The organism is Streptomyces purpureus (assembly GCF_014648195.1).
In the GTDB taxonomy this organism is placed as follows: Bacteria; Actinomycetota; Actinomycetes; order Streptomycetales; family Streptomycetaceae; genus Streptomyces; species Streptomyces purpureus.
On the sequence record NZ_BMQQ01000010.1, the window covers coordinates 1 to 56837 of the forward strand.

Consider the following 56837-nt stretch of genomic DNA (forward strand, 5'->3'; position numbering starts at 1 on the left):
CCGAGGACGATCACGCCTTCGAAGCCGCCCGTACGCAGCCGTTCGGCCACCGCCAGCGTCGGACCGTTCTGACTGAACATCGAGGTGAACCCGATGACATCCGGCGAAGCCGCGAGCAGTGCGGCCGCCGTCTCCTCCACATGCCGGTCCGCCACCTCCCGTAACGCGTCGATCAGGGAGAGGGTCGCGTCGTCGACCCTTCTCGCCTTCAACTGCTCGAAATACTCGGCGCGTTGTGCCGCGTCCCCACGCCGGCGAGCGAAGATCCAGTCGCCGACCGCCAGATGATAGAGCTTTTCGGAGACCAGTTCATAAGCCTCCGCCCAGGCGTCCTCGGAGAAGTCGAGCATGCGCCGGGCCAGGCCGTAGAAATCGAGATACGCGTAATTGGCTTCTACTCGCCACCCCTCGGCCTCGGCGACCGAGCGCAGCGTACCAACCTGAATCGACGGTCGCAGCACACTGTTCCACGGCATCGAGACAAGAGAAGCGCTTCGGACGTCGGGCACGGAATCATCTCCCCCGGGGGCCGGGCTGTCACGACTCATCCATGGTGGTTGCATGCGAAATTTGTGTCAAGGTCATACAAACCTTGGCGAGAAAGCGCCATTCATGTGTCATCGGCACTTTCAGGGCAACCGTTCGGAGGTGTCAACTACTGGTTTCTGGCCGGAAATCGTCGTGGTGGAGCCTTTTTCGATCATGTGGACCCGACGTGTCCGAGCAGCGTTTTCGGCCGGATTGGCGCATGGCTTGAAAGATCACCGGATGCTTGCCGGGGGCGGAAAAGGTCCCCTACTGTCGCCGACCGAATAACACCCCCGGCGAAAGGCCCAAACGCTCGAGTCCGTACAGCAGAAAGGTGAAAAATGAAGGTGTCCCTCACCGGCGCGGCCGAGACCCTGCTCGCCCCGCTCTACGCCCGCGCCCTCGACGCCCGTTCGCCCCGCCCGCTGCTCGGCGACACGACCGCCGCGGCTCTCCTCGACACGCTCGACTACGACTTCAGCCGCCTCGGCATGGGAGAGGCCGGCGCCGTCGGCGTCGCCCTTCGTGCCCGCTACTTCGACCGCCACGTACGGGACTTCCTCGCCGCACACCCCTCGGCCACCGTCCTCCACCTCGGATGCGGCCTCGACAGCCGCGGTGAGCGCATCGCCCCCGGCCCGGACGTGCGGTGGTACGAGGTGGACCAGCCGGACGTCATCGAGCTGCGCGAGCGGCTCTACCCGCCCCGGCCCGGCCACGAGACCGTCGCCGTGTCCGTCACCGACCCCGACTGGCCCGCCCGCATCCCCACGGACCGGCCCGTCCTCGTCGTCGCCGAGGGCCTCACGATGTACCTCTCCGCCGACGAAGGCCCGCGCATGCTGCGGGGCTTCGTCGACCACTTCCCCTCCGGCGAGATGGTCTTCGACACCTACGCCCGGTTCGCCGTCCGCTCCACCCGCTCCATGGCGCTGTTCCGCCAGACCGGCGCCCGGCTCGCCTGGGGCGTGGACGACCCGCGGGAGCTGGAGCGCCGGGTGCCGGGACTGCGGCTGATCGAGGCGGCCAGCGCCTACGCCACTGCCAAGGGCGCCGACCTGAGCCACCTGCCGACGGCCCTGCGCATCCGGCTGAGGATCGACACCGAAGTCCTCTCCCGGCTCCCCCTGCTGGGGCGGATCGGCCACATCTCCCGCTACGGCTTCGGGAAGGAGGGGCACGTTTGAGACGGAACCGGGCGCATTCACGCGCCCGGTCACCATGCCCGGCCGGGAACAACTCCCTTCCGGGGCACAGCGTTCGCGCCATCGTCGTACCGGTACCGGGCGGGCACCCTGCCACACTGGCCCGGTGCTGACCCGATACCTCATTTCCCACGGTTTGTCCTTGCTCGGCAACACCGTGGCGGCCATCGCACTGCCCTGGCTCGTACTGCTTCGCACCGGCGACGCCGCGGCGGTCGGTCTCGTGGCCGCCGCCAGCGCGCTGCCGATGCTGGTGTCCGCCGTGGCCGGAGGGGTCCTCATCGACCGGGTCGGCCGCCGCCGGCTCTCGGTGGGCGCCGACCTCGCCTCCGCCGCGTGCGTCGCGGCGCTGCCGGTCGTCGACGGGCTGCTCGGGCTGACGCTCGCCTGGTTCGTGGTCCTCGGCGTCGCCGGCGCCCTCTTCGACGTACCGGGGATGACGGCCCGCGAGGCGCTGGCGCCCGACGTGGCCGCCGCGGCCGGGGTGGGGATGGAGCGCCTCGCCGGGCTGCGCGAGAGCATCGGCGGCGGTGTCGTGGTCGTCGGCCCCGCCGCGGCCGGTGGCCTGATCATGTTCGTCGACCCGACGACGGTGCTCTGGCTCACCGCCGGGTGCTCGGCCCTCGCCGCGCTCGTCACGCTGACCCTGCCCAAGAGCGTCGGCGCCCAGGCGGTGCCCTCGCCCGAGGACGGCGGTGGCCTGAAGGCCGACGTGGCCCGAGGCTTCGGGGTGCTGCGCGGCGACCGCGTCCTCGCGGCCCTCACCTTCGTCTCGGCGGGCAGCGTGGCCGTCCTCGCGCCGCTGCAGAACCTGGTCCTGCCCGTCCATCTGGTCGGCAAGGACTCGTCCATCGGCTTCGGCCTCGTGGTGTCGTTCCTCGCGATCGGCGGCATCGGGGGCGCCGGGCTGTACGCGGCCGTCGGTGCGCGCTGGTCGCGCCGTACGGTCTTCGTGGCGGCCCAGCTCACCTCCACGGTCGGCATCGTGGGGCTCGCCCTGCTCCCGCCGGTGCCGGTGATGCTGGCGGCGGCCGTGCTCGCCGGGATCGGCGCCGGACCGCTGCCCGCCCTCTTCCTCGTCCTGGTCAGCGAGCGGATCCCGGAGCAGGTCCGGGGCCGGGTCCTCGGTCTGCAGAACGCGGTCTCCATGACGGCGGTCCCGCTGGGGACCCTCGGCGCCGGTGTCCTGGTCGAGTGGATCGGACTGCGCCAGACCGGCGCCCTGCTCGGGGTGGCCTGGGGGGTGGTGGCCCTCGCCGTTGTGCTGCTGCCGGCCCTGCGCACCCTCGACGCGGGCGGCGACGGTGGAGCGGAAGGCGGCACCGAGGGCGCGTCCGCCTCCCCGGCCGGTCAGGCCGTCGCCGAGCAGTGACCGCGCCCGAGCGGTGACCCTCTCGACCGGCGGCGGGCGGGCTCAGCCCAGCGGCTTGGCGAAGCAGCGGCTGTTGGGGTAGTCCCGGTACAGGCCGAACTTGGTGCACGGCACGTAGCCGCTGGAGGTGTACAGCGCGATCGCCTCCGGCTGCTGGTCGCCCGTCTCCAGCACCATCCGGGTCCGGCCGGCGGCGCGCGCGTCGGCCTCCAGGGCCGCCAGGATGCGGCGGGCGAGGCCCACCCCGCGGGCCTCGGGGATCACGAACATACGCTTCAGCTCGGCGTCGCCGTCGGAGTAGCCCTCGTCGTTCTCGTCCTGGGTACGCCAGCCGCCCGTGGCGACCGCGCGGCCGTCGGCGTCGTACGCCATGAGGTACAGGCCGGACGGCGGGGCGAACATCGCCGGGTCGAGTGGCGTGATGTCGCCCCCGTCGCCGTACCGCGCGACGTACTCGAGCTGCACCTGGTCGTTGAGCTTGACCGCGTCCGGGTGGTCGAAGGGCATCGGGCGTATATGCATGCGGAGTAGCGTACATGTATGCACCGACTGCTCCCACAGGTAGGGTGCCGGGATGCTCACTGTCACGACCGCGAATGTAAATGGACTCCGCGCCGCAGCCAAGAAGGGCTTCGTGGAGTGGCTCGCCGCGACCGGTGCCGACGTGGTGTGCCTCCAGGAGGTACGGGCAGAGGCGGCGCAGCTCCCCGAGGAGGTGCGCACCCCCGAGGGCTGGTTCACCGTGCACGCCCCGGCGGCCGCCAAGGGGCGCGCGGGCGTCTCCCTCTACACCCGGCGCGAGCCCGACCAGGTGCGGATCGGCTTCGGGTCGTCCGAGTTCGACGGCAGCGGCCGGTACGTGGAGGCCGACCTGCCCGGTGTCACCGTCGCCAGCCTCTACCTCCCCTCCGGGGAGGTCGGCACCGAGCGGCAGGACGAGAAGATCCGTTTCATGGACGAGTTCCTCCCCTACCTCAAGGGGCTCAAGGAGCGCGCGGCCGCCGACGGCCGCGAGGTCCTGGTCTGCGGTGACTGGAACATCGCCCACCAGGAGGCCGACCTCAAGAACTGGCGGGCCAACAGGAAGTCCTCCGGCTTCCTGCCCGAGGAGCGCGCCTGGCTGACCCGGGTCTTCGACGAGGCCGGCTACGTCGACGTGGTCCGCGCCCTCCACCCGGACCAGGAGGGCCCCTACTCGTGGTGGTCCTACCGCGGCCGCGCCTTCGACAACGACACCGGCTGGCGCATCGACTACCAGGTCGCCACCCCCGGCCTCGCCGCCCGCGCGGTCAAGGCCTGGGTCGAGCGGGCCGCCAGCCACCCCGAGCGGTGGAGCGACCACGCGCCCGTCACGGCCGTCTACGAGCCGTAGGGAGCGGCATCGAGGGGCCCTCGCCCGGCCGGTTGTCCGTAGGGCGGAGGGGCCGCGGGGTCTTTGTCGTCCGGCATCGCGTGGCGCAGGGTGCCGAGGTGCCGACGTCATCATGGACCCGCTGGCCGGTGCCTGCCCGGGTGCCTCTCAGTGCCCCTCCGGATGGCGCCGCAGGAAGACGTTGCAGTCGGTCACGGTTGTCCAGCCGCCCCCAGCTCGGGCACGGGTCCTCAGGTCGGCCAGTTCTGCGCACCCCTCACATCCTTCGGCCGGGGCCGGTTCCGGCTCCAGATCGAGCGGCAGTTCAACCGGTGTGGTGCTGTATCGCGTGGGTTCGGTCATGGTGGGAGCGTGGCCCACCCTCGTGGACGTATCTCGCCCCGCATGACGGACAGTTGAGACGTGCGGCGCTACGGTCGAAGAAAGCCCAAAAGGTCACGCCGAGGGGGTTGACTTGAACGCCGCTCTTCAGTCCGCCATGGAAGCCGCAGGCTTGTCCCCACGCCAGTTAGCGTACCGGGTGGGGGTATCCGCGAAGCAGGTGGAACGATGGTTGAGCAATGCTGATCTGACACCACACGCAAGGAACCGGGCGGACGCCTGTCGGGCGCTGGGAGTGGACGAAGAGATGTTGTGGCCGAAGGCTGTACAGGAACGCGTGAAGACCGGCACTGATCGAGAGCTGGTCCACAGCTACCCCTACCGGTCCGCGTGTCCGTCAACCACTTGGACGGAACTTGTCGAGTCGGCACGCACGGATCTCTTCCTCGCCGGCTACACGAACTACTTCTTCTGGACCCAGGTACCCCACTTCGCGGACACGATCCGGCGTAAGGCGGAATCAGGATGCCGCGTGCGGTTCCTCGTGGGGGATCCGGACGGGGAGGTGACCCGCCAGCGGGAGACGATCGAGGACGTGGCCCTTTCTGTTTCCACGAGGATCAGGATCACTCTGGAGCACCTGGACCGGCTCGGTCCGCTGGAAGGGGTGGAGACGCGCCTGTCCGCGCCCCTGGACGCCATCAACCACGTGAGTCTGTCCGTTTTTCGCTTCGACGACGACGCCTTGGTGACACCACATCTCGCCCGTCTCGTGGGGCACGACTCGCCACTTCTGCACCTGCGTCGCCACGGCAGTGGGGGCATGTTCGACCGCTTCGCGGAGCATGGCGAGGAACTGTGGGGGCGCGCTCAGCCCCGGGGTGCCGAAACCCGTACGTGAGGGGGCCTGGTGCCCGGAGTGGTCCGGGCCCAGACCGTGAAGGGTGATCGCATGGCACGGACCGAGTACTACGACGACCCACAGGCACCGAAGCCCAACAGCCTGGTCGTCGCTGCCTCCGCCGTCGTCACGGACGGCCAGGGGCGCATCCTGCTCCAGCGGCGCCGGGACAACGAATTGTGGGCCCTTCCTGGCGGCGGCCTGGACATGGACGACTCCCTGCCTGGTACGGCCGTCCGAGAGGTCAAGGAAGAGACCGGCCTGGATGTGGAGATCACGGGCTTGTCGGCACGTACACGGACCCCCGGCACATCATCGCGTACAGCGACGGTGAGGTCCGCCGACAGTTCAACGTGTGCTTCACGGCGTGTGGTCGGCGGTGATCTGGCTGTCTCGGACGAGAGCACGGGACTGCGATTCGTGGCGCCGGTGGAGCTTGACTCCTTGCCCATGCACCACACGCAGCGGCTACGCCTCGAGCACTTCCTGGAGCACCGGACCACGCCCTGTCTGGGGTAGCGCGATTGGCTTGTGCCCGTACGGTGAGAGACCGTCCGTCGCAAGGCGCAGTGCGCTCCTGACGAGGGCGTACGGAGGCGCACATGGCGCACGCCCCGGCGCGTTCCGAGGGCCTCGACAGCGGTGATTCGGCCATTTCTCGCTGTGTGTCACTTGGCGTAGACCCAGCCGACTTTGGTGCCGTACTACTGGGGCGACTGATCGAGTAGTTGCTCCAGGAAGCGCTTGGGGAGGCACCCGTGCCTGGTGACGTCAAGCAGTACTGGGTCGTGGTGCTGGACCTGGAAAACTCCAGTTCGCGCACCGATCCGATCCTCGAATCGCTGAACACCGCGATGCACGACATCGTCGGTGAGGCCCGGAAGCGGGCCGGGTTGCCGGAGGACGGCATAGCCGTCGAGGACCGCGGCGACGGCGTGCTGATGATCCTTCCGGCGTCGGTGCCGGCGATCGATCTGGTCGGCGGCTTCATCCGGGCTCTTGACGACGAGCTCGCGCAGCGGGCGGCCGTCTACAGCGCCGCCCACGCCATGCGGTTCCGGGTCGCCGCCCACCTCGGCTTCGCCTCGTGGAACGGCACGAGCTGGACCGGCGGCGCGGTCAACGACACCTGCGCCCTTGTCGAGGCCGGCCCGCTGCGCGGCGTCCTCACCGCCGCGACGTCCGCGCGGATGGTCTTCGCCGTGTCGGACCAGATCTACCAGTCCCTCGTCCGGCACGGACACCGCTCCATCGACCCGGCCACGTATCTCCCGATGCCCTTCCGCACCAAGCACGGCGAGACCGTACGCGGCTGGGTGACCGTGCCGGGATACCCGGCCCCGCCCGGCCTGACCGGCGAGGAGCAGCAGCCCCCGGCCTCCGGCCCCGCGCCCGGCGCATCCGGGACCACCGGACCGCCTCCGGCTCCTGCCGCCGGCAGCGTCACCAACATCGTCACCGGCACGGTCCACGGCGATCTCGTCCAGGGCCACAAGATCGGCACCGTCAACCTCAACCGGCCGGGGCAGCCATGACCACCACCACGGGGGGAGCGCCGGCCGCCGGCGCGACCGGGGGACCGGCGGCCGGTCCGGCGGGCGGTACGGGGGGCACGCCGGGCGGCGCGGGGGCAGGCCCCGCCGCACCGCCCGGCGCCGCACCGCCCGTCACGGGGGACGGGGCGCAGGGAGCCCCAGGAGGAGCGGGGGCCACGGGGGCGACGGGCGGCACCGGGGAGCCGCCCCGCTCGGGCCCCGGCTCCGCGCCCTTCGAGGCCACCGGCCAGATGGGCGAGGGCTCCCTGCGCCACGACCGGCTCCGCAACGCCTTCGCCAACGTGCAGGGCGACGTCGTCGGCGGGAACAAGTACATCCAGCTCGTCGGCGGCACGCAGAAGCGGCTGCGTCCGCTCTCCCCGCTCCTGGAGGAGCGGGTGCGGTTCGCCTACGAGGAGCCGCCGGGCCTGGCCGACGCCCGGGAGGCGCTGTTCAGCCGCCATCTGCTGATCCTGCGCGGCGCCCCCGGCTACGGAAAGACCGCCATGGCGGTCCGGCTCCTGCAGGGCATGGGCGCGCCGACCAAGTACCACCTGGACAGCGATGTCGACTTCGCCTCGCTCGCCGACCACCTGGAGCGCGGCGGCGAGGGCATCGAGCGCGGCGTCTGCTTCCTGCTCGACCAGCCCTCCGACATCGCCTCCCTGCGTGGCGAGGTGTACGAGAAGGTGCAGGGCGCCCTCGCCCTCGCCGGGGCCTGGCTGGTCATCACCGTCGCCGGGACCGGGGTGACCGACGGCGAACTGCTCACCGCCGTCGTCGAGGTGACCGAACCGCCCGACCAGCGGGGCATCGTCGCCGCACATCTGCGCTGGCGCCTCGGCGACGCCGTACGCGACCGGATCCTGGCCCTGGCCGAGATCGGCAAGCTGCTCGACGAGCTCCTCTCCGGGGACCCGGCGTGCCGGCAGGCCGCCGACCTGGCCGCCGCGATCAGCGAGGAGTACGAGACCGGACAGCTGGACCCGGAGCGGATCAAGGAGCGCCGGGCCCGCCTCGACGACGAGGACTTCGACATCTGGGTCGAGGGACTCAAGGAGCCGGCCGTCCGCAGCCTCGCCCTCGCGCTGGCCGTGCTCAACGGACTGCCGCAGGAGTACATCGCCTCCGCCGCGCGCTCCCTGCGCGAACGGCTGGAGGACGACCGCCCCCATGTGCTGATGGCCGCCCCGGGCGGCGAGCCGCCCCGGCTCAAGGACCCCTTCGCCGCGCCGCGCCGCACCCAGCTGACCCGGCTGCGCGCCCGGGACACCGCCAAGGAGGACGGCGAGCCGGGCCGGGCCCTGGAGTACAAGGACCCCTCCTATCCGCCGCGGGTCCTGCGGCACGCCTGGGCGCAGTACGAGATACAGGCCGAGCTGCTCGACTGGCTGGCCGAGCTCGTGGTCGACCCGGCCGAGGAGGTCCGGGTCTACGCGGCCGCCGCGCTCGGGGTGCTCGCCGCCGAGTCGTACACCTTCCTCTGCGACCGGGTCTTCCACCGCTGGGCGGGCAGCGAGAGCCCCTACCGGCGGGACGCCGTCGCCTACGCGCTCCAGGTCGCCTCGGACGAGCCGTGGATCGCCGAGCGGACGAACGTCCTGGTGGAGGGGTGGTTCGCGGACCGGGGCCGGCCCTACGCCCAGGCCACCGCGGCGCGGGTGCACGGCATGGGGGAGGACCTCGAGCGGGCGGTGGCCGCGCTCGACCGGCTCACCGTCGTCGACCGGGCGGCCGTCGCCGTCGCCGTCGGCCGCAGCTTCACCGACCTCCTCGCCCGGGACTCCGACGGCACAGGCCTGGTCCTGCGCACCCTGCACGCCCGGTCCTCGGACCACCGGGGGCGGCCGACCGCGCTGCTGGCCTTCCTCATCGTCGCGGCCCAGCTCGTGGTGGAGCGCGAGGAGTGGGGGACGGGCGGGACCGTGGAGAGCTGGCCCGCGCTGCTCCATCTCGCCCACCACCGCGAGGAGTTACGCGGCCCGTTCGTCACGCTGTGGCGAGAGGCGCTGAACCAGGCCGACTTCGGCGGCGAGGCGCAGCAGGTGCTGCGCAACTGGGCGGCGCTGGCCGAACGGGACCCGGCGCTGCGGGAGATGTTCCAGCTGATGGTCGGGGCGGTCGCCTACGGCGACCCGAGGACCGGCCGGATCCTGCGGCGGTGCGCCGCCGACTGGACCGACCCGGAGGAGCTGGCGCCGCTGCCGCTCACCGCCGCGGTCGTCAATGCCCAGCTCGATCTCGAAAGGGTGTGACATGACGCTCTCGCTGATCCTCAACAACCGCCCGGTGCCCCGGGGGCAGCTGGGCTCCCTGACCAACCTCCCGCCGAACTTCGCGGTCGTCTACGCCGTCGACGGCGGCGGCTGGGAGGTGGAGACCGCCAAGCACCGCACGCTGACCCAGCGGATGCTGAACAAGAACAAGCTCTGCCACCTCGTCGACCTGGGCGACCACCGGCGTACCGCCAAACTCACCAAGACGCCGCTGACCTGCAAGGACCAGGCCCACCGGTTCGAGGCGACGATCGACGTCGGGTTCAGGGTGCACGATCCGGTGGCGGTGGTGCGCAGCGCGCTGCCCGATGTGCTCACCGCCGTCTATCCGCCGCTGGTGAAGCGGCTGCGGCCGCACGCCGCCCAGTTCGACATCGACGAGGCCTTCGAGGCCCAGGCCAGAATCAACGGCTCGCTGGCGCTGCCGATGGCGCTGCCCGAGGGCATCACCCTCTACTACTGCGACGTCCAGCTCGAACCGGACGAGGCCGCGCGGGAGTTCATCCGCAGCCGGACCAAGGCGGGCCGGGACTCCGTCCTCGGCCGGATCGAGCACACCGCGTCGGTCGGCAACACCCGCCACGAGCAGGTCATCGAGGACATCAAGCAGCAGGGCCGGATCCAGCGGGAGATGCAGGAGCGCGAGGCGCTGGCGGCCGTACAGCTGGACTTCCGCTCCATCGTCATGGAGCACCTGGCCAAGCACCCCGGCGACACCGAGAAGGCCATGGAGCTGCTGATGCGCTGGGAGGAGAGCCGGCGCGGGCAGGCCCTCGACCTGGAGCAGCGCCAGGTCGAGATGGTCCGCTACATGATCGACAAGGGGATCGTGCGGGAGGTGGACCTGCCAGGCCTGCGCGACGGGGTCCTCGGCGCGAGCGGCATGCTCGGCGGTGCGCTGACGGCAGGCTCGGGCGCGGCCCCCGCTCTGCTCCCGCCGCCGATGACGGCGCCGGTGGCGCAGCCCGCCCAGTCCGCCCCGGCCTCCTCGCCGGGAGGCCCGGGCGCCGCGCCGCCGCCCCCGCCGGCGACCGTGCCCTGGGGCGGGACCCGGCCCGACTCGGCGGCGGCCACGCAGGGGTCCGACGACCCGGCGCCCACCGTGGTCGACGCGCGCCCGGCGGCCGTCGGCCTCGCCCCGGTCTACGTCGTCCTCGACACCTCACCCGCGGCGGCCGCGTGCGTCCCGCAACTCCGTGACGCACTGCGGTCGTTGCAGTCGCTGCTTGCCAACAGCCCGGACGTGGCCTCGGCCGTACGGCTGTCGGTGCTGGCCTTCGCCGACACCGTGGACGTCCGGCTGCCGCTGACGCAGGTCTCCTGGCAGACCGGGGTCCCCGACCTCCAGGCTGGCGTCGGCTGCCGGTACGAACCCGTCTTCCGCCGGCTCCTGGAGCTCGTACCGCTGGAGATGGAGCGGCTCAAGCAGCAGGCCCGGGTGAACCGGCCCACCGTCTTCCTGCTCACCGCCGGCGACCCGGAGGACGGCGGCCAGTGGCAGGCCGCCCACCAGCGGCTGCTCCAGCACCACTACCGGCCGAACATCGTCTCCTGCGGCATCGGCCGGATCGACCGCCGCACGGTGGCGCGGATCGCCAGCCCGGCCGAGTTCGCCCTCGCGGCGGACCCGCACGCGGACCTGGCCGAGGCGGCGGCGCAGTTCTCCATGCTGCTCCAGAACACCGTGCTCCATCTGGGCCGCAGCGCCGTCGCGGGCTCCTCGGAGCTGAGCCTGCAGCGCCCGCAGGGGCTGAGCCCGGTCGAAGGCGTCGCCTAGCGGGGCGGCACCGGAGCGTTCCACAGATCGCGTACAGATCGAGTAGAGAGAGTCGAGAGACATGGCCGAAACGCAAGGGCAGTTGCTGCCTGTGTACGTCCTGGCCGACGAGTCCGGTTCGATGCATCCGTACGTCGGCGACCTCAACGCCGGGCTCGCCTCGCTGCACCGGGCGCTGCTCGGCGAACCGATGGCCGCGGCCAAGGTCCGGTTCTCCGTGATCGGGTTCGCCAACAGCGTCACCGAGCGGCTGATACTCGCTGATCTGCGGGCCGAGAGCGAGCTGCCCCGGCTCACCGCGAGCGGCGGGACCAGCTACGAGGCCGCGTTCGCCGCGCTGCTGCGGCGCATCCCGCAGGACGTCGACACCCTCAAGAGCCAGGGTTACCGCGTGCACCGGCCCGCGGTGTTCTTCCTCAGCGACGGCCAGCCCAACTACGGGGAGGCCTGGCAGGACCGGCACAGGGAGCTCACCGACCGGTCGGTGACCAAGGCGGCGCCCAACATCATCGCCTGCGGGATCGGCCAGGCGCAGGCCGAGACGATGCTGAGCGTCGCCACCCAGTCGGAGTTCGCCTTCATCTCCGTGCCGGGCGCGCAGCTGGGCGAGTCCATCGCCCAGTTCTTCACCGCCCTCACCAAGAGCGTCGTGGAGTCGGGCAACGCGATGGCGTCCGGCAACGCCGAGCTGGTGGTGGAGAAGCCGGAGGGCTTCCGCCTCGCGATCGACGAGGTGTGAGCGTGCCGAACTTCCCGTTCGGGAAGCGGCGGGAGCCGGAGCGGAAGGACCGCTCCGGCCCCGGGCCCGCCTCCGTGCCTCCACCGAAGCCGCCGCCCCCGCTGCCCGCGGCGTCCTCGCCGCCGGCGTACGAACCACCGCCGTACGAGCCCCCGCCCCCCTATGAACCGCCGCCGTACGAGCCGCCTCCGCCGTACGAACCACCGCCCTACGAGCCGCCGCCGTACGAGCCTCCGAAGAGCGGCCGCGAGGCGAAGGCGCCCGCCCGGCCACCCTCCCCGGCCCCGACCCCGAAGTCCCCCCAGGCCGCTCCTCCACAGGCCCCACCGGAGCCGCGCCGCGAGAAGGGGGCGCGGCACGCCGGACGGCCGTCGCCCGACCGGTGGGCGCGGATCGTGCTGGGCCGGCCGAGCCCGGAGTTCGAGCCGAAGCCGCCGCCGTCCGACCCGTACCGCCCCGACACGCTCTTCGACGGCTGGTCGACCCCGGCGATCACGGTCCGGCTCGCCTCCGTGCGCGGCGACGCCCACCGCTACGGCGGCCAGCCCCGCCAGGACGACATCGCGGTCGCGGTCCACGAGCGGACCGGCGCGGTGGTCTTCGCCGTCGCCGACGGGGTGTCGCAGGCGAAGCAGTCCCATGTGGGCGCGGCGCTGGCATGCCGTACGGCCGTGCAGGACGTGATGCGGCAACTCGACGGCGGCAAGACGGAGGTGGACTGGCGGCGGACCGTGTCGGCGGCCGCGTACCAGCTGGTCATGCGGGTCACCCGGGGCGCCGAACCGAGTGCGGAGCAGCGCAAGGAGGCACAGAGCCTGCTGGCCACGACGCTGGTGACCGGCCTGGTCCAGCCACTGGAGCGGGGCCAGCTCGGGGTGTATCTGGCGCATGTGGGCGACAGCGGCGCCTGGCTGCTGCACCGCGGCGCCTTCCATCCGCTGCTCGGCGGCAAGGCCGAGCGGGAGGACGGGGTCTTCTCCTCGTCCGTACGGGCGCTGCCGTGGGTGCCGCCGCAGATCGAGGGCACGTGGTTCGGCGTCCCGGAGGACGGGGCGCTACTGGTGGGGACGGACGGCTTCGGCGATCCGCTGGGCGACGGCACCGGCATGGTCGGGCAGACGATCAAGCTGGAGCTGAACCGCCCGCCGCGTGAGCCCCGCGCCCTCGCCCAGCTTCTCGACTTCTCCCGGGAGACCTTCGACGACGACCGCACGCTGCTGGCGATCTGGCCGCGCCACCGGCTGGAGGAGCCCGGCGGCGGCCCCGCCGGTACGGCGACGGGGACGGGTGGGGCGGTGGGATGAGCGGAGCGGCGCCGGGCGCGATGGACATCAGCAAGGTCGTCAAGGAGCGGAAGTTCAACTCCGGCGGACAGGGTTCCGTCTGGGCCGTCAAGGACCGGACGATCAACGGCGTCTGGCCGGTGGCGTACAAGGAGTACCACCAGGCCACCCGAGGCCAGTTGAAGGCGGACGTGCTCGCCCAGATGGTCGGCTTCATGCCGGACCTGCCGCGCGGCACGGGGCAGTGGCTGGCGGAGTGCTCGGCCTGGCCGGCGGCGCTGGTCAAGGACTCGGCGGGGGTCAGCGGCTTCCTGATGCGGCAGATCCCGCCCCGGTTCTTCCGGGAGCTGAACTTCGAGCCGGGGGTGAAGAAGCCCGCGGGCTTTCAGTACCTGCTCAACAGCCCCGGCTATCTGAAGAACGCCGGGATCCCGCTGTCGCACCGGCACCGGTTCGAGCTGCTGCTGGACTTCGCCCGGATCCTGGGGCGGCTGCACTCCCTCGGGGTCGTGGTGGGCGACATGTCGCCGAACAACGTGCTGTTCACCCTGGAGGGCACGCCCGCCTGCTTCCTCATCGACTGCGACGCCATGCTGCTGAACGGACGGTGGGCGCTCCCGCCGGTGGAGACCCCGGGCTGGCAGCTGCGCCAGGGGGAGCGGCTGGGCAGCGCGCGGGGGGACGCGTACAAGTTCGGTCTGCTCGCCGCGCGGCTCTTCCACGGCGAACAGCACGGCGAGGACCTGACGTCGCTGAGGCAGGCGGACGCGGCGGTGGGGGCGCTGGCCGAACGCAGCCTGTGGGCCGATCCCGTGGCCCGGCCGACCCTGGAGGAGTGGGTGCCCGCCCTGGCGAACGCGGCGGCCACGGCGCCGACGACGGTGGGGGTGCCGTCCCCGCGTCGGCCCAGGGCCGCGACGCCGACCCAGACCCAGGCGCAGACGCAGACGGCACCGAGGCCGAGGCCGACTACGGTGGCGGCGGCGCCGGCACCCCAGCCGCCCGCCAAGGGGCGGTTCGGCCGGTGGTGGGCCGGGCTGGTCGGGCTGGCGCTGGTGGCCGTGCTGTTCGGGCCCCAGGTGTACGAGTGGGCGGGCGACGCGGTGGCCGGGGAGAGCGGGGTCGGCACCCGCAGCGCCCCCGGAGGCGCGGGCAGCGGCGGCGGGGGAGGGGCCCAGGACAGCGCCACGCCGGGCTCCGTGGAGGGCCAGGCCCGCGCGCTGGAGGGCCTGCTGAAGCGGAACGAAGGCAACCGCGGCAGTGTGGTGGAGGCGGTCCGGCTGATGACGTCCTGCCCCGGCGATTCCCGGCTCCGCGAGGCCAAGAGAGCGTTACGGGAAGCGGCCGAGGAGCGGGACGCTCTCGTACGGGACCTCTCGGCGCTGGACGTCAGCCTGCTGCCCTCGTCGACGACGTCGAGCCTGCGGGTCGGCTGGGAGGCCTCGGCCGATGCCGACCGGGCCTATGCGCGAGTGGCCGAGGAGCTGCGCAGCGGCTGCTCGGCCGAGGCGCTGCGCTCCTCGACGCCGTGGCAGGAGGCGGCCGAGGCGAGCGGCCGTGCCACGGCGGCGAAGAAGGAATTCGTGGCGGACTGGAATCCGCTGGCGCGGAAGTACGGTCTGACGACGATGACCGAGGGGGAGGTCTGACCCGTCCCGACGGGGGTTCGGCATCCGGGGCCGGGGCCTCAAGGGCGCCCGGCACCGGGGTTGCGGGGCGGGACGGGGGCGCCCGGCGCGGAGGGTTCCGCTGTGCCCACCTTTATCCTCCCCGAGGACTTCGTCCTGGGGGACCCCCATGCGGGACGATTGCCCACAGGGTGCTCAGGCCGCCCCCATACCTATCCGTTTCAGTTCATCCGGGCGGTCGATCGTCAGGCGCTCCCGGCCCGTGGTCACCCAGCCCCTTCCCCGCCACTGTTCGAAGACGCGGCTGACGGTCCGCCGTGAGCTGAGGACGAGGCCGGCGAAGTCGTCCTGGGACAGCGGGAGGGCGATCAGTACGGAGCCGTTGCCTTCTGGGCGGCCGTACTCCGCGCCGAGGTCCAGCAGCAGCGCGGCGAGGCGGGCCTGTACCGCCTCGGAGCCGGCCGCCGCGCGGTGGCCGTCCGCCTCGCGCAGGCGGGCGGAGAGCACCTGCTGGAGGGCGAGCGCGATGGCGGGCGTGGCCCGGGCGGCGTCGCGGAAGGGTGCCGCGGGGAGCCACAGCGCCTCGACGCGGGTGAGCGCGGTGAGGGTGGCCGAGCGCGGCCCGCCGTCGAAGGCGGCCTGTTCGCCGAGGAGGTCGCCGGCGTTGCGGATGGCGAGGACGGCCTGGTAGCCGGCGGCGGAGTTGGCGGAGACCTTGACGCAGCCGCGCCGGACGAGGAGGAGGTGGTCGGTGAGGTCGTACTGCCGCATCAGGGTGTCCTTGGCCGGGAATCCGACCGGTCGTCCGATGCGCAGCAGCGTGGCGCGGGCGTCTTCGTCGAGGAGGGACCAGAACGGCATCCGGCGGCCTGGCGGGCGACGGGGCGGTGCGCTGTCCATGGGCGCACTATAGCCACGGCGTACGCCGGTACGACCTCAGCGCGCGGGGCCAATCGCCTCTGCGTCGGCGGCATTTGAGGGAGTCGCGGAGTGCGGCTGCGGCGCGTCCTCGCGCAGTCTGCGGTCCAGGGCCATGGACAGCTCCGCCTCCACCACGCTCTTGGCGAGCGGGCGCAGCCGGGCGATGTCCTCCTCCTGCGCATGGGTGCGCAGCAGGTCGGTGAAGAGGGCGGCGAGGGCGTCGGCGTGCTCGCGGACCTGGCGTCCGGCGGCCAGGACGGCGGCGAGCGGGACGCCTTCCTTGACGAGGGCGGCCGACACGTCGAGGAGGCGGCGGCTGATGTGGACGATCTCGTCGCCGTCGGTGGCGAGATAGCCGAGGTCGAGGGCGGACTTGAGGTTCTCGGGTGTGACCTCGCCCTCGAAGTAGTCGGCCAGTTCCTGGGGGGTGAGCCGGACGGGCTCCTCCTCGGTGGGGGCGCCCAGGCCCAGCACCTCGCTGACGTTCTTGCCGCTCTCGAAGGCGGTGTTGAGGTCGGCGATGCCGTTGAGGGTGTGGCCGCGCTCCAGGAGGGCGGCGATGGTGCGGAGTTTGGCCAGGTGGTGGGAGTCGTACCAGGCGATGCGGCCTTCCCGGCGCGGGGGCTGGATCAGTCCGCGTTCGCGGTAGAAGCGCAGGGTGCGCACGGTGATGCCGGCCGCCTCGGCCAGCTCCTCCATGCGATATTCGCGTACGTCCGATCCTTCGTCCACAGGCGCCAGCCTATGTTGTACCGCGAGTAACTTTCCTCCGCGTAACCCCTACCGCTCGGTAGAGACGTGCCCTAATCTCCCCATCGTGCCAGTGATTACTGGCGGAGTTTTGGGAGGCGGTATGGCGAAGCACGAGCACGTACGGGTGGCGGTGATCGGATCCGGATTCGGCGGCCTGGGCGCGGCGGTCCGGCTGCGCCGCGAAGGCATCACCGACTTCGTCGTCCTGGAGCGGGCCGACTCGGTCGGCGGCACATGGCGCGACAACAGCTACCCCGGGTGCGCCTGCGACGTGCCCTCGCATCTCTACTCCTTCTCCTTCGCGCCCAACCCCGACTGGCCGCGCACCTTCTCCGGCCAGCGGCACATCCGCGCGTACCTGGAGCATGTCACGGACACCTTCGGGCTCCGCCCCCACCTCCGGCTGAGCCACGAGGTGCTGAGGACGCGCTGGGACGGCGACGCGCTGCGCTGGGAGATCGAGACCTCGAAGGGCTCCTTCAGCGCGGACGTGGTGGTCTCCGCGACCGGCCCGCTCTCCGACCCGAAGATCCCGGACGTGCCCGGCCTCGACGGCTTCCCCGGCAAGGTCTTCCACTCCGCCCGCTGGGACCACGACTACGACCTCACCGGCAAGCGGGTCGCCATGATCGGAACCGGCGCCTCCGCCATCCAGATCGTGCCCGCGATCCAGCCCACCGTCGGCCGGCTCACCCTCTTCCAGCGCACACCCCCCTGGGTCATGCGGCGCATGGACCGGCGCATCACCGGCGCCGAGCGCTGGCTCCACCGCACCCTGCCCTTCACCAGCACCGCCCGCCGCGGACTGCTCTGGGGCATCAGGGAGTTGCAGGTCAGCGCCTTCACCAAGCAGCCCGCCGTGCTCGGCCTGATCGAGAACCTCGCCAAGGCCAACCTCGCCAAGTCCATCAAGGACCCCGCGCTGCGCGCCAAGCTCACCCCGTCGTACCGCTTCGGCTGCAAGCGCATCCTGCTCTCCGGCGAGTACTACCCCGCGCTCGCCCAGCCCAATGTGGACGTCGTCGCCTCCGGACTGCGCGAGGTCCGCGGCTCCACGGTCGTGGCCGCCGACGGCACCGAGACCGAGGTCGACGCGATCATCTTCGGCACCGGCTTCCACGTCACCGACATGCCGATCGCCGACCGCGTCGTCGGCGCCGAGGGCCTCACCCTCGCCGAGACCTGGAAGGACGGCATGGAGTCGCTGCGCGGCGCCACCGCCGCGGGCTTCCCCAACTGGATGACGATCATCGGCCCCAACACTGGCCTCGGGAACTCCTCCATGATCCTCATGATCGAGTCCCAGCTGAACTACCTCGCCGACTACATGCGCCAGCTGACCGTCCTCGGCGGCCGGGTCGCGCTCGCCGCCCGCCCCTCCGCCGTAGGCGCCTGGAACCGCAAGGTCCAGTCCCGGATGGAGCGCACCGTCTGGAAGTCCGGCGGCTGCGACAGCTGGTACCTCGACGCCAACGGCCGCAACACCACCCTGTGGCCCGGCACCACCGGAGAGTTCCGGCGCGAGACCCGCCAGGTCGACCTCGCCGAGTACGAGATCATCCGCCCCAAGGCCGCCCCGGTCACCGCCGAAAGCACCCCGCGCGACACGGAGGCCGTCGCATGAGCCGCCTCACCGGACGCGCCGGCGGCCCCGCCGCCACGCCCCCGCAGCCCACCCGGGAGCTGACCGCCGTCTCCGCCGACGGCTCACGCCTCCACGTCGAGGTGTACGGCCCCGAAGGCGCCCCGGCCGTCGTCCTCGCCCACGGCTGGACCTGCTCGATCCCGTTCTGGGCCGCGCAGATCCGCGACCTCGCCACCGACCACCGCGTGATCGCCTACGACCAGCGCGGACACGGCCGCTCCCCGCTGCCGGGCCCCGGCGGCTACAGCACCGATGCCCTCGCCGACGACCTCGAAGCCGTCCTCGGCGCCACCCTCGCCCCCGGCGAGAAGGCCGTCGTCGCGGGCCACTCCATGGGCGGCATGACGATCATGGCCGCGGCGGAGCGGGCCGGCTTCCGCGAGCACGCCGTCGCCGCCCTGCTGTGCAGCACCGGCTCCGGCCGCCTGGTCGCCGAGTCCACCGTCGTGCCTCTGCGGCCGAGCCGGCTGCGGACCCGCCTGACCAAGGCGATCCTCGGGGCCCGCGCACCCCTCGGGCCGGTCACGCCCCTCTCCAAGAAGATCCTCAAGTACGCCACGATGGGACCGGGCGCCGCGCCGGAGCGGGTCGAGGTCTGCGCCCGTGTCGTGCACGCCTGCCCACGGCCCTCCCGGGTCGCCTGGTCCCACGTCCTCGCCGGGCTCGACCTCTCGGCGGGCGTACGGGAACTGACCGTGCCGGCCGCCGTGATCGCCGGCACCGCCGACCGGCTCACCCCGCCCGTGCACGCCCGCGCGCTCGCGGCCGAACTCCCCCAGTGCGTCGGCCTGGTCGAGCTGACCGGGACGGGGCACATGACCCCGGTGGAGGCCCCCGAGGCCGTCACCGCCAAGATCCGTGACCTGGTGACGGCGTACGCGAGGCCGGCCCGGACGAAGGAGGAAGCCGTATGACCAGGGTGAGCCTGGACGGACAGGTGGCGGTCGTCACCGGCGCGGCGCGCGGGGTCGGCGAACTGCTCGCCCGCAAGCTCTCCGCCCGCGGCGCGAAGATCGCGCTGGTCGGCCTGGAGCCGGACGAGCTCAAGCAGGTCGCCGGCCGGATGCACACCGACAGCGACTGGTGGCACGCCGACGTCACCGACCACGAGGCGATGGCCCGGGTCGCGGCCGAGGTGAAGGAACGCTTCGGCAAGGTCGACATCGTCGTCGCCAACGCCGGCGTCGCCTCCGGCGGGCCCTTCGCCGACTCCGACCCGGTCGCCTGGCGGCGGGTCATCGAGGTCAATCTGATCGGCGGCGCCGTCACCTGCCGGGCGTTCCTGCCCGTCCTGATGGAGAGCCGCGGCTACTTCCTGCAGATCGCCTCCCTCGCCGCGATCACCCCCGCGCCGATGATGACCGCGTACTGCGCCTCCAAGTCCGGCGTCGAGGCCTTCGCGCACAGCCTGCGCGCCGAGGTCGGCTACAAGGGCGTCGGCGTGGGCGTCGGCTATCTGTCCTGGACCGACACCGACATGGTGCGCGGCGCCGACCAGGACGACGTGATGCGGGAGCTGCGGCAGCGGCTGCCGTGGCCGGCCAACCGCACCTACCCGCTGGGCCCGGCCGTCGACCGGATCGTCGCCGGCATCGAGCGCCGCTCGGCCCATGTGTACGCACAGTGGTGGCTGCGCGGGATGCAGGGCGTACGCGGATACCTCCCGGGCCTCATCGCGACCGTCGGCCGGCGCGAGATGGAGCGGTTCGAGCCGAGGCTGGCGAACGTCCCGAGGGGCCTGGTCGGAGCGGGTGGCGCCGCCGACGAACAGGAGCGGTCGCACCCCGCGAAATGATCGAAATGCGGTCCGTGTGACCGCGTGCCACGCTGGTCGTGCCCAGGGGGCCGTATGCCCCGTTCCCCGCATGCTCACGAGGAGTGAACGTTCATGGGCATGGCAGACGAGTCCAAGGAGAAGGCGGCGCGGCTCAAGGAGCAGGCGAAGCGGAAGGCGGGGGGCGCCGCGCGGGGTGAGGAGTCGAAGCGGGCCACGCAGCGCGAGGAGAGCGACCGCGAGACGCGCAAGGCACAGCAGGAGGCGGAGGACAAGTTCCGTCAGAACTACGAGCTCTGACCTCCGGACACCACACGATCGACCACTTCCACGAGCCGCACCCGGGACGCCGGGTGCGGCTCGTGTCGTATCGGCCGCCGTATCAGCCGCGGGGCGGCAGCGGCGGGCGCCGCCGGTCCGGCACGCCCGCGTAGCCCGGCGGCATCGCCGCCGGCTGCTCGCCGAGCAGCGACAGCGCGAGGCGGACCGCGTCCTCCAGGTCGGTGCGGCGCCCCTCCGCCCAGTCCAGCGGCGTGCGCAGCACCTCCAGGTCCGGCTCCACACCGTGGTTCTCCACGGTCCAGCCGTACGCGTCGAACCAGGCCGCGTTCATCGGCACCGTGATCACCGTGCCGTCCTTCAGCCGGTGCCGCCCGGTCATCCCGACCACACCGCCCCAGGTCCGCTGGCCCACCACGGGTCCGAGCCCCAGCAGCCGGAACGCGGCCGTGATCATGTCGCCGTCCGACGAGGTCGCCTCGTCCGCCAGTGCGACGACCGGCCCGCGCGGCGCGTTGGAGGCATAACTGACCGGCTGCGTGTCCCGGGTGAGGTCCCAGCCGAGGATCTTGCGGGTGAGCTTCTCCACGACCAGCTCGCTGATGTGGCCGCCCGCGTTGCCGCGCACGTCCACGATGAGCGCGGGCCGGGCGACCTCAAGACGCAGGTCGCGGTTGAACTGTGCCCAGCCGGAGCCGCCCATGTCGGGGATGTGCAGATAGCCGCACCGCCCGCCGCTCAGTTCCCGGACCACCTGACGGCGTTTGGCCACCCAGTCCTGGTAACGCAGCGGCCGCTCGTCGATCAGCGGCACCACCGCGACCCGCCGGGCCCGGCCCTCGCCCTCGGCGGTCTCGAAGGTCAGCTCGACCGTCGTGCCACCGGACGCGGCGAGCAGCGGGTACGGGCCGGCGACCGGGTCGACCGGACGGCCGTCGACATGGGTGAGGACCGCCCCTTCCCGGATGCCCGTACCGGCCAGCGGGGAGCGCGCCTTGGAGTCCGACGACTCGCCCGGCAGGATCCGCTTGACCATCCAGCGGCCGTCCCGGCACACGAAGTTGGCGCCCAGCAGGCCCATGGGCCGCTGGTAGTGCGGCGGGCCTTCGTTGCGCCGGGCGGCGGTGACGTAGGCGTGCGAGGTGCCGAGCTCGCCGAGGACCTCCCGCAGCAGATCGGCGAACTCGTCGGGTGAGGCGACCCGTTCGACCAGCGGCCGGTACTGGTCGAGCACGCCCTGCCAGTCGATCCCGCACATGTGCGGCTCCCAGAAGAACGCCCGGATGACCCGGCCCGCCTCCTCGTACGCCTGGCGCCACTCGGCCGCAGGGTCCACCTGGTGCAGGATCCGCCGCAGGTCCATGTAGACCGTCGAGTCGCTGTCGCCCAGCTCGGTGGCCGGCACCGCCCGCAGGTCGCCCTCGTCGACCACGACGAGCCGGCTGCCGTCACCGCTCACCGCGAACCAGTCGAGATGGCCGACGAGTTCGGTCTTCCGGGCCTTGGAGATGGTGAAGTGCTCCAGCGTGGGGCGGCCGGAGGTGTCGGACGGGTTGGCGAACGTCTCGCCGAGCGCGCCCGAGATCGGCCAGCGCAGCCACACGAGCCCGCCGCCGCTGACCGGATGCAGCGCCGAGTACTTGGACGCGGCGACCGGGATCGGGGTGACCCGTTCCGCGAGCCCCTCCACCTCCACCAGCACCGCCCCGTCCCCGGTGTCCGTGTCACCCGGGTCGAGCCCGCCCGCCGCCGGCCGCCCGTCGGGCAGCAGCGCGAACGGCGACGGCGTCGCCGAGGAGAGCGGTACGAGATACGGGCGGCAGCCCAGCGGGAAGGAGAGGGCGCCGGTGTGCACGTCGTACACCGGGTCGAAACCGCGCCAGGACAGGAAGGCGAGATAGCGGCCGTCACGAGTGAAGACCGGGTTCTCGTCCTCGAAGCGGCCGTTGGTCACATCGACGACCGTCCGCTCGCCCGGCCCCGCGATCCGGGCGATCTTGATCTGCCGCAGCGACCGCCCCACACCCGGATGCGACCAGGTCAGCCAGTTCCCGTCGGGGGAGAAGGCGAGATCGCGGACCGGCCCGTTGACCGACCGGATCAGCTCCGTGACCTCTCCGTCGGACTCCTCCGTGGCGTCGAGCAGCAGCAGCCGCCCGTCGTGCGAGGCGAGCGCCAGCCGCTCGCCCTCCGCGTCGGCCACCATCTCCTGGACCCGGCCCAGCTTCCCGGAGGCCAGCCGCCGCGTCTCCCGGTCGCCGCTCGCCCGCGGCAGCGAGGCGATCTCGACGGCGTCCTCGCCGTCGGCGTCCGTGACGTAGGCGACCTGGCCGCCGCTGCCGAGCATCTCCGGCAGACGCACCCGCACCCCCGGCGTGTCCGTGATGGTCCGGGCGGGCCCGTCGCGGTGGGTGAGCCAGTACAGGCTGCCGCGCACCGCCACCGCGCTCGCCCGTCCGGTCTCGTCGACCGCGAGCGCGTCCACGTGGCTGGAGGCCGGCACCTGGTACGTACGCCGCCCCGCGCGCGGCCCGCCGAGCCGGACCTGAAGCCGGCGCGGCACCGAGTCCTCGGTCAGCGCGTCCACGATCCACAGCTCGCCCGCGCACTGGTAGACCACCCGCCGCCCGTCGCTCGCGGCATGCCGGGCGTAGAAGTCGGCGTGGTCGGTGTGGCGGCGCAGGTCGGAGCCGTCGTGACGGCAGGAGTAGAGATTGCCGACGCCCTCGTGGTCGGAGAGGAAGGCGATCCGGTCGCCGACGAACATGGGCGCGTCCAGATGGCCGCCGAGGTCGGGCAGCAGCCGCTCGCCGTGCAGCCACAGCCGGCCCGTCGCCCCGCCGCGGTACCGCTTCCAGGCCGCCGGTTCGTGCGGCGGCTTACCCGTCAGCAGCAGCGTGCGCCGCTCGCCGTCGATGTCGGCGGCGGCCAGCGAGGAGACCGGGCCCCAGGGCAGCCTGCTGCCGGGGGAGCCGTCGGTGGGGACCTTGTAGCCCCAGGAGAAGTACGAGAAGGGCTGGCCGTGCGAGGAGACGGCGAGGATGTCGCCGTCCGGGGACCAGCCGCAGACCCGGGTGTCGAGCGAGCCCCAGTAGCTGAGCCGGCGGGCCGGGCCGCCCTCGACCGGGGCGAGATAGATCTCGGGGTCGAGGCTGCGCCAGTTGGTGAAGGCGATGTGCCGGCCGTCGCCTGAGAACCTCGGGTGGCCCACCCGCGTCCGGTCGACCGTGACCCGCCACGCCCGGCCGGGGGTGTCGCCCTCGGGGACGAGGGGCGCGACCCACAGGTCGTCCTCGGCCACGAAGCACAGCAAGTCGTCGTGCAGATGCGGAAAGCGGAGATACGCGACGTCGTGACTCACTCCCCAATGCTTTCCGCGTCCAGGGGGGTCGGCAACTTGTGGCCCGGAACACATGCGAAACGTTGCCGTTTCGCTGGGGTCCGGGTTACGGTCGTGGTGTACGAAACCGTTTCGTTCCGCAGCTTCGGGCGGAAGGGCAGGAGGCCCGGTCATGGCAGGCAAGCTCACTCCCGAACGGGAGGCCGAACTCCACGCGGCGGTCCTCGACCTGCTCCGTGAAGTCGGCTACGAAGCCCTGACCATGGACGCGGTCGCCGCCCGTACGAAATCCAGCAAGGCCACCCTCTACCGCCAGTGGGGGAGCAAGCCCGAGCTGGTCGCCCGCGCGCTGCGCTGCACCCAGCCCGTCTCCCTGGCGGAGATCGACACCGGGACCCTCCGCGGCGACTTCGCCGTCATGGTCCAGCACTCCGACGACGACCAGATGGCCAAGGACACCGCGCTCATCCGGGGCCTGGCCCACGCCGTCCACGAGAGCCCCGAGCTCCACAAGGCGCTCAAGGACCTGCTGGTCGACCCGGAGATCACCGGTCTCCAGACGATCCTGCGGCGGGCCGTCGACCGGGGCGAGATCGCCCCGGACCGTCCGGCCCTCGACTTCGTGCCCCACCTGCTCATCGGGGCGTTCATCGCGCTCCCGCTGATCGAGGAACGCTCCGTCGACCGGGCCTTCCTCTCCGACTTCATCGACGCCGTGGTCTTCCCCGCCCTCGGCGTCTGACACCCACCGGCCGAGCACCACCTCACCACCGGCCGGGCACCACCGACCAGCACCTCCGACGCGTCACCGCTCGCGCCGTCGGGCCGGCTCCCCATGCCCTGTCCGTCCAACAATGGGAGTACGCCCCCGTGGCCACGTTCCTCTACAAACTCGGCCGACTGGCCTTCCGGCGCCGCCGGCTCGTCGCCCTCCTCTGGGTCGCGCTGCTCGCGCTCGCCGGAACCGGCGCCGCCACCGCGCCCGCCGCCACCACCAGCTCCTTCTCCATACCAGGCACGGAGGCCCAGAAGGCCTTCGACCTCCTCGAACAGCGCTTCCCGGAGGCCGCCGCCGACGGCGCCACGGCCCGGATCGTCTTCAAGGCCCCGCAAGGCCAGAAGATGACCGACGCGGCCAACAAGGCCAAGGTCGACAAGACCGTCGCCGAGCTGAAGACCGGCTCCGACCAGATCGCCTCCGTCACCGACCCGTACACCGCCAAGGCCGTCTCCCACGACGGCTCCACCGCGTACGTCTCCGTCGCGTACAAGGTCAACGGCATGGAGCTGACCGACGCCACCCGCGAGGCGCTTCAGGAGGCCGGGCACCACGCACAGGGCCAGGGGCTCACCGTCGAGATCGGCGGTGACGCGCTCCAGGCCATGCCCGAGACCGGCTCCGGCGAGATCATCGGCGTGATCGTGGCCGGCATCGTCCTCGTCATCACCTTCGGCTCACTGGTCGCCGCCGGACTCCCGCTGCTCACCGCCATCATCGGCGTCGGCATCGGCGTCTCGACGATCACCGCGCTGGCGAGCGTCCTCGACCTCGGCTCGACGACCTCGACCCTCGCGATGATGATCGGCCTCGCCGTCGGCATCGACTACGCCCTCTTCATCGTCTCCCGCTACCGCGCCGAGCTCGCCGAGGGCCACGACCGCGAGGAAGCCGCCGGACGGGCCGTCGGCACGGCCGGCTCCGCCGTCGTCTTCGCCGGACTGACCGTCGTCATCGCCCTGGTCGGCCTCGCCGTCGTCAACATCCCGATGCTCACCAAGATGGGCTTCGCCGCCGCCGGCACGGTCGTGATCGCCGTCCTCATCGCGCTCACCCTCATACCGGCCCTGCTCGGCTTCGCCGGGACGAAGGTCCTCGGCCGCAAGCAGCGCAAGGGCGGCGAGGCCGGCGACAAGCCCAACGTGGGCACCCGCTGGGCGCGTTTCGTCCTGCGCCGCCCGGTGGCCGTGCTCCTCGCCGGTGTGCTCGGCCTCGGTGCCATCGCCGTCCCCGCCGCCTCGCTGGAGATGGGCCTGCCCGACGACGGCTCCCAGCCCACCTCCACCACCCAGCGCCGCGCCTACGACCTGCTCTCCGACGGCTTCGGCCCCGGCTCCAACGGCCCCCTGATCGTCGTCGTCGACGGCGACAAGGCCGCCGCCGACGCCACGGCCCAGACGATCCAGGGCATCCAGGGGCATGTGTTCGTCAGCCCGCCGACCCTCAACAAGGCCGGCGACACCGCGATGATCACGGTCGTCCCCAAGGACCGCCCCTCCTCGGCCGCCACCGAGGAACTGGTCCACGACATCCGCGACGCCGGCGGCGACGACGTCCTGGTCACCGGCGCCACGGCGATGAACATCGACTTCTCGCAGAAGATGAACGACGCGCTGCTGCCCTACCTCGCGCTCGTCGTCGGACTCGCCTTCCTGCTCCTGATGGTGGTCTTCCGCTCGGTCCTGGTCCCGCTCAAGGCCGCGCTCGGCTTCCTGCTGTCGGTGGTCGCCGCGCTCGGCGCGGTCGTCGCGGTCTTCCAGTGGGGCTGGCTCGGCGACCTGTTCGGCGTCGAGCAGACCGGCCCGATCATGTCGATGATGCCGATCTTCATGGTGGGCGTGGTCTTCGGTCTCGCCATGGATTACGAGGTCTTCCTGGTCACCCGGATGCGCGAGGCGTACGTCCACGGGGAGCGCCCCGGCGAGGCGATCGTCACCGGCTTCCGCCACGGCGCCCGGGTCGTCACCGCCGCCGCGGTGATCATGATGGCGGTCTTCGCGGGCTTCATCGGCTCCAGCGAGCAGATGGTGAAGATGATCGGCTTCGGCCTCGCGGTCGCCGTCCTCTTCGACGCCTTCGTCGTCCGCATGGCGATCGTCCCGGCCGTGCTGGCCCTGCTCGGCCACAAGGCCTGGTGGCTGCCGCGCTGGCTCGACCGCGCGCTGCCCAACGTGGACGTCGAGGGCGAGGGTCTGCGCGAGCAGCTCGGCGGACCGGCGTCCGAGGACGACCGGGAGCTCGCCAAGGTCTGAGCGTGACCGAGGCCGCCACCACACCCGGGAGGGTGCGGTGGCGGCCTCCGCCGTGTCCATGGCTCAGCCGACGGGCACGGTCACCGCCATGCTTTTGATGAGCACGTGATGGTCCGAGTACGCGGAGTCGGCCACCGCGCACCAGCGCCGCTCCTGGTTGCTGAAGAGGTAGTCCAGCTTCTTCGTGGTGCCGTCGTACGTGGGCCGGCCGGTCCTCGCCGTGCCCTCCTGGTCGCACTCCAGCAGCCCGGGCGTGCCCGGACCCCGGCCGTACAGCCCCTCTCCCCAGATGTCGGCGGTGCCCGCGTCCGTCTCCACCGTCGTGGCGGGGACGGGTGCCTCCGACGCCTTGAGCGTGTCCGGCGCCGGGGTGTTGAAGTCGCCGCCGAGCACCACCTTGGGGAAGGAGGTCGCGATCCGCTTGATCTCGGCGATCTGCTCCTTGCGCAGGTCGGGCCTGGTCTCGGTGGGCTTCGGCGGAGTCACCACATGCGCGTTGCACAGCCGGACGTCCCACCAGGTGGCGGTGGCGCAGTGGAACGGCGGGTAGACCGCGTTCCTCGGCTGCGGCAGGTTGTAGGCGGTGGGGTTGGCCAGACCCGCCTTGACGACGATGGCCGTTCCGGCGACGTTCCCCGGCTCGATGTCGTTGCCGTCCGCGTCCGTCTTGCACGCGCTGAGCTTCGTCGTGCCGTTGGTGTAGGACCAGCGGTACGGCTGGAAGGACATCTTCCAGCCGGGACTGACCCCGTTCAGGGTGGTCAGCAGGGTGTCCGCGTCGTTCTTGCAGATCTCCTGGAGCAGCGCGGCCTGTACGTAGTTCTTCTCGACGTGGTACTTGACCACGTCGATCTTCTGCTGCGCCGTGCCCTGCTCCTGGCAGTTCCAGCGCTCGACACCGCACATGTTCCAGCTCATGACCTGGAGGTTGCGGACCTCGGTGGTGGTCATCCCGGTCGCGCTCGCGGCCGGCGTCGCGGACAAGGGCAGCAGTGCCGCACCGAGCATGGCGAGGATCTTCTTCACGTTTCCCCCCGGTTGGGACGGTGAACAACCGTCAACTGTCGTGAACGAAGATCACTATGCCTCGATCGGTGCCCTGACGGCATATGTGTGTTTGAGGAAACGTGTCAGGGCCGAGGTGTCGAACTGCACCACCGCCACCCCGTCCTCCGTGTGGAACTCCACCACCGTCTGCACCCGGCCGCACGGCCAGATGTCGATGGACTCGCGGTGGGCGGGGGCGCGGAGCCCTGACTCGAGGAGCTCGCGGGGGAAGCTCCACTCGGTGCCGCTGGGGAAGGCGAACCGGACGGCCGCCGGGTCTGTGCCGGGGTCGTAGCGCAGGGAGACCGGGACGGCCCGGGAGAGGGGGGCGTCGGTGATGATCAGGCCCTTGGCATGCTCTTCGACGGCGGGACTCTGGGCGGCGGCGGTCATCGGCCGACTCCTCAATTTCGTCCTATTTGCCCTCTAATGTGCCACATTCCGGCGGCCGGGGCCTCTCTTATCCCGCTCTTATTTGTGACCTCTTTGTTCTTGCAACCTCTTTGCAGAAGGCCCCATCATCGAACGGTTCCGCCCGCACCCCCCGAACCGGCCGAAAGCAGAGCCCGCCATGCATGTGCCCGACGGATTCATCAACGCTCCCGTCTCCGTCGCCGCCGGCGTCGCCGCCGCGGGCGCCGTGGCCGTCGGCCTCAAGGGCGCCCGCCGGGAGCTGGACGAGCGGACCGCCCCGCTCGCCGGCCTCGTCGCCGCGTTCATCTTCGCCGTGCAGATGCTGAACTTCCCCGTCGCCGCCGGCACCAGCGGCCACCTCCTCGGCGGCGCGCTCGCCGCCATCCTCGTGGGGCCGTACACCGGAGTGCTCTGCGTCTCCGTCGTCCTGCTGATGCAGGGCATCCTCTTCGCCGACGGCGGCCTCACCGCGCTCGGCGTCAACATCACCGTCATGGGCGTCGTCACCGTCGTCGTCTCGTACGCCCTCTTCCGCGGCCTGGTGAAGGTGCTGCCGCGCACCCGCCGCTCCCTCACCGCCGCCTCCTTCGCCGCGGCGCTGGTCTCCGTACCGGCCTCGGCCGCCGCCTTCACCCTGCTCTACGCGATCGGCGGCACCACGCACGTCCCGGTCGGCAAGGTCCTCACCGCCATGGTCGGCGTCCACGTCCTCATCGGCGTCGGCGAGGCCGTCATCACCATGCTCACCGTCGGAGCCGTCGTCGCCGTCCGCCCCGACCTCGTGTACGGCGCCCGCGGCCTGAGCGCCCCGCTCAAGCTGCGCGTCGGCGGCGAACTTGTCGACGCCGCCCCCGCCGCCCAGGCCCCGGCCGCCGCTCGCTCCCCCAAGAAGCTGCTGCTCAGCGGCCTGGCCGCCGCCCTGCTGCTCGCCGGGTTCGTCTCCTTCTACGCCTCCGCCAGCCCCGACGGCCTGGAGAAGGTCGCCGCCGACCAGGGCATCGACAAGAACGTCGAGGACCACGCCGCTGCCGACTCCCCGCTCGCCGACTACGGCGTCAAGGGCATCGAGGCCCCGCGCCTCTCCGGCGGGCTCGCGGGCGTGATCGGCGTCGGCGCCACCGTCGTCGTCGGCGGCGGCGTCTTCTGGGCCGTCCGCCGCCGCCCCGCCGCGCAGGCCTCGGACTGACGTGGGCGCGGGCCACGCCCACCAGCTCTACCGGCACGGCGACTCGCTCCCGCACCGCCTGCAGCCGCACTGCAAGCTCGTCGCCGTGCTCGCCTTCGTGCTGGTCGTGGTCTCCACACCGCGCGAGGCGATGTGGGCCTTCGCGCTGTACGCCGCCCTGCTCGCCGCCGTCGCGGCCCTGGCCCGCATCCCGGCCGGCCTGCTCCTCAAGCGCCTCGCGATCGAGATCCCGTTCGTCGCCTTCGCGCTGCTCATGCCCTTCGTCGTGCCGGGCGAACAGACCGAGGTCCTCGGCGTCCAGCTCAGCGTCCCCGGCCTGTGGGGCGCCTGGAACGTCCTCGCCAAGGGCACCCTCGGCGTCGCCGCCTCCGTCCTGCTCGCCGCCACCACCGAGCTGCGCGCCCTGATCCTCGGCCTCCAGCGGCTCAAGCTCCCGCCGCTGCTGGTCCAGATCGCCTCGTTCATGATCCGCTACGGCGACGTGATCACCGACGAGATGCGCCGGATGTCGATCGCCCGCCGCTCCCGGGGCTTCGAGGCGAGCGGCGTACGCCACTGGGGCGTCCTCGCCAAGTCCGCCGGCGCGCTCTTCATCCGGTCGTACGAACGCGGCGAGCGGGTGCACCTGGCGATGGTGAGCCGTGGCTACACCGGGTCGATGCCGGTCATCGACGACGTGTCCGCGACCCGTGCCCAGTGGGCGTACGCCGCCGTCCTCCCCTGTGCTGCCCTGCCGATCTGCCTGCTGGGATGGACCCTATGACCGACCACTCCGCGCCGACCGACGCACCCACGGCACCCGGCCACGCTGCGGCACCGGACCCCCTCGCCCCGACCGACGCACCCACGGCACCCGGCCACGCTGCGGCACCGGACCCCCTCGCCCCGACCGACGCACCCGCGGCACCCGGCCACGCTGCGACACCGGACCCCCTCTCGCCGACCGAGGCACCCGCGACAGCCGACCCCCTTGCGCCGACCGACGCACCCAACGCGCCCGCGGCGCCCGACTCCCTCGCGGTGCGCGGGCTCGCGTACGCCTATCCCGACGGCTACCAGGCCCTCTTCGGCGTCGACCTCACCGTCGGCCGCGGCGAACGGGTCGCCCTGCTCGGTCCCAACGGCGCCGGCAAGACCACCCTCGTCCTGCACCTCAACGGCATCCTCACCGGCGGCGCGGGCACGGTCACCGTCGCCGGTCTGCCCGTCGCCAAGCAGCACCTCGCCGAGATCCGGCGCCGCGTCGGCATCGTCTTCCAGGACCCCGACGACCAGCTCTTCATGCCCACCGTCCGCGAGGACGTGGCCTTCGGACCGGCCGCCGCCGGACTGCGCGGCGCCGACCTGGACGCCGTCGTGCGCCGCGCGCTGGAGCGGGTCGGCATGGCCGAGTTCGCCGACCGTCCCCCGCACCACCTCTCCTTCGGCCAGCGGCGCCGGGTCGCCGTCGCGACCGTCCTCGCCACCGAGCCGGAGATCCTCGTCCTCGACGAGCCCTCCTCCAACCTGGACCCGGCCTCCCGCCGGGAACTCGCCGACGTCCTCCGCTCGCTCGACGTCACCGTCCTGATGGTCACCCACGACCTGCCGTACGCGCTGGAGCTCTGCCCCCGCTCGGTGATCCTCAGCGACGGCGTGATCGCCGCCGACGGGCGTACGCAGGACGTGCTGAGCGACCCCGAGCTGATGCGCCGCCACCGCCTGGAGCTGCCGTACGGCTTCGACCCGCGCTCCGTGACCCCGGCCGCCCAGGCCTGAACCACCCCCGGAATCCGCGCTCAGAAGCTCACGTTGCACCATGGGGTGGCACCGCGAACGGGTGCTGCGGAAAGGGAGCGTGGAGCGTGGACGTCCAGGGCACGGTGGCGGCGGGATTCGAGCCGGTCAGGGACGCCTTCCTGCGCAACTTCGCCGAGGGCGGCGAGCGCGGCGCGGCCGTAGCCGTCTACCGCCACGGCACCAAGGTGGTCGACCTCTGGGCCGGCACGCGGGACGTCGACGGCAGCGCCCCCTGGGCCGTGGACACCGCGCAGATCGTCCGCTCCGCCACCAAGGGCGTCGCCGCCGCCGTCCCGCTGCTCCTGCACCAGCGCGGCCAGCTCGACCTGGACGCCCGTGTCGGCACGTACTGGCCGGAGTTCAAGGCCGCGGGCAAGGAGCGGGTGACCGTACGGCAGCTGCTGTCCCACCGCGCGGGCCTGCCCGTCCTGGACCGCCCGCTCACCCTCGCCGAGGCGATCGACCCCGAGGCAGCGGGCGCGGCCGTCGCCGCGCAGGCGCCCGTCTGGGAGCCCGGCACCGACCACGGCTACCACCCGCACACCTTCAGCTGGCTGCTGAGCGGCCTGGTCAAGCGGGTCACCGGCCGCTCCATAGGCCGCTGGGTGGCCGAGGAGATCGCCCGCCCCCTGGGCCTCGACCTGTGGATCGGCCTCCCGGCGGACGAGGCCCACCGGGCCGGCCGCGTCGGGCCCGTCGAGGAGCCCGAGACCCCGCAGGGCCCCGGCCTCAAGCTCCGCCCCAAGCGCGCGGTCACCGAGGCGTACCGCGACCCGGCCTCCCTCACCCGCCGCGCCTTCGCCGCGATCGACCCCGCGCCCGACGAGAACGACCCCGCCTACCGGGCCGCCGAACTCCCCGGCTCCGCCGGTGTCTCCACCGCCCGCGCCCTGGCCCGCTTCTACGCGGCCACCATCGGCCCGGTCGACGGCCACCGCCTCTTCGCCCCGGCGACCCTCACCCTCGCCCGTACGGAGGAGTCCACCGGCCCGGACCGGATCCTCGTCGTCAACACCCGCTTCGGCCTGGGCTACATGCTGCACAGCACGGCCTCCCCGTTCCTCGCGCCCGGCTCGTTCGGCCACCCGGGCCGCGGCGGCTCGCTGGGGTTCGCCGACCCGGAGAGCGGGATCGCCTTCGGCTACGTCACCAACGGCATGCGCAAGACGGTCACCGCGGACCCGCGGGCGCAGGCGCTGGTACGGGCGGTCCGCGCCGCGATCTGACCGGCCCGACGGGACCGGCGGGGTCTGGTCGGGGCGGTGCGCCCGGCGCCATGATCGCCCCATGAAGCGTTTCGAGGGGTACGGCGTACTGATCACCGGCGCGGCACGCGGCATCGGCGAGGCGACCGCCCGCAGACTCGCCGCGGAGGGCGGGCGGATCCTGCTGACGGACATCGACGAGGACGCCGCCGCGCGCACGGCCGAGTCCATCCCCGGGGCGGTCCCGCTGCGCTGCGACGTCGGCGACCGGGCGTCGGTCGAGGCGGCGGTGGCGTACGCGGCCGACCGCTTCGGCGGCCTCGACGTGCTCGTCAACAACGCCCTCGCGCGCGTCGCGCCGGACGCCGAACGGATCGAGGACGAGAGCGACGAGGGCTGGCGGCAGAACCTCGACGTGACCCTCATGGGCGCCTTCCGCTGCGCCCGCGCGGCGATGCCGCTGCTGGCGGCGTCGGGCCGGGGCGCGATCGTCAACATCGGTTCCGTCAACGCCGAACAGGACTTCGGCAACCACGCCTACAGCGCGGCCAAGGCGGGCCTCGCCTCCTTCACCCGCACCCTGGCGGGCGACGCGGCCCCGCGCGGCGTCCGCGTCAACCAGATCAACCCGGGCACGATCGCCACCCGCGCCTGGGACGGCCGCGACGAGGACCTGACCCGCCTCGCGGCCCACGTCTACCCCCTGCGCCGCGTCGGCACCCCGGACGACATCGCCTCCGCGGTCGCCTTCCTGGCCTCGACGGACGCTTCCTGGATCACCGGCACGACGTTGCGCGTGGACGGCGGCCTGCTGGCGGTGAACACGGGCTTCGCGTGGGCGATGAGCGGGGATCAGGAGTAGCGCGGCCGGCTAAGGGAGAAGGGTGAACGCCGGCACGTGGATGGGGCGTACGGCGCCGAAGTGCTTCTGGTCCACCGTGGCGACCTCGGTCACGCCCAGCCGCTCGGCGCAGGCGATGACAGAGGCGTCTACCAGCCCCAGCGGAAAGTCGGAGTAACGGGCGGTCAGCTCGGCGATGCGCAGCCAGTCCCCTGGATGTACTGGTTCGACTGTGAACAGTCCCTCTGCGAAGTCCTGTGCGAGGAGGACTTCGGACCGCGGGCCGAGCCGTCGTCCGACCAGATGGGCGACCTCGGCGATGACGAGTGCGGGGACCAGGAGCGGCCCCGGATGTGTCTCAAGGAGGCGTACGGAGGTGGCGTGCCAGGCGTCGCTCCTGTCGATCAGGGCATAGAGCGGCCCCGCGTCGACGACAAGCGCGCTCATGCGCTGAGGCGCGGGTGCTGTGTTCCCGGCGTTCTGTCCTCGTCGGCCACGTCAGGTCCCCCGGCCAGTCCGGCGAGCAGCTCTTCCATGCGCTCGGCAATGTCACCGCGTCCGCTGTCACCTGATCCGGTCGAGTGGAAGACGCGTCGCCGGACGGGCGATCCTTCCCCTTCTCCGGGCAGATGCGCGGCGATGGCCTCCCGCGTCCACTCCGAGATGGTCAAACCCCGCCGGGCGGCCTCGTGGCGCATCCGTGCGTCCAGCGCGTCGTCGATCTTGATCGTTGTGCGCTTCATGTATGTCAGCATACCCATGCGGGTCATGCGGCACGCTCCTCGATGGATGGTCGGCAGTCGCGGCAGTGCCCTGGTTCCGGCGCGCGGAACGCGCGGTCGCAGTCCTCGCAGGTCTGGAGCGGGTCCGGGGCGGGCAGTGCGGCCAGGAGCGGGGGTGGCAGGAGGGCGGTCAGGCGGTGGGCGAGGAGGGCCGTCGGGTGCCGCAGCGGTTCCGGAAGGCATGCGGCGAGCGTGCGGCGTACGGCGTCGGGGGCCGCGCCGCGCTCCAGCCAGGCGGCCACGGCGGGGGCGAGGCGGTGGACGTCCCGCTCGGAGAGCAGCAGCCGGGGATCGTGGGCGCGCAGCCCGATGAGGACGCCTGCGGCGGCGCGCTGCCGCGCGGGGTCGGTCGTGGTGGGCTCGGGCAGCGGCGGGGGAGGCGGTACGGGCCCGGGGCCGGGCTCAGGCCTCTGGGGCGGCTCCGGCGTCGGATCCGGCGTGGGGTCAGCCGTCGGGTCAGGGTCCCGGGGCGGCTCCGGTGCCGGGTCGGGGTCGCGCTCCGGCGCGGGATCCGGTGTCGGGTCCGGGGCGCGGTCGGGCCCCGGCCTGGCGCCCGGCTTGTTGTACGAGACCGTGCGTGCGACGACCTGCCCGTTGGGCAGCCGCTCGCGCGTCCGCTCCAGGTAGCCGTGGGCTTCAAGCTCCCGCAGGGCGGCGGCGATCCGGATCTCGCCCTCGGGAAAGCGCTCCGCGAGCGCCTTGATCCCCACGCTCGTCCCCGTCGGCAGCGACTGGATGTGCGTGGCGAGCCCGATCGCGGTGAGCGACAGCTGGCGGTGCTGGGCGAGGTGGTTGCCGATGACGGTGTAGCGGCTGGTGTGCCGCATGTTGACGTGAATGACACCGGATCGGGGGGCAGTGGGCCGATTCACGGCCGTGGCGCGCCTGGGCGCGCTAAGGTCTTGGCTATCCATCGGGAAGGTACTGCTTCCTCGTTGGTCAGGCCCTCGATCGGGATCGCTAGTCCCGGCCGGGGGCCGTCGTCTGTTCGGGGTCGGTCGCCGTGAGCATATGCCAACCAACGGACCCAGAATCCAGCCCAGTTGGCGAATCCCACTCGTGTGGGTGACGCAGCGTGCACGGGGAGCCGGAGGGGTTGGGTTGGGTACTTTCCCTCTCAGGAATTGAAAGTATTTAGCGTCGCGCCGGACCACCTCCCAGGCCCCCGCGACCCGGTCCCCACCTGCCTGAACGGCCCTCCCGGCCCTCCCCCGGAGTGCCCGCCGGTTGTGGACCGTCGACCAGACGCCGAACTCCGTCGGCTCTCCCGCCACTGCCCGCCCGTCTTGAACCGCCAGATCACGCCCTCGAACTGCTGCCGCAGCCGTTCGGGATATGGGCCGTACTCGCCGATCGGCACGTACGTCGCCGCCACGGCCTCGGCGAGCGGCATGAACGAGGGCGCCCAGGCGCAATTCCGCGAGACCTTCCTCGTCCCGATCCGGAACGGAATTGCAGGCGCCGGCAAAGAGGCGGTCGAGGCCGGACGCGGCTGGGACCACGCGGCAGGTCCACTGCTCGTCGTACTCTCTCCGGCTGCCTGACTTGCAGGTCCCCGCGCTCGACGCGAGGGCCCGCATCCGTTTGGTCAGGCCGCTTCGACGAGTGCCTGTGCCCGCTCGTTGAAGTCGGCGACGAGGCGATTCTGCCCGAAGGGCTGCATCCGGCGACGAAGATCCTGAACCGCCTCGATGGCCCGTGTGCTCTTGACCTGCGAGGCCAGCGTCAGTGTGCGCAGGCCCGCAGCGTACGCGGCGTCCACGTCTCGACGCTGAATGTGGCTGACCGCGAGGGCGGCCTGAGACATCGCGCCCCGCCGGGCGCGCTTCTGCTGGTGTGCGTGGTCGATGGACCGTGTGGCGTGGGCCTCGGAGGACTTCGGGTCATTGAGGTCCCGGAAGGTCATGGCGTGCTCGCCGTGCAGGTAGGCCGGGTCAATGAACTCCGCCCACGCCTGCTCTTGCTCCGGCCGCACCCGCTCGAACGCCTTTTCCGATTCGATCACAGCCCGGCTGGCCGCCTTGGTGTCGCCGAGCTTGGCGAGGGCCCGCGCTTCGAGGCACCACAGGTCCGCCAGGCAGGCAGCGGAATCGGCCTTGGCCAGCCCGTGCCGACCGGCCTGCGCCAGACGGCGTCCTTCGTTCGGGTCGCCCAGCAGGGTCGCCTGGTCGGCCATGCCGGCGAGGACATGCGCCCCGAGGGCCGGGTTCATCGACTCCTCGGCGAGCCGAAGTGCCTGGATGAGGTAGCGCTGTGCCACGCCGTGCTCTCCGGAGTCGTACGCCATCCAGCCGAGGAGATAGGTCTGCTCGCTGGCGGCCTCGCACAGTGCTCGGCGCACCTCTTCCGTCTTCGCCCGGGGTAGAAGCGGCAAGACGTGCTGGGTCATGTACTCGGCCAGGACCAGGCGGCCAGAGCCTCCGCCCTGGAAGATGTCCATCCGCTGGAACTTCTCGAACATCGCCTTCACGGACGCCACGTCCTCCAGGCGGACGCGCGGTCCAGCGGACGGCTCCTGATCGAGGGTGTTCATCAGCCAGTCGCGCGAGGGCCCAACCCCGGCGACCGCAGCGAAGGGTGCGGCTGCAAGCAGTTTGCGTCGGTCCACGTCAGCTCTCCCCAGTTCGGCGACTGCCTTCACGGTAGCCGTGAACGAGGTGTCGTAGACGAGTGCGGAATCAACCGATGTGCCTGTGCCGAAGCCGATGTCGTATGCCGTGACGCGATACCCGAAGCGGTCAGAGAACACATCGGCAACGATCTGCGGTACAGGCTCGCGAGGCTGTTCACCTTCGATCCAACACCTGATCCGGGAAACGCCAGGCGCGATGTGGGGCTCCTTGTACTCCAGCGCCTTCGCCTTGATCCGGCGTGCTAACTCACCGCGGCTCATTCCGGAGCGGGCGAGATGACTCTCCAGTCCCACGTTGCGCGTCTTCATCCCCAGGGCCTCCGGTTACCTCGGGCCGAAAGCGACACCTTTTCATCGGCTGCGTACTCACCGAGGCCACGTTCACCGACTGCGACCTGTCCGGCGCCGTGTTCAACGACTGCACCCTCCGCCTCACCGAATTCGGCGCGGGCCGGTACCGCAACACCGACCTTCGCGAGAACGACCTGTCGGCACTCCGCGGTGTCGCGAACCTCGCCAAGGTCCGCATCGACCACAGCCAGCAGGCCGACCTCGCCGAAGCCCTGGTGGGCGAGCTGGACATCGTGCTCGGAGACGACTGAACCCGGAGACTCCCGTGCCCCTGCACATCGCCTGCACCGACCTGGACGCCCTCCGCGAGCGATGCGACTTCGCCGCCGTTCGCACCATCAAGAACGAGCCCGAGTACGAAGACGGCGCCGTCGTCCCGTCCGGGCTGTGGCAGCCGCTTCCCGAAGCGGTGGGACTCCTGCTGACCGCGCCACAGTGGGCCCCGCCCGGCACCCTCGTGGAGATCGTCCGCCCGCCCGTGCCCAGGGGCGAGGAGCTGGAGGGCTTAGCCGCCCGCATGGGGGACTCGGACGCCGCGTACCTCGGCCAGGCCCACGCCAAGCCCGACATGGTGACGACGACAGAGAACTACGCCGTCGGCAAACTCCTCGGCCTGCACCTCGACAACTGGGACAAGCTGCTTTACGGCGCGAAGGCGCGGGGACGGCGGAGACTCGCCGTCAACCACGGTCCCGGCAGCCGATACATCATCCTGGGCGCCCTGGACGCTCAAGCTGTCTGCCGAGCCATCCACCCCACTGACTACCATCTCCGCTACCCGCACACCAACGACTACCGGGAACACGTCGCGGCAGGGCACCCGGTACAGGTCGTCCGTATCCGGCTGGCACCCGGAGAGGGCTACATCGCCCCCACCGAGTACCTGCTGCACGACGGCTCCACCGAGGGCCAGGAGGAGCCCTCCACCGCAGCCTTCTGGCTAGGCCGATGGCCGAGGGGCGCCCTGCCATCCCTGATCTAGCTCGCATAAGGAGCGTATTGCGTCGTGATCAATATGCCCGGCCCGCTCCACACTCGCACGCCTTCCGTCGTGCCGCTCTGTTCGACTCCGTCGCATGGGCGTCGCCCGTCAGTGGGGCGAGGTACGTGCGCGCCCGCGTGAGAGAAGGCACGACGCGTCGTTCGCCGGCATCGGGCCGCACGGTGGCCGCCGCCTCGACCGTCCGCCGAACCTTCCGCGCCAGAGCCGCCCCGCGCTCAACTCCCGTACAGCATCAGGGCGATCCCCGCCGCCATCAGCGCCGCCGCCGCGATCCGCGGTGTGCCGAAGCGCTCCTTGAAGAACAGCGCCCCGATGGCCGCGCCCACGATGACGGAGGACTCCCGCAGCGCCGCGATGGGGGCGAGCGGCGCCTGTGTCTGGGCCCACAGGACCAGCGCGTACGCCGAGATCGACAGGGCCGCGCCCACCGCTCCGCGCATCGCGTACGGGCGCAACTGCGCCGCCAGCGCGCTCCGTCGGCGGTACAGGGTGTAGAGCGGGATCGCGGTCCCCTGGAGGATCATCAGCCAGGCGATGTAGCCGAGCGGGGTTCCGGACGTGCGGACCCCGACCCCGTCCACGACCGTGTACGCGGCGATGGCCAGCCCCGTTCCGACGGCCGCGACGAGCGCGGGCCGGTGGGGACGGCCGCCGCCGGTCCCGCGACCCGCCCCGCCGCCGGTCCCGCGACCCGCCCCGTCCCTGCCTCGGATGCCCCACAGGGCCAGCCCCACCAGTCCCGCGCAGGCCACGGCGACGCCGGTCAACTGCCAGGCCTCGGGGACCTCGTCCACGAACAGGGCGGCGATCGCGGTCACCGCCAGCGGTGCCGTTCCCCGGGCGATCGGGTACATCTGCCCGAAATCGCCGAGCGTGAAGGAACGCATCAGCAGGGCCATGTAGCCGACGTGGACGATCGCGGAGGCGATCAGATACGGCCAGGCCTCCGCCGCCGGGAGCGGCACGAAGACGGCGGCGAGAGCGCCGAGCAGCGCCCCGCCGCCGGATATCAGCGTGAAGGAGAGGAGTTGGTCCTTGATGTGATGGGCGATCGCGTTCCAGGAGGCGTGGGTGACCGCTGCCAGGAGGACGGCCGCCGCGACGAGAGGCGTCACACCGCACGCCGGCGGAGGAGTTCGAGGGAAGTCACTCCGCGCACGCTAGCGGTGGTTGTACGGGGCACGCGATGGCGCGGCTCACGTGCGGGGGGACGGCCCTGCGTATCCGGGTGCGGAGCCCGCGGGGCGCGTCCGGCGCCGTACGCCCCGCCGCGCGCCCCGCCGAAGGGGCTCTACCGCGCCTTCGGTGCGGACGCGCCACCGGCCCCGCCGCCGCGCGCCCCGCCGACGAGGCTCTACCGCGCCTTCAGGACGGACGCCACCACCGGCCCCGCCGCGTCGCCGCCGTGGCCGCCGGACTGGACGACGGCCGCCGCCGCGAGGTCGTCCGCGTAGCCGGTGAACCAGCTGTTGGACGTGGCCTGGTTGTCGACCTCCGCCGAGCCCGTCTTGGCGCCCTTCGAGCCGCCGAGCCCGGCCATCGCCTGCCGGCCGGTGCCGTCGGATGCGGTGGCGGTGGCCCGCATCATCTGCTTGAGGGACTGGGAGATGTGCCCGGGAAGCGGCTGCGCGGTGGCCAGCTCCCGGTCGTCGAGCGACTGCGGGACGACGACCGGCTGCTTGAAGGCGCCGGACTTGGCGGTCGCGGCGATGGAGGCGACGTTGAGCGCGCTCATCTGGATCTTGCCCTGGCCGATGTACGAGGCGGCGGTCTCGCCGCCCTGCGACGGCGGGACCTTGCCGTCGAAGGAGGGGATGCCGGTGTTCCACTCCACCCCGATGCCGAAGTACTTCCGGGCGGTGTCGCCGAGGGCGGTGTTCTCGATGCCCTTCTCGTTGAGAGGGCCGATCGCCTTGATGAAAGCGGTGTTGCAGGAGCGACGGAAGGAGGCCTCGAAGGTGCCGTTGTCTATCTTGAAGTGGTCGAGGTTACGGAAGGGCACACCCTCCCACGAAACCGTCGCCGGACACTCCACCTTGGCGTTCGGACCGGAGACGATCCCCTGGTCCATCATCATCGCCGCCGTCACGATCTTCATCGTGGAGCCGGGGGCCTGGGAGCCCATGAAGGCCGTGTTGTAGCCGTCCGCAGGGCTGTTGGCGATCGCGCGCACCTCGCCGGTCGAGGGCTTGATCGCGACGACCGACGCCTTGCCGTACCTCTTGACCGCCTTCTCGGCGGCGGCCTGCACCCCGGCGTCCAGGGTGGTCTTCAGCTCGCCCGGCTTGCCCTTGGTCAGCGTGACCAGGGAGGTGTTGGCGACGCTGTCCGAGCCGCTGTCGATGAACGTCTCGACGCCGGGGGTGCCGGTCGTCTTCGCCCCGTACCTCTTGCGCAGCTCGTCCAGGATCGGGCCGAGGGAGGGGTACTTCTCCTTCGTCAGCTCGACGCCGTCGTGGTCGACGGCCTTGATCTCGGCCGTCTTCGCCGCGCCGGTCTTCAGGGTGGCGGTCTTGGTGAGCTTCGGGTGGATGACGGCCGGCTGCCAGTCCACCAGCGCCTTGCCGGTGGTCAGTCCGCGTACCACGGTCAGCGACGAGGTGTAGTTCAGCGGCTTGGAGACGCCCTGGTACGTCACGGTCGCGGCGACCGTGAACGGCACCCGCACCCCGCTCGGCGTGCCGGGCGTGATGACCGCCTTCGAGACATGGGCCTGGCTCCGGAAGCCCTCGACGGCCGTCCCCGCGGCGCCGGAGTTGTTGGTGAGCTGCGCGGCCTTGTCGCTCTCGCCGGCCGCCCAGGCGGCGAGGAACTCCTCGGCGGTCTGCTTCACCTCGTCCGGGGTGACCGGACCGCTCTTCTTCGTCTCGGCGGACTTGGTGGTCGTACCCCCGCCGTTACCGCTCAGCCCGTTCCACAGGTTGTAGCCCCCGTACCCCACCCCGCCGGCGACGATCACGAACACTCCGCCGACCACGGCGACCTTCGCTCCGCTGCGCATGCTGTTCAGTTCCCTCCCCAGAGCGTACTTGAACATGTTCAAGTACCTGACGGACGGGACTCTACGCGACAGTAGTGACAAGAGGGGCGGTCGTTACCCGACCGTGCCCGCACCCGTCAGATTCGCCGTCACACCCACGTATCCAGCCACATACGGCTCCGCCAGGCATCCATCGGAATCGCCTCGCCCGTGTACAGCGGCCAGAAGTAGATGAAGTTCCACACGATCAGCAGCACCAGCACGCCCGCGCCCACCGCGCCCACCGTCCGCCGGCGTTCGTCCGAGCCCGGTGGGCCGACGATCGCGCCGATCAACATCGACACGGCGAGGCACAGGAACGGCACGAACACCACCGCGTAGAAGAGGAAGATCGTCCGCTCCTCGTAGAAGAACCACGGCAGCCAGCCCGCCGCGACCCCGCACGCGATCGCGCCCGCCCGCCAGTCGCGCCGGAAGAACCACCGCCACAGCACGTAGCAGAGCGCGAAGCACGCCGCCCACCACAGCAGCGGCGTCCCGATCGCCAGGACCTCACGCGCGCACTTCTCCGTCGCGTCGACAGGGCAGCCGTCCCGGCCCGGCGCCGGGTCCTCGTAGAAGTACGAGACCGGGCGGCCCAGGACGATCCAGCTCCACGGGTTCGACTCGTAGGTGTGACCCGAGGTCAGATTGACGTGGAACTTGTAGACCTCGGTCTCGTAGTGCCACAGGCTGCGCAGCCAGTCCGGCAGCCACCCCCACGTCCCGCCGCCCCCGCCGGGCCGCTCGGCCCAGTCGCGGAAGTACCCCTTGTCCGAGGCGATCCAGCCGGTCCAGGAGGCGATGTACGTCGCCACGGCGACCGGCACCACCGACACGAACGCAGGCACCAGATCCCGCTTCAGCACCGCCGCGTACGGGCTGATCGCACCGGCCGTCCGGCGCCCGCCCGCGTCCCACAGCACCGCCATGACCCCGAACGCGGCCATGATGTAAAGACCGTTCCACTTCGTCGCGAACGCCAGGCCCAGCGTCACGCCCGCCGCGATCCGCCACGGCCGCAGGCCCAGCCGGAGCGTCTCGGCGACCTCCGCGTCCGGCCGCAGCAGCCCCTCCTCGTCCCTCGGCAGCGCCGCGGCCAGCCGCCGCCGGGCATGGTCCCGGTCGATCAGCAGACAGCCGAACGCCGCGAGGACGAAGAACATCAGCACCTGGTCGAGCAGCGCGGTGCGGCTCATGACGAAGTGCAGCCCGTCCACGGCCAGCAGCAGACCGGCCAGACAGCCCAGGAACGTCGAGCGGAACAGCCGCCGCCCGATCCGGCACAGCATCAGCACCGACAGCGTGCCGAGCACCGCCACCATGAACCGCCAGCCGAACGGTGTGAATCCGAACAACTGCTCGCCAAGGCCGATCACCCACTTGCCGACCGGCGGATGCACCACATAGCCCGGCTCGGTGGGGATCGCCACCGCGTCCGGGTTCGCCAGGATCGACTTGTCGACGTCCTTCGGCCACGCCCCTTCATAACCCTGGTTGACCAGCGCCCAGGCGTCCTTGGCGTAGTACGTCTCGTCGAATATCACCGCCTTGGGGCTGCCCAGGTGCCAGAACCGCATCACCCCCGCCACCAGCGCCACCAGCAGCGGGCCGCCCCACGCCGCGAGGCGCGTCAGCCGCTCCGCGCGCGACGGGGAGACCCCCAGCAGCGACCACATCCGCTCCGACGGCCGCGTATACGGCGGTACGAGCCGCTCCCGCAGCCCGATCTCCGCGCGCGGCGCGTAGCCGAATCGGCGCAGGCGCTGCTGCCACGGAGGCGGCGCGTCCCCGGCGTCCTGTCCCTGCGGGGCCTTATGAGCAGTACTGGTCACCGCGCCATCGTAGGGAACGCGCCTGTGCGAGTCGCCCGTCCGGGCTGCGAGGATGACCCATGTGACAGGAACGCTGGTACTCGCAGGGACCCCCATCGGTGACATCGCGGACGCCCCGCCCCGGCTCGCCGCCGAGCTGGAGACCGCCGACATCGTCGCGGCCGAGGACACCCGGCGGCTGCGCGGGCTGACCCGGGCGCTCGGCATCCACACCACCGGCCGGGTCGTGTCGTACTTCGAGGGCAACGAGTCGGCCCGTACGCCCGAACTGGTCGAGGCCCTGGAGGGCGGGGCGCGGGTCCTGCTGGTCACCGACGCGGGCATGCCGTCCGTCTCCGACCCCGGCTACCGTCTCGTCGCCGCCGCCGTGGAGAAGGACATCAAGGTCACGGCCGTGCCCGGCCCGTCCGCCGTGCTCACCGCACTCGCCCTGTCCGGACTGCCCGTCGACCGCTTCTGCTTCGAGGGCTTCCTGCCGCGCAAGGCCGGCGAGCGGCTCGGCCGGCTGCGCGAGGTCGCCGACGAGCGGCGCACCCTCGTCTACTTCGAGGCCCCGCACCGGCTCGACGACACACTCGACGCGATGGCCGAGGTCTTCGGCGTGTCGCGGCGCGCCGCCGTCTGCCGCGAGCTCACCAAGACGTACGAGGAGGTCAAGCGCGGCGGCCTCGGCGAGCTCGCCGAGTGGGCGAAGGAAGGCGTACGCGGCGAGATCACCGTCGTCGTCGAGGGCGCCCCCGAGACCGGGCCCGAAGAGCTGGATGCCGACGAGCTGGTGCGCCGCGTGCGGGTGCGCGAGGAGGCGGGGGAGCGCCGCAAGGAGGCCATCGCGGCGGTCGCCGCCGAGGCGGGCCTGCCCAAGCGGGAGGTGTTCGACGCCGTGGTGGCGGCGAAGAACGCGGACCGGGAAGGACCCGGACCGAAAGGCGCCTGAGAACGGTAAAGGGCTAACCTGAAAAGCAAAGCTTTTTGCCCGTGCGGTGGGCCTTTCTGCAAGGAAGGGCCAAGAGAACTCCATGGTTCAACCGGCGCTGATGCGCTCCGGCCGGAATGGGCGTCCACTGGATCAGTGGAGAGGAGCTGGCATGAGTGAGATCACCGGCACATCCGTCGGCCATGAGTCGTACGCCTTCGCCTGCATGCGCTGCGGGTACGGCTGGGAGCAGTCGTACGACATCGAGCACCACACGGACGCCGCCGGCCATGACATGGTCGTCTACCGCACGAAGGGGCAGCGGGTTCCCTCCCCGCTCTCCAACCCGACCTGCCTGAACTGTGGAAGCCATGTCGTCCGCATCATGCGGGCGGGTCAGGTCTCCGCCGTCCGGGAGTACATGGAACGGGCCGACGAATCCTGGTCGTACCCACCGGTCGCCACGGCCGGACCCATCGGCCAGAAGACCTCGGGCCGGCCCACCGCCCCGCCCGAGGAACCCCCACCGGCCGAACACCACTGGCACCTCTCCGACCTCCTCCACCCCTTCAGGGAGCGCAAGTAGCGCCCCACCGGCCCCGGCCGCCCGTGCGGTAACCCGATCGCGGGTCGCCGCACCGCCCTCGTACGATCGGGGCCATGAGCTCGAAGGACGCCCCGCCGCCGCTGCCCGAACCGCTTCTGGTGCCGGTGGCGGACTCGCACACCCACCTGGACATGCAGAGCGGCACGGTCGAGGAAGCCCTCGTCAAGGCCGCCGCCGTCGGTGTCACCACCGTCGTCCAGGTGGGCTGCGACCTCAAGGGCTCCCGCTGGGCGGCCGAGACCGCGGCCCAGTACGACCAGGTCCACGCGGCCGTCGCGCTGCACCCCAACGAAGCCCCGCGCATCGTGCTCGGGGATCCGGACGGCTGGTCGCGCCAGGGCGCCCGGGAGGCCGGTGGGGACGCCGCCCTCGACGAGGCGCTCGCCGAGATCGACCGGCTCGCCGCCCTGCCCGAGGTCAAGGGTGTCGGCGAGACCGGCCTGGACCACTTCCGTACCGGCCCCGAGGGCGTGGCCGCCCAGGAGCGCTCCTTCCGCGCCCACATCGAGATCGCCAAGCGGCACGGCAAGGCGCTGGTCATCCACGACCGCGAGGCCCACGCCGACGTGCTGCGGATCCTCGCCGAGGAGGGCGCCCCCGAGCGGACCGTCTTCCACTGCTACTCCGGCGACGCCGAGATGGCCGAGATCTGCGCCGCCCACGGCTACTACATGTCCTTCGCGGGCAACGTCACCTTCAAGAACGCCCAGCCGCTGCGCGACGCGCTCGCCGTCGCCCCGCTGGAGCTTGTCCTGGTCGAGACCGACGCGCCCTTCCTCACCCCCGCGCCCTACCGGGGGCGGCCGGGCGCCCCCTACCTCATCCCGGTCACCGTCCGGGCCATGGCCGCCGTCCGGGGCATCCACGAGGACACCCTCGCCGAGGCCATCGGCGCGAACACCGCGCGTGCGTTCGACTACTGAGGAACCCCGACGATCACTGATGCATAACAGCCACAGTCCGTAGTCGCGCTGCTTTGGAGAGTGACTGGAGCTCCGCTAGTGTCCCGGCCTCGTGAGCAACTCGCAGGGCAGTCACCGAGCCGTACGGTCCGGGCGTCGCGCCGCAAAGAGCGCGACCGATGTGGCCTTCGCGTCGTACGAGACCCAGGAGGCGGCGCTCGTCCTGAGCCGCCCGCCCGTCCCCGCCCCCACCCCGGTCCCCGTCACCGTCCCCGCCGGGGGCCGCGCCGAGGCCCGGCGCGCCGCACGCCGCCGCAAAGCAGGCCGGGGCCGCGGCCCCGAAGGGCTGCGGCGCCTCCTTCCGCAGGCCATGGTCGTCGTCGTCCTCGCCGGCGGCACCAGCGCCTTCGTCGCCAACGACAAGGCCGTCAGGCTCAGCGTCGACGGCGCCCCGCGCTCCCTGCACACCTTCGCCGACGACGTCCGCGAACTCCTCGACGACGAGGGCATCACCGTCGGTGACCACGACATCGTCGCCCCCGCCCCCGGCGCAGCCCTCGCCAGCGGCGACGTGATCGTCGTCCGCTACGGCCGCCCGGTCACCCTCACCCTCGACGGACACCGGCGCCGCGTCTGGACCACCGCCCGCACCGTCGACGGCGCCCTGCGCCAGCTCGGCGTCCGTGCCGAAGGCGCCTACCTCTCCGTCTCCCGCTCCATGGAGATCACCCGCAAGGGCCTCACCCTCGACGTCCGCACCGAACGCACCCTGACCTTCATGGCCGACGGCCGCGAACGGGTCATCCGCACCAACGCCGCCACCGTCCGCGAAGCCCTCGCCGAGGCCGGGATCACCCTCGGCGCCCAGGACACCACCTCCGTACCGCCCGACAGCTTCCCCCGCGACGGCCAGACCATCACCGTCATGCGGATCACCGGCACCAAGGAGATCCGCGAGGAACCCATCCCGTACACCACCGAAAGGACCCGCGACCCGGACCTCTTCGCCGGCATCCAAGTCGTCGAGCGCCAGGGCAGGCAGGGCGTACGCCGGGTCACCTACGCCCTGCGCACGGTCAACGGCGTCAAACAGAAACCCCGCCGGATCGCCGAGGAGATCGTCCGCGAACCGGTCACCCAGAAGATCAGGGTGGGTTCCAAGCCGCTGCCCTCCTCCGTCGCCGGAGCCGACGGCCTCGACTGGAACGCCCTCGCCCAGTGCGAGTCCGGCGGCCGCCCCGGCGCCGTCGACTCGTCGGGCACCTACGGCGGCCTCTACCAGTTCGACCCCGGCACCTGGCGCGCCCTCGGCGGCAAGGGCGTCGCCCAGAACGCGCCCGCCGCCGAACAGACCTACCGGGCCAAGAAGCTCTACGTGCAGCGGGGGGCAAGTCCGTGGCCGCACTGCGGCCGTAGGCTGTACCGGTGAGCACCACTGATCCCGACGTCCTCCTCGGCCCCGCCGACATCCGCGAACTCGCCGCCAAGCTGGGCGTACGCCCCACCAAGCAGCGCGGCCAGAACTTCGTCATCGACGCCAACACGGTCCGCCGTATCGTCCGCACCGCCGAGGTGCGCCCGGACGACGTCGTGGTCGAGGTAGGACCGGGCCTGGGGTCCCTGACCCTGGCGCTCCTGGAGGTCGCCGACCGGGTCACCGCCGTCGAGATCGACGACGTCCTCGCCGCCGCGCTGCCCTCGACGATCAACGCCCGTATCCCGGCCAAGGCCGACCGCTTCGCGCTGGTCCACACCGACGCCATGCACGTCCAGGAACTGCCCGGGCCGCCGCCCACCGCGCTCGTCGCCAACCTGCCGTACAACGTCGCCGTGCCCGTCCTGCTGCACATGCTCGACCGGTTCCCCACCATCGAGCGGACCCTTGTCATGGTCCAGGCCGAGGTCGCCGACCGGCTCGCCGCCCAGCCCGGCAACAAGGTCTACGGCGTGCCTTCCGTCAAGGCGAACTGGTACGCCGAGGTCAAGCGGGCCGGTGCCATCGGCCGCAACGTCTTCTGGCCCGCGCCCAACGTCGACTCCGGCCTCGTCTCCCTCGTGCGGCGCACCGAACCGCTCAAGACCACCGCCACCAAGGCCGAGGTCTTCGCCGTCGTCGACGCCGCCTTCGCCCAGCGCCGCAAGACCCTGCGCGCCGCCCTCGCCGGCTGGGCCGGCTCCCCGGCGGCCGCCGAGGCCGCCCTGACCGCCGCCGGAGTCTCGCCCCAGGCCAGGGGAGAATCCCTCACGGTGGAGGAGTTCGCACGGATCGCGGAGGCGAAGCAGTGAGCGAGAGCGTGACGGTACGCGTACCGGCCAAGGTCAACGTCCAGCTCGCGGTGGGCGCCGCCCGCCCCGACGGCTTCCACGACCTCGCCAACGTCTTCCTCGCCGTCTCCCTCTTCGACGAGGTGACGGTCACCGCCGCGGACGAGCTGACGATCACCTGCTCGGGCCCCGACGCCGACCAGGTCCCCCTGGACCGGACGAACCTCGCCGCGCGCGCCGCGCTCGCCCTCGCCGCCCGTCACGGCATCTCCCCGGACGTCCACATCCACATCGCCAAGGACATCCCCGTCGCCGGCGGCATGGCCGGCGGCAGCGCCGACGGGGCGGGCGCCCTGCTCGCCTGCGACGCCTTCTGGGGCCTGGACACCCCCCGCGCCGAACTCCTCGACATCTGCGCCGAACTCGGCAGCGACGTGCCCTTCAGTCTGGCCGGCGGCGCCGCCCTCGGCACCGGCCGCGGCGAACACCTCACCGAACTGCCCGTCGGCGGCACCTTCCACTGGGTCTTCGCCGTCGCCGACGGCGGACTGTCCACCCCGGCCGTCTACGGCGAGTTCGACCGCCTCAACACCGGCACCGACGTCCCCGAGCCGGTCGCCTCCCCGGCCCTCCTCGACGCCCTGCGCACCGGTGACACCACGGCGCTGGCCGCCACCCTCGTCAACGACCTCCAGCCCGCCGCGCTCTCCCTGCGGCCCTCCCTCGCGGCCACCCTGGAGGCCGGCACCGCCGCCGGCGCCCTGGCCGGCCTCGTCTCCGGCTCGGGCCCGACCACCGCGTTCCTCACCAAGGACCCCGACTCGGCGGCCGCGGTCGCCGAGGCCCTGCTCGCCTCGGGCACCTGCCGCACCGCCCGCGTGGCCACCTCCCCGGCGCCGGGAGCCCACGTCCGCTAGCGGGCCGAGCAGGGGTAGCTACATCTCGTGGATCTCGGTGAGGTCGATGTCGATGTCGAAGGGGGCCGCGAGCTTCAGCCGGTCGCGGTGGACGCCGGTGCAGGTGTACGTCTTCGTGACCGGGTCGCGCTCATAGACCCGTACGACCGGGTGGTGATCCTCGCCTTCCATCTCCACGAGCCAGAAGTGCTCGATGCCCGCCGCAGCGTACTTGTGGGGCTTGGTGTCACGGTCGCGGGACTCGGAGTCGGGCGAGACGACCTCGACGGCCGGCAAGACGTCGGCGACGGGGTATGAGGTCTGCGTCAGGCTGCGAACGGCCTCCTTGCGAACGATCAGGACATCCGGCTCCGGGCAGTTGCCGCGGTCGATGACCACGGTCATCTCGTTGTAGACCTTGTGCGTCGACGGCACATGCGTAACCAGCCCGTTCGTCAGCAGTCGGATCATGAGGTTGTGAAAACGGAGCTGCGGGCTCACGAAGACCAGGCTCCCGTCGATCAACTCGGTGTGCGGCGGGAGGCCGGGCAAGGTGTCCAGGTCGTCCACCGTCCAGCCCTCGCGAGGCGGCACCGGCCATTCGGGAGCCGACTTCGCGGTCGGCCTGCCCGTCGGCTCGGCGGTCATGGTTCCTCCCATGGACGGGATTCTTCGGCCTGGCCTCCACGGTAGCCTCCGGTTCCGGATCAGGTCGTCACAAAGAGTGACCATGCCGCCCTACGGTCTACTCTGGTATGTCGATCCATCCCCCGGTACAGGAGTGAAATGGCCGTCAACCTGGTCAATGTCGAGGCAGTCAGCAAGGTGTACGGCACACGTGCCCTGCTCGACGGTGTCTCCCTCGGCGTCTCCGAGGGCGACCGGATCGGCGTCGTCGGCCGCAACGGCGACGGCAAGACCACCCTCATCCGGATGCTCGCCCGGCTTGAGGATGCCGACAGCGGCCGCGTCACCCACAGCGGCGGGCTGCGCCTGGGAGTGCTCACCCAGCACGACTCGCTCGACCCCAAGGCCACCGTCCGGCACGAGGTCATCGGCGACCTCGCCGACCACGAGTGGGCAGGCAGCGCCAAGATCCGTGACGTGCTCACCGGCCTGTTCGGCGGGCTCGGGCTGCCCGGCTTCGAGCACGGCCTCGACACCGTCATCGGCCCGCTCTCCGGCGGCGAGCGCCGCCGGATCGCGCTGGCGAAGCTGCTCATCGCCGAACAGGACCTGATCGTCCTCGACGAGCCGACCAACCACCTCGACGTCGAGGGCATCGCCTGGCTCGCCCAGCACCTGCAGAACCGCCGGTCCGCGCTGGTCTGCGTGACCCACGACCGGTGGTTCCTCGACCAGGTCTGCACCCGCATGTGGGACGTGCAGCGCGGCACCGTCCATGAGTACGAGGGCGGCTACTCCGACTACGTCTTCGCCCGCGCCGAGCGGGAGCGCATCGCCGCCACCGAGGAGGCCAAGCGGCAGAACCTGATGCGCAAGGAGCTCGCCTGGCTGCGGCGCGGCGCCCCCGCCCGTACCTCCAAGCCCCGCTACCGCATCGAGGCCGCCAACGAACTCATCGCCGACGTGCCGCCGCCGCGCGACACCAGCGAGCTGATGAAATTCGCCAACGCCCGGCTCGGCAAGACAGTCTTCGACCTCGAAGACGTCACCGTCACCGCCGGCCCCAAGACCCTGCTGCGTCACCTGACCTGGCAGCTCGGCCCCGGCGACCGGATCGGCCTGGTCGGCGTCAACGGCGCCGGCAAGACCTCCCTGCTGCGCGCCCTCGCGGACGCGGCCCGAACCCAGGGCGAGGCCCAGCCCGAGAGCGGCAAGATCGTCGTCGGCAAGACCGTACGCCTCGCCTACCTCTCCCAGGACGTCACTGAACTCCCCGCCACCCTGCGGGTCCTGGAGGCCGTCCAGCAGATCCGCGACCGGGTCGACCTCGGCAAGGGCCGGGAGATGACCGCCGGTCAGCTCTGCGAGCAGTTCGGCTTCGCCAAGGAGAAGCAGTGGACACCGGTCGGCGACCTGTCCGGTGGTGAGCGCCGCCGCCTCCAGTTGCTGCGCCTGCTGATGGACGAGCCGAACGTGCTCTTCCTCGACGAGCCCACCAACGACCTCGACATCGAGACCCTGACCCAGCTGGAGGACCTCCTCGACGGCTGGCCCGGCTCGATGGTCGTCATCTCCCACGACCGGTTCTTCATCGAGCGGACCACGGACAAGACGTTCGCCCTGCTCGGCGACGCCACCCTGCGGATGCTGCCGCGCGGCATCGACGAGTACCTGGAACGCCGCCAGAAGATGATCGAGGCGGCCGCCCCGGCCCCCGTGGCCGCGCCCGTCAAGGAGAAGTCGGCCGGTGACGCCCGCGCCGCGAAGAAGGAGCTGCAGAAGATCGAGCGTCAGCTCGACAAGGTCGCCGACAAGGAGACCAAGCTGCACGCCCAAATCGCCGAAAACGCCACGGACTTCGAAAAGGTGGCGAAGCTGGATGCGGAGCTCCGTGAATTGGCGGGCGAGCGCGAGGAATTGGAGATGCGCTGGCTGGAGCTGGCCGAAGACGCGTAGAGAACGCGTGCAGAGGCCGTAACGAAGGCATTACGGGCCGGTCCTCCCTTGGGAACAGGGGCGGACCGGCCACTTTTACGCCACGGGCCGGGTGGTAGAAAGAAGCCTCGCTCGAGTCAGGTAAAACTGCGGGATCCGTCGGCCGATGCGGGCCGGGGACCGCATGAAGGGGGAAAAGCGCTGATGACTCAGCCGCCCAGCAACCAGCCGCCGCCGGGGGGCTTGGGGGTACCTCCCGTGCCGCCAGGCTACGGGGGAGCGCCTCAGAATCAGCCGCCGCAGCCGCCCGCGCAGCCGCCGCAGATGCCGCCGGTCCCGCCGACCGTCCCGCAGATGCCGCCGCAGGCCCCGCCGGCCGCGCCGCCCACCCAGCCCGGCTACGGCTATCCGCAGCAGCCGCAGCCCGGTTACGGCTACCCGCAGCAGCCCGGCCCCTACGGCCAGCCGCAGCAGCCGGGCCCGTACGGCCAGCAGCCCGGCCCCTACGGCGGCCACCCCACCGCCCCCATGCAGCAGCAGTACCCCGGCGCGCCCACCCCGCCCGGCGGCGGCCCGTTCAAGGGCAAGACCGGTGTCATCGTCGCGGCGGCCGTCGCGGCCGCCCTCGTCATCGGCGGCGGCACCTGGTTCGCGCTCAGCGGCGGCGAGGAGGACAAGCCCCCGATCGCCGGGCCGAGCGGCAGCGCCCAGCCGACCACCTCCGCCTCCGTCGACCAGGGCGACGGCAGCGGCAGCAACGGCCGCCCCGCCGGGGACGACCTCAACGCCGGGCGCAAGCCGGGCGAGGCGAAGGTCAACTGGCTCCTGAAGAACGACGTCGACCTGCCGCGCAACGGCGCCGACGTCTTCGGCCCGTGGATCGTCGGCGACGTCGTCGTCAAGGGCATGTACAAGGGCCTGGCCGGCTACGGCCTCGCCGACGGCAAGCAGCGCTGGACGCTGCCGCTGGCGACCGAGCTGTGCGCCGCCGCGCCCACGCCCAACGCCGCCGGCACGACCGTCATCGGCATCAAGGACTCCACGGCCGAGCGCGCCAAATGCACCGTGCTCCAGCAGGTCGACCTCAAGACCGGCAAGGCCGGCTGGAAGAAGGACGTCCCCAAGGGCACCGGCTTCAGCGCCCTCTCCGAGGTCACCATCGCCATCAGCGGTAACACCGTGACGGCGGCCGGCACGAACAACTCGTACGGCTACTCCCTCACCGACGGCACCCAGCTCTTCGGCAAGCCCGCCAGCGGCTGCCAGCCGTTCGCCTTCGCGGGCGGCGCCAAGCTCATCGCCGCCGCCAGCTGCCCCACCGGCAACATCGACAAGACCCAGCACCAGGTCAGCGAGGTCGACCCGAAGACCGGCAAGCCGAAGTGGACCTACAAGCTGGCCCCCAACTGGGAGGTCGACAAGGTCTACTCGGTGAGCCCGCTGGTCATCTCGGCGATCCAGCGCGACGACAGCAACCAGAAGAAGTGGAGCGTCATCGCGCTCAAGGACAACGGCACCCCGCGCTCCACGATCCAGGGCGGCAAGGACAAGTTCGCCCCGAAGTGCGGCGGTTCGTTCATCGTCTTCGGCCAGAACCTCGAAGGCTGCACCAACCTCGCGGTCGACGCGGGCACGCTCTACATGGCGACCGAGCCGGCATCCAGCGGGCTCGCCCGCACCAACGAGGTCATCGCCTTCGACCTCAACACCGGCAAGCCCAAGTGGCGCGCCAAGGCCCCCGCCGAGCGCATGGTCACGCCGCTGCGCATGGAGGGCTCGGAGGTGCTGCTCTACGTCGACGCCTCGTACAACAAGGGTGGTGCGGTCGCCACGCTCGCGCCGACGGGTGGCACGCCGAAGATCGTGCTCCAGCACCCTGAGGCGACGGCCGAGATCGAGAACTCCTTCTTCGGTGCGAAGTACGCGTACGGCAACGGCACCTTCGTGGTGGCGAGCGACCGGGTGAGCGCGCGCAACGACACCGAGGAGAAGGAGACGAAGACGATGATGGCCTTCTCGAAGTGACAGAACAGCAGCCCCCGCAGCCGACGCACGGGCCGTACGGCAGCCTGAACCCGCACGGCGGCGGCACCCCCGCCGCACCCCAGCCCGCCTACGGCTACCCGCAGGCCCAGCAGCCTCCGCAGCCCCAGGCGGCCGAGCCCACCACGCCCGCCCCCGCTCCGGCCCCCGCGCCGGAACCGGGGTACGGCTACCCGCAGCCGCAGGCTCCCGAGCCCGTGGCCGCGCAGCCCGCCGCACCCGCGCCCACGCCCGCCCCTGCTCCGGCCCCCGCGCCGGAGCCGGGGTACGGCTACCCGCAGCCGCAGGCCGCAGAGCCCCAGGCTCCGCAGCCGCCGCACGGGTACGGGTATCCGCAGGCCGGGGCGGAGCCCCAGCCCGGTTACGGCTACCCGCACCCGCAGACCTCCGGCCCCGCCGCCGGGCCCGCCTACGACCCCTTCCCGGGGCTGCGGCAGGACCCGGACGCGGGTCCGGGCGTCGGCATGGAGCCGGAGCCCGGGCCGGGGCCCGAGCGGCGTCGGCGCCGGCCCTTCGCGGTGATCGCCGCCGTCGTGGCGGCGCTGCTCGTCATCTCCGGCGGCACCTGGTACGCGCTGGACATGGAGGGCGGCGACGGCCCGGCCGGCGCCAAGCCGTCGCAGTCGGCGTCTCCGACCGCCCCTCCGGGGCCGGACACCGCCACCGCCGACAAGATCAACCAGGGCCGTACCACCACCGACGCCAAGATGCTCTGGCTGCGCCGCGGTGGCGTGGACCTGCCGCGCGACGGCGCCGACGTGTTCGGCCCGTGGTTCTCCAAGGGCACCGTCACCACCGCCCTCCACCGCACGGTCACTTCCGTCTCCGCGACGACCGGCAAGGTCAAGTGGAGCCTGCCGCTGGACAGCGACATCTGCCAGGCGGCCACGCACCGCTCCGGTACGTACATCGCCGTCGCCACCAAGGAAGGCCCCGGCAGCAAGGGCGACTGCCGGCGGGTGCGCGGGATCGACCTGGCGACCGGCAAGCAGCTCTGGGAGCAGAAGGTCCCCGACGACGAGATCGGGGAGGGCATCGACTCCAGCATCTCCATGGCGGTCACCCGCACCACCCTCGTCGTCGGCCGGGCCAACTTCACCACCGGCTACAAGATCGCCGACGGCAAGCAGCTCTTCGGCCGCACCAGCACCGGCAACTGCCAGCCGTACCGTTTCGCCGGTGGCTCCCGGCTGCTGGCCGTCCTGAACTGCCCCGGCGGCGCGGCGCGCAAGACCCGCCAGGAGCAGATCCAGGAGCTGGACCCGGAGACCGGCAAGCCGCGCTGGACCCACCAGCTGGCCCCCGACGACCAGGTCAGGCGGGTCTTCTCGGTGAAGCCGGTGGTCGTCGCCCTGCACAACGCGACGACGGAGAAGTACACCCTTCTCGCCCTCGACAAGAACGGCAAGAAGCGCTCCGCCGCCCCGCTCACCAACGAGTACCGGCACGGCTGCAGCCAGCGGGTCGCCGACGCGACGAACGTCAGCAGCTGCCAGGTCGCCGCGAACGCCGGCTACGTCTACATGGCCACGGAGCCCGCCGCGAACGGCGCCAACCAGATCGTCGTCATCGACCTCGACAACGGCAAGGTCAAGCGGCGGATCTCCGCGCCCGCCGGACGGGTCATGATGCCGATGGAGGTGAGCGACGCCGGTCTGATGGTCCGCCTGGAGGCGACCGCCAAGCTCGGCGGCGCGGTCGCCCTCGCTCCCTTCCAGTCCGGCGCTCCGAGGATCCTGCTCCAGCTCCCCGCCGCGACGGCGCCGCTGGAGCGCGGGTTCCAGTCGCCGGTCGTCACGTACGACAACGACCGCTACACCCTCGTGAACGGGACGGTCGCCGCCGACAGCGACGCCGAGGAGCGCACGAAGGAGACCCTGATGGCCTTCGGCAAGTGACCTCGTCCGGGCCCCGCCGGGCATCGGGCACCGACTTCCTTACCCCTTCCGAGACTTCAGAGGTACGTACGTCATGACGCAGCCGCCTCCGCCCCCGCCGAACCAGCCGCCCGGGCCGCCGCCGGGTGGCGGTTTCGGCGCGCCGCAGGACCCCCCGCCCGGTGGTTACGGCGCGCCCACGCCGCCGCAGCAGCCCTCGTACGGCTATCCGCAGACCCCGCCGCCCGCGCAGCCGCAGCAGCCCCAGCAGCCGTACGGCTACCCGCAGCCGCAGCAGCCGGCCCAGCCGCCTTACGGCCAGCCGCCCCAGCCCCAGCAGCCCTACGGCTACCCGCAGCCGCAGCAGCCGGCCCAGCCGCCTTACGGCCAGCCGCAGCAGCCGCCGTACGCCTACCCGACGGCGCCGATGCCCGCGGCCGGCGGTCCCGGCGGCGGCAAGAAGCTGTCGGCGCAGATGCAGATCATCATCGCCGCGGCGGTCGCGGTCGTCCTGATCATCGCCGGTGGCGTCTGGTACGCCACCTCCGGCGACGACCCGGACAAGCCGGCGGACCAGAAGAACACCGCGGGCGGCGCCAACGGCGGCAACGGCCTCGGCGGCAACGGCAAGGAGAAGGCGCCGGGCAACATCCAGGCCAAGGTCGCCTTCCAGCTGCCGCAGCCCAAGGTCACCGACATCACCGACGTCGGCGGCTCCTGGGTCACCGACAAGGCGTATGTGAAGACCGGCGTCGACTCCGTCGTCGGCTACGACATCGCCAAGGGCACCCCGCTGTGGACGGCCAAGCTGCCCGGCCAGGTCTGCGCCACCACCAAGCACGTCTCCAAGGACTTCAAGACGGCGATCGTCTTCGAGGCCACCAAGCGCGTCCCGCCGCGCAACTACCAGCCGTGCACCGAGGTCGGCGTCCTCGACCTGGTCACCGGCAAGCTGCTCTGGAGCAAGTCGCTGACCAGCCCGCAGTCCGGTGACGACAAGGTCCGCTTCAGCGAGGTGACGCTCAGCGGCACCACCGTCGCGGCCGGCGGCACCGACGGCGGCGCCGCCTTCGACCTGGCCACCGGCACCTCGCGCTGGAAGCCCCAGGCGAACGCCGAGAACTGCTACGACATGGGTTACGGCGGCGGCGAGGCGCTCGTCGCGGCCCGCAAGTGCGGCCCGTACGACAGCGCTTACGTCACCATCCAGAGCCTCAACCCGACCACCGGCGCGCCGGTGTCGCAGTACAAGATGCCGACGGGCGTGAAGTACGCGTCCATCGTCTCCACCAAGCCGCTGGTGGTCGCCGCCGACGTCGGTGACACCGCCGGTGACGGCAGCGGCATCTCGGACTTCTTCTCGATCGACGAGAAGACCGGCAAGCTGAAGGCGAAGATCTCGGCGCCGGGCGACCGTTTCGCGGCCCGCTGCCGCGCCACCGAGGTCGAGACCTGCAACAAGGTCGTCGTCGGCAACGGCCGGATCTACCTGCCGACCGAGGACCACGAGGGCTCCGGGGAGTACGGCGACACCAACGAGATCGTGTCCTTCGACCTCGCCACCGGCAAGCCGACCCCCGACAAGGCCGACGCGGGCGACCGCTACTCGATGTTCCCGCTGCGCATGGACGGCGGCAACATCATCGCCTACAAGACCCCGCCCTACGACAAGGGCGGCCAGATCGTCTCCATCGACGGCGGCACCTTCAAGCAGACGGTTCTCCTGGAGAACCCGTCGGAGGAGTCGGTCCGCAAGGCGGAGAGCAGTTTCTCGTCGGACTACGCGGAGATCCTGTTCTCGGGCGGCCGGCTGTTCCTGTCGGAGACGATGCTGAGCAAGCCCAGGGCCGGTGCCACGGACCGGGAGTACCTGGCGCTGTCGTTCTCGACCAACTGACGCGGCGCGCAGACGCGGCCCGGTGCACCGAAGTGACTCGGTGCGCCGGGCCGCTGCCGTTTGCAACTGGCCCTGATTGGCGAAGAATTCGGCATTCTGGGG

General features: G+C 71.8%; 49 protein-coding genes and 2 pseudogenes. 34 read left to right on the top strand and 17 right to left on the bottom strand.

The annotated features are described in order from the left end of the window. Window positions 1-476, bottom strand: a pseudogene (locus tag IEZ01_RS14725) (RiPP maturation radical SAM C-methyltransferase); the annotation flags it as partial. A gap of 393 nt (window positions 477-869) precedes the next feature. On the opposite strand from IEZ01_RS14725, the gene IEZ01_RS14730 reads away from it, so the two are divergent. Together IEZ01_RS14730 and IEZ01_RS14735 are read left to right on the top strand one after the other, a co-directional pair. Beyond that, the gene (locus tag IEZ01_RS14730; protein WP_189202031.1) at window positions 870-1715 is read left to right on the top strand and encodes a class I SAM-dependent methyltransferase; all 846 of its coding nucleotides are present in this window, start codon (window positions 870-872) and stop codon (window positions 1713-1715) included. A gap of 124 nt (window positions 1716-1839) precedes the next feature. Continuing rightward, on the top strand, window positions 1840-3105 hold the full coding sequence (locus IEZ01_RS14735; protein ID WP_189202033.1) for an MFS transporter: 1266 nt from the start codon (window positions 1840-1842) through the stop codon (window positions 3103-3105). 42 nt (window positions 3106-3147) lie between these two features. Here IEZ01_RS14735 and IEZ01_RS14740 read toward each other — a convergent pair whose 3' ends face one another. Then, on the bottom strand, window positions 3148-3627 hold the full coding sequence (locus tag IEZ01_RS14740) for a GNAT family N-acetyltransferase (RefSeq protein ID WP_028797634.1): 480 nt from the start codon (window positions 3625-3627) through the stop codon (window positions 3148-3150). 52 nt (window positions 3628-3679) lie between these two features. On the opposite strand from IEZ01_RS14740, the gene IEZ01_RS14745 reads away from it, so the two are divergent. Then, a complete protein-coding gene (locus IEZ01_RS14745) occupies window positions 3680-4477 on the top strand; it encodes an exodeoxyribonuclease III (protein WP_189202036.1) in 798 nt (265 codons plus the stop codon). Window positions 4478-4624: 147 nt separating this feature from the next. Here the strand turns inward: IEZ01_RS14745 and IEZ01_RS14750 are convergent, their stop codons facing one another. Beyond that, window positions 4625-4819, bottom strand: coding sequence for a hypothetical protein (locus tag IEZ01_RS14750; protein ID WP_078513316.1), 195 nt, complete (start codon window positions 4817-4819; stop codon window positions 4625-4627). Window positions 4820-4931: 112 nt separating this feature from the next. Between IEZ01_RS14750 and IEZ01_RS14755 the strand changes: the two genes are divergently transcribed. The 8 genes from IEZ01_RS14755 (at window position 4932) to IEZ01_RS14790 (ending at window position 14958) form a co-directional block, all read left to right on the top strand. Then, window positions 4932-5699 carry a helix-turn-helix domain-containing protein gene (locus IEZ01_RS14755; protein ID WP_078513315.1) on the top strand — a complete coding sequence of 256 codons (768 nt, stop codon included), beginning with the start codon at window positions 4932-4934 and terminating at the stop codon, window positions 5697-5699. 51 nt (window positions 5700-5750) lie between these two features. Further along, a complete protein-coding gene (locus IEZ01_RS14760; RefSeq protein WP_229832960.1) occupies window positions 5751-6218 on the top strand; it encodes an NUDIX hydrolase in 468 nt (155 codons plus the stop codon). 239 nt (window positions 6219-6457) lie between these two features. Then, entirely contained in the window at window positions 6458-7234 is a 777-nt protein-coding gene (locus IEZ01_RS14765) for a hypothetical protein (protein ID WP_019887066.1), read from the top strand. Then, window positions 7231-9489, top strand: a complete 2259-nt coding sequence (locus tag IEZ01_RS14770; protein ID WP_189202038.1) for a hypothetical protein — start codon at window positions 7231-7233, stop codon at window positions 9487-9489. Before IEZ01_RS14765 ends, IEZ01_RS14770 begins: the two co-directional genes overlap by 4 nt. Before the next feature lies 1 nt (window position 9490). Beyond that, window positions 9491-11287: a vWA domain-containing protein gene (locus tag IEZ01_RS14775; RefSeq protein WP_189202040.1), complete on the top strand. Its 1797-nt coding sequence runs from the start codon at window positions 9491-9493 to the stop codon at window positions 11285-11287. Between the two features lie 61 nt (window positions 11288-11348). Then, a complete protein-coding gene (locus tag IEZ01_RS14780) occupies window positions 11349-12026 on the top strand; it encodes a vWA domain-containing protein (RefSeq protein ID WP_028797633.1) in 678 nt (225 codons plus the stop codon). Window positions 12027-12028: 2 nt separating this feature from the next. Beyond that, complete coding sequence (locus tag IEZ01_RS35650) at window positions 12029-13330, top strand: protein phosphatase 2C domain-containing protein (protein ID WP_052185652.1); 1302 nt, start codon at window positions 12029-12031, stop codon at window positions 13328-13330. After that, the gene (locus IEZ01_RS14790; protein ID WP_189202042.1) at window positions 13327-14958 is read left to right on the top strand and encodes a hypothetical protein; all 1632 of its coding nucleotides are present in this window, start codon (window positions 13327-13329) and stop codon (window positions 14956-14958) included. The genes IEZ01_RS35650 and IEZ01_RS14790 overlap by 4 nt, the downstream gene beginning before the upstream one ends. A 174-nt stretch (window positions 14959-15132) precedes the next feature. On the opposite strand, the gene IEZ01_RS14795 is transcribed toward IEZ01_RS14790, so the two are convergent. Then, window positions 15133-15837: a Crp/Fnr family transcriptional regulator gene (locus tag IEZ01_RS14795; protein ID WP_028797632.1), complete on the bottom strand. Its 705-nt coding sequence runs from the start codon at window positions 15835-15837 to the stop codon at window positions 15133-15135. A gap of 36 nt (window positions 15838-15873) precedes the next feature. Continuing rightward, window positions 15874-16557 (bottom strand): MerR family transcriptional regulator, encoded by a 684-nt coding sequence (locus tag IEZ01_RS14800; protein ID WP_189202189.1) that lies wholly within the window; start codon window positions 16555-16557, stop codon window positions 15874-15876. 154 nt (window positions 16558-16711) lie between these two features. Here IEZ01_RS14800 and IEZ01_RS14805 point away from each other — a divergent pair, with 154 nt between their 5' ends. The 4 genes from IEZ01_RS14805 (at window position 16712) to IEZ01_RS14820 (ending at window position 20330) form a co-directional block, all read left to right on the top strand. Continuing rightward, window positions 16712-18235 (top strand): flavin-containing monooxygenase, encoded by a 1524-nt coding sequence (locus IEZ01_RS14805; protein WP_019887060.1) that lies wholly within the window; start codon window positions 16712-16714, stop codon window positions 18233-18235. After that, entirely contained in the window at window positions 18232-19170 is a 939-nt protein-coding gene (locus IEZ01_RS14810) for an alpha/beta fold hydrolase (RefSeq protein ID WP_019887058.1), read from the top strand. Before IEZ01_RS14805 ends, IEZ01_RS14810 begins: the two co-directional genes overlap by 4 nt. Beyond that, complete coding sequence (locus IEZ01_RS14815; protein ID WP_019887057.1) at window positions 19167-20051, top strand: SDR family oxidoreductase; 885 nt, start codon at window positions 19167-19169, stop codon at window positions 20049-20051. The genes IEZ01_RS14810 and IEZ01_RS14815 overlap by 4 nt, the downstream gene beginning before the upstream one ends. A gap of 93 nt (window positions 20052-20144) precedes the next feature. Next, on the top strand, window positions 20145-20330 hold the full coding sequence (locus IEZ01_RS14820; RefSeq protein WP_019887056.1) for a hypothetical protein: 186 nt from the start codon (window positions 20145-20147) through the stop codon (window positions 20328-20330). Window positions 20331-20412: 82 nt separating this feature from the next. On the opposite strand, the gene IEZ01_RS14825 is transcribed toward IEZ01_RS14820, so the two are convergent. Then, window positions 20413-23670: a S41 family peptidase gene (locus tag IEZ01_RS14825; protein ID WP_189202044.1), complete on the bottom strand. Its 3258-nt coding sequence runs from the start codon at window positions 23668-23670 to the stop codon at window positions 20413-20415. A 151-nt stretch (window positions 23671-23821) separates the two neighbouring features. On the opposite strand from IEZ01_RS14825, the gene IEZ01_RS14830 reads away from it, so the two are divergent. After that, entirely contained in the window at window positions 23822-24391 is a 570-nt protein-coding gene (locus IEZ01_RS14830) for a TetR/AcrR family transcriptional regulator (RefSeq protein WP_019887054.1), read from the top strand. A gap of 128 nt (window positions 24392-24519) precedes the next feature. Continuing rightward, window positions 24520-26679 carry an MMPL family transporter gene (locus IEZ01_RS14835; protein ID WP_189202047.1) on the top strand — a complete coding sequence of 720 codons (2160 nt, stop codon included), beginning with the start codon at window positions 24520-24522 and terminating at the stop codon, window positions 26677-26679. Window positions 26680-26742: 63 nt separating this feature from the next. Here IEZ01_RS14835 and IEZ01_RS14840 read toward each other — a convergent pair whose 3' ends face one another. Next, on the bottom strand, window positions 26743-27705 hold the full coding sequence (locus IEZ01_RS14840; protein ID WP_019887052.1) for an endonuclease/exonuclease/phosphatase family protein: 963 nt from the start codon (window positions 27703-27705) through the stop codon (window positions 26743-26745). A gap of 54 nt (window positions 27706-27759) precedes the next feature. Further along, a complete protein-coding gene (locus IEZ01_RS14845) occupies window positions 27760-28119 on the bottom strand; it encodes an SsgA family sporulation/cell division regulator (protein ID WP_189202049.1) in 360 nt (119 codons plus the stop codon). A gap of 178 nt (window positions 28120-28297) precedes the next feature. Between IEZ01_RS14845 and IEZ01_RS14850 the strand changes: the two genes are divergently transcribed. The 5 genes from IEZ01_RS14850 (at window position 28298) to IEZ01_RS14870 (ending at window position 33172) form a co-directional block, all read left to right on the top strand. Further along, window positions 28298-29326: an energy-coupling factor ABC transporter permease gene (locus IEZ01_RS14850; RefSeq protein WP_189202051.1), complete on the top strand. Its 1029-nt coding sequence runs from the start codon at window positions 28298-28300 to the stop codon at window positions 29324-29326. A gap of 1 nt (window position 29327) precedes the next feature. Beyond that, complete coding sequence (gene cbiQ / locus IEZ01_RS14855) at window positions 29328-30089, top strand: cobalt ECF transporter T component CbiQ (RefSeq protein WP_019887049.1); 762 nt, start codon at window positions 29328-29330, stop codon at window positions 30087-30089. A gap of 257 nt (window positions 30090-30346) precedes the next feature. Continuing rightward, the gene (locus IEZ01_RS14860) at window positions 30347-31084 is read left to right on the top strand and encodes an energy-coupling factor ABC transporter ATP-binding protein (RefSeq protein ID WP_040875499.1); all 738 of its coding nucleotides are present in this window, start codon (window positions 30347-30349) and stop codon (window positions 31082-31084) included. A gap of 86 nt (window positions 31085-31170) precedes the next feature. Next, the gene (locus IEZ01_RS14865; protein ID WP_019887045.1) at window positions 31171-32331 is read left to right on the top strand and encodes a serine hydrolase domain-containing protein; all 1161 of its coding nucleotides are present in this window, start codon (window positions 31171-31173) and stop codon (window positions 32329-32331) included. 61 nt (window positions 32332-32392) lie between these two features. Then, complete coding sequence (locus IEZ01_RS14870) at window positions 32393-33172, top strand: SDR family NAD(P)-dependent oxidoreductase (protein WP_189202053.1); 780 nt, start codon at window positions 32393-32395, stop codon at window positions 33170-33172. 9 nt (window positions 33173-33181) lie between these two features. On the opposite strand, the gene IEZ01_RS14875 is transcribed toward IEZ01_RS14870, so the two are convergent. The 5 genes and pseudogenes from IEZ01_RS14875 to IEZ01_RS14895 all read right to left on the bottom strand — a co-directional run bounded on the left by IEZ01_RS14875 (window position 33182) and on the right by IEZ01_RS14895 (window position 36874). After that, window positions 33182-33598: a type II toxin-antitoxin system VapC family toxin gene (locus IEZ01_RS14875; RefSeq protein WP_189202055.1), complete on the bottom strand. Its 417-nt coding sequence runs from the start codon at window positions 33596-33598 to the stop codon at window positions 33182-33184. Beyond that, window positions 33595-33921 carry a ribbon-helix-helix domain-containing protein gene (locus IEZ01_RS14880; protein WP_019887042.1) on the bottom strand — a complete coding sequence of 109 codons (327 nt, stop codon included), beginning with the start codon at window positions 33919-33921 and terminating at the stop codon, window positions 33595-33597. The genes IEZ01_RS14875 and IEZ01_RS14880 overlap by 4 nt, the downstream gene beginning before the upstream one ends. Continuing rightward, the gene (locus IEZ01_RS14885; RefSeq protein WP_028797630.1) at window positions 33918-34847 is read right to left on the bottom strand and encodes a DNA-binding protein; all 930 of its coding nucleotides are present in this window, start codon (window positions 34845-34847) and stop codon (window positions 33918-33920) included. Before IEZ01_RS14885 ends, IEZ01_RS14880 begins: the two co-directional genes overlap by 4 nt. 309 nt (window positions 34848-35156) lie before the next feature. Beyond that, window positions 35157-35326, bottom strand: a pseudogene (locus IEZ01_RS14890) (transposase); the annotation flags it as partial. Window positions 35327-35521: 195 nt separating this feature from the next. After that, window positions 35522-36874 (bottom strand): NsdA family TPR-like regulatory protein, encoded by a 1353-nt coding sequence (locus IEZ01_RS14895; RefSeq protein ID WP_189202057.1) that lies wholly within the window; start codon window positions 36872-36874, stop codon window positions 35522-35524. Between IEZ01_RS14895 and IEZ01_RS35655 the strand changes: the two genes are divergently transcribed. Together IEZ01_RS35655 and IEZ01_RS14905 are read left to right on the top strand one after the other, a co-directional pair. After that, window positions 36805-37167 (top strand): pentapeptide repeat-containing protein, encoded by a 363-nt coding sequence (locus IEZ01_RS35655; protein ID WP_189202058.1) that lies wholly within the window; start codon window positions 36805-36807, stop codon window positions 37165-37167. The genes IEZ01_RS14895 and IEZ01_RS35655 overlap by 70 nt on opposite strands. 14 nt (window positions 37168-37181) lie before the next feature. Beyond that, window positions 37182-37898: a hypothetical protein gene (locus IEZ01_RS14905; RefSeq protein WP_189202060.1), complete on the top strand. Its 717-nt coding sequence runs from the start codon at window positions 37182-37184 to the stop codon at window positions 37896-37898. Window positions 37899-38134: 236 nt separating this feature from the next. Here the strand turns inward: IEZ01_RS14905 and IEZ01_RS14910 are convergent, their stop codons facing one another. The 3 genes from IEZ01_RS14910 to IEZ01_RS14920 all read right to left on the bottom strand — a co-directional run bounded on the left by IEZ01_RS14910 (window position 38135) and on the right by IEZ01_RS14920 (window position 42773). After that, window positions 38135-39034, bottom strand: a complete 900-nt coding sequence (locus tag IEZ01_RS14910) for an EamA family transporter (RefSeq protein WP_189202062.1) — start codon at window positions 39032-39034, stop codon at window positions 38135-38137. Between the two features lie 239 nt (window positions 39035-39273). Continuing rightward, on the bottom strand, window positions 39274-40920 hold the full coding sequence (locus tag IEZ01_RS14915; RefSeq protein WP_189202191.1) for a penicillin-binding transpeptidase domain-containing protein: 1647 nt from the start codon (window positions 40918-40920) through the stop codon (window positions 39274-39276). 128 nt (window positions 40921-41048) lie between these two features. Beyond that, window positions 41049-42773 (bottom strand): dolichyl-phosphate-mannose--protein mannosyltransferase, encoded by a 1725-nt coding sequence (locus IEZ01_RS14920; protein ID WP_189202064.1) that lies wholly within the window; start codon window positions 42771-42773, stop codon window positions 41049-41051. A 52-nt stretch (window positions 42774-42825) separates the two neighbouring features. Here IEZ01_RS14920 and rsmI point away from each other — a divergent pair, with 52 nt between their 5' ends. From rsmI to IEZ01_RS14950, 6 genes are all read left to right on the top strand, one after another. Next, a complete protein-coding gene (gene rsmI / locus IEZ01_RS14925; RefSeq protein ID WP_189202066.1) occupies window positions 42826-43707 on the top strand; it encodes a 16S rRNA (cytidine(1402)-2'-O)-methyltransferase in 882 nt (293 codons plus the stop codon). A gap of 151 nt (window positions 43708-43858) precedes the next feature. Then, window positions 43859-44272: a hypothetical protein gene (locus tag IEZ01_RS14930; protein ID WP_019887034.1), complete on the top strand. Its 414-nt coding sequence runs from the start codon at window positions 43859-43861 to the stop codon at window positions 44270-44272. 74 nt (window positions 44273-44346) lie between these two features. After that, the gene (locus tag IEZ01_RS14935) at window positions 44347-45216 is read left to right on the top strand and encodes a TatD family hydrolase (protein ID WP_019887033.1); all 870 of its coding nucleotides are present in this window, start codon (window positions 44347-44349) and stop codon (window positions 45214-45216) included. Between the two features lie 91 nt (window positions 45217-45307). Beyond that, on the top strand, window positions 45308-46624 hold the full coding sequence (locus tag IEZ01_RS14940) for a resuscitation-promoting factor (RefSeq protein ID WP_028797627.1): 1317 nt from the start codon (window positions 45308-45310) through the stop codon (window positions 46622-46624). Further along, a complete protein-coding gene (gene rsmA, locus IEZ01_RS14945; protein ID WP_019887031.1) occupies window positions 46621-47481 on the top strand; it encodes a 16S rRNA (adenine(1518)-N(6)/adenine(1519)-N(6))-dimethyltransferase RsmA in 861 nt (286 codons plus the stop codon). The genes IEZ01_RS14940 and rsmA overlap by 4 nt, the downstream gene beginning before the upstream one ends. Beyond that, on the top strand, window positions 47478-48377 hold the full coding sequence (locus tag IEZ01_RS14950) for a 4-(cytidine 5'-diphospho)-2-C-methyl-D-erythritol kinase (RefSeq protein ID WP_019887030.1): 900 nt from the start codon (window positions 47478-47480) through the stop codon (window positions 48375-48377). The genes rsmA and IEZ01_RS14950 overlap by 4 nt, the downstream gene beginning before the upstream one ends. A gap of 18 nt (window positions 48378-48395) precedes the next feature. Here the strand turns inward: IEZ01_RS14950 and IEZ01_RS14955 are convergent, their stop codons facing one another. Then, window positions 48396-49004, bottom strand: a complete 609-nt coding sequence (locus tag IEZ01_RS14955) for a Uma2 family endonuclease (protein ID WP_019887029.1) — start codon at window positions 49002-49004, stop codon at window positions 48396-48398. Between the two features lie 138 nt (window positions 49005-49142). Here IEZ01_RS14955 and IEZ01_RS14960 point away from each other — a divergent pair, with 138 nt between their 5' ends. The 4 genes from IEZ01_RS14960 (at window position 49143) to IEZ01_RS14975 (ending at window position 56735) form a co-directional block, all read left to right on the top strand. Continuing rightward, on the top strand, window positions 49143-50939 hold the full coding sequence (locus tag IEZ01_RS14960) for an ABC-F family ATP-binding cassette domain-containing protein (protein WP_019887028.1): 1797 nt from the start codon (window positions 49143-49145) through the stop codon (window positions 50937-50939). Between the two features lie 183 nt (window positions 50940-51122). After that, window positions 51123-52943 carry an outer membrane protein assembly factor BamB family protein gene (locus IEZ01_RS14965; protein WP_189202068.1) on the top strand — a complete coding sequence of 607 codons (1821 nt, stop codon included), beginning with the start codon at window positions 51123-51125 and terminating at the stop codon, window positions 52941-52943. Beyond that, the gene (locus IEZ01_RS14970; RefSeq protein ID WP_189202070.1) at window positions 52940-54859 is read left to right on the top strand and encodes an outer membrane protein assembly factor BamB family protein; all 1920 of its coding nucleotides are present in this window, start codon (window positions 52940-52942) and stop codon (window positions 54857-54859) included. Before IEZ01_RS14965 ends, IEZ01_RS14970 begins: the two co-directional genes overlap by 4 nt. Window positions 54860-54932: 73 nt before the next feature. Beyond that, window positions 54933-56735 (top strand): outer membrane protein assembly factor BamB family protein, encoded by a 1803-nt coding sequence (locus tag IEZ01_RS14975; RefSeq protein WP_189202072.1) that lies wholly within the window; start codon window positions 54933-54935, stop codon window positions 56733-56735. Window positions 56736-56837: the final 102 nt, after the last annotated feature.

Excerpts from the sequence above, each read along its gene's own strand:
- IEZ01_RS14830 (WP_019887054.1), top strand. The coding sequence starts at position 23,822 with ATGGCAGGCAAGCTCACTCCCGAACGGGAGGCCGAACTCCACGCGGCG.
- IEZ01_RS14775 (WP_189202040.1), top strand. The coding sequence starts at position 9,491 with ATGACGCTCTCGCTGATCCTCAACAACCGCCCGGTGCCCCGGGGGCAG.
- IEZ01_RS14915 (WP_189202191.1), bottom strand. The coding sequence starts at position 40,920 with ATGCGCAGCGGAGCGAAGGTCGCCGTGGTCGGCGGAGTGTTCGTGATC.
- IEZ01_RS14870 (WP_189202053.1), top strand. The coding sequence starts at position 32,393 with ATGAAGCGTTTCGAGGGGTACGGCGTACTGATCACCGGCGCGGCACGC.
- IEZ01_RS14770 (WP_189202038.1), top strand. The coding sequence starts at position 7,231 with ATGACCACCACCACGGGGGGAGCGCCGGCCGCCGGCGCGACCGGGGGA.
- IEZ01_RS14845 (WP_189202049.1), bottom strand. The coding sequence starts at position 28,119 with ATGACCGCCGCCGCCCAGAGTCCCGCCGTCGAAGAGCATGCCAAGGGC.
- IEZ01_RS14790 (WP_189202042.1), top strand. The coding sequence starts at position 13,327 with ATGAGCGGAGCGGCGCCGGGCGCGATGGACATCAGCAAGGTCGTCAAG.
- IEZ01_RS14930 (WP_019887034.1), top strand. The coding sequence starts at position 43,859 with ATGAGTGAGATCACCGGCACATCCGTCGGCCATGAGTCGTACGCCTTC.
- IEZ01_RS14965 (WP_189202068.1), top strand. The coding sequence starts at position 51,123 with ATGACTCAGCCGCCCAGCAACCAGCCGCCGCCGGGGGGCTTGGGGGTA.
- IEZ01_RS14880 (WP_019887042.1), bottom strand. The coding sequence starts at position 33,921 with ATGACCCGCATGGGTATGCTGACATACATGAAGCGCACAACGATCAAG.
- IEZ01_RS14740 (WP_028797634.1), bottom strand. The coding sequence starts at position 3,627 with ATGCATATACGCCCGATGCCCTTCGACCACCCGGACGCGGTCAAGCTC.
- IEZ01_RS14850 (WP_189202051.1), top strand. The coding sequence starts at position 28,298 with ATGCATGTGCCCGACGGATTCATCAACGCTCCCGTCTCCGTCGCCGCC.
- IEZ01_RS14760 (WP_229832960.1), top strand. The coding sequence starts at position 5,751 with ATGGCACGGACCGAGTACTACGACGACCCACAGGCACCGAAGCCCAAC.
- IEZ01_RS14730 (WP_189202031.1), top strand. The coding sequence starts at position 870 with ATGAAGGTGTCCCTCACCGGCGCGGCCGAGACCCTGCTCGCCCCGCTC.
- IEZ01_RS14960 (WP_019887028.1), top strand. The coding sequence starts at position 49,143 with ATGGCCGTCAACCTGGTCAATGTCGAGGCAGTCAGCAAGGTGTACGGC.
- IEZ01_RS14820 (WP_019887056.1), top strand. The coding sequence starts at position 20,145 with ATGGGCATGGCAGACGAGTCCAAGGAGAAGGCGGCGCGGCTCAAGGAG.
- IEZ01_RS14810 (WP_019887058.1), top strand. The coding sequence starts at position 18,232 with ATGAGCCGCCTCACCGGACGCGCCGGCGGCCCCGCCGCCACGCCCCCG.
- IEZ01_RS14795 (WP_028797632.1), bottom strand. The coding sequence starts at position 15,837 with ATGGACAGCGCACCGCCCCGTCGCCCGCCAGGCCGCCGGATGCCGTTC.
- IEZ01_RS14815 (WP_019887057.1), top strand. The coding sequence starts at position 19,167 with ATGACCAGGGTGAGCCTGGACGGACAGGTGGCGGTCGTCACCGGCGCG.
- IEZ01_RS14885 (WP_028797630.1), bottom strand. The coding sequence starts at position 34,847 with ATGGATAGCCAAGACCTTAGCGCGCCCAGGCGCGCCACGGCCGTGAAT.
- IEZ01_RS14805 (WP_019887060.1), top strand. The coding sequence starts at position 16,712 with ATGGCGAAGCACGAGCACGTACGGGTGGCGGTGATCGGATCCGGATTC.
- IEZ01_RS14780 (WP_028797633.1), top strand. The coding sequence starts at position 11,349 with ATGGCCGAAACGCAAGGGCAGTTGCTGCCTGTGTACGTCCTGGCCGAC.
- IEZ01_RS14745 (WP_189202036.1), top strand. The coding sequence starts at position 3,680 with ATGCTCACTGTCACGACCGCGAATGTAAATGGACTCCGCGCCGCAGCC.
- IEZ01_RS14955 (WP_019887029.1), bottom strand. The coding sequence starts at position 49,004 with ATGACCGCCGAGCCGACGGGCAGGCCGACCGCGAAGTCGGCTCCCGAA.
- IEZ01_RS14875 (WP_189202055.1), bottom strand. The coding sequence starts at position 33,598 with ATGAGCGCGCTTGTCGTCGACGCGGGGCCGCTCTATGCCCTGATCGAC.
- IEZ01_RS14975 (WP_189202072.1), top strand. The coding sequence starts at position 54,933 with ATGACGCAGCCGCCTCCGCCCCCGCCGAACCAGCCGCCCGGGCCGCCG.
- IEZ01_RS14750 (WP_078513316.1), bottom strand. The coding sequence starts at position 4,819 with ATGACCGAACCCACGCGATACAGCACCACACCGGTTGAACTGCCGCTC.
- rsmI (WP_189202066.1), top strand. The coding sequence starts at position 42,826 with ATGACCCATGTGACAGGAACGCTGGTACTCGCAGGGACCCCCATCGGT.
- IEZ01_RS14935 (WP_019887033.1), top strand. The coding sequence starts at position 44,347 with ATGAGCTCGAAGGACGCCCCGCCGCCGCTGCCCGAACCGCTTCTGGTG.
- IEZ01_RS14800 (WP_189202189.1), bottom strand. The coding sequence starts at position 16,557 with ATGGAGGAGCTGGCCGAGGCGGCCGGCATCACCGTGCGCACCCTGCGC.
- IEZ01_RS14895 (WP_189202057.1), bottom strand. The coding sequence starts at position 36,874 with ATGAAGACGCGCAACGTGGGACTGGAGAGTCATCTCGCCCGCTCCGGA.